The organism is Terracoccus sp. 273MFTsu3.1 (assembly GCF_000383675.1).
Classification (GTDB): Bacteria; Actinomycetota; Actinomycetes; order Actinomycetales; family Dermatophilaceae; genus Terrabacter.
This window is the reverse complement of the sequence record NZ_KB911821.1, coordinates 113,089-170,559: the sequence shown is the minus strand read 5'-3', so window position 1 is coordinate 170,559 and position 57,471 is coordinate 113,089. Positions and strand designations below refer to the sequence as shown.

The 57,471-nt window shown below is 72.0% G+C and carries 51 protein-coding genes (2 of these 51 cut by a window edge); 32 read left to right on the top strand and 19 right to left on the bottom strand.

What is annotated here, in order from left to right:
* From H283_RS0106415 to H283_RS24240, 3 genes are all read left to right on the top strand, one after another.
* Window positions 1-302, top strand: partial view of an FMN-binding protein gene (locus tag H283_RS0106415; protein ID WP_231372234.1) — the 3' portion only. It extends 280 nt beyond the left edge of the window; 302 of the gene's 582 nt are visible here — the last part of the coding sequence; the start codon falls outside the window, past its left edge; the stop codon is at window positions 300-302.
* 34 nt (window positions 303-336) lie between these two features.
* A complete protein-coding gene (locus H283_RS0106410) occupies window positions 337-1,137 on the top strand; it encodes an FAD:protein FMN transferase (RefSeq protein ID WP_020142690.1) in 801 nt (266 codons plus the stop codon).
* A gap of 480 nt (window positions 1,138-1,617) precedes the next feature.
* Window positions 1,618-2,010 (top strand): hypothetical protein, encoded by a 393-nt coding sequence (locus tag H283_RS24240; RefSeq protein WP_231372233.1) that lies wholly within the window; start codon window positions 1,618-1,620, stop codon window positions 2,008-2,010.
* Window positions 2,011-2,068: 58 nt separating this feature from the next.
* On the opposite strand, the gene H283_RS0106400 is transcribed toward H283_RS24240, so the two are convergent.
* Complete coding sequence (locus H283_RS0106400; protein ID WP_020142688.1) at window positions 2,069-2,866, bottom strand: response regulator transcription factor; 798 nt, start codon at window positions 2,864-2,866, stop codon at window positions 2,069-2,071.
* Window positions 2,867-2,931: 65 nt separating this feature from the next.
* A complete protein-coding gene (locus H283_RS0106395) occupies window positions 2,932-4,938 on the bottom strand; it encodes a thioredoxin domain-containing protein (RefSeq protein WP_020142687.1) in 2,007 nt (668 codons plus the stop codon).
* 90 nt (window positions 4,939-5,028) lie between these two features.
* Between H283_RS0106395 and H283_RS0106390 the strand changes: the two genes are divergently transcribed.
* A complete protein-coding gene (locus H283_RS0106390) occupies window positions 5,029-5,643 on the top strand; it encodes a hypothetical protein (RefSeq protein WP_156023026.1) in 615 nt (204 codons plus the stop codon).
* A gap of 24 nt (window positions 5,644-5,667) precedes the next feature.
* On the opposite strand, the gene H283_RS0106385 is transcribed toward H283_RS0106390, so the two are convergent.
* From H283_RS0106385 to H283_RS0106375, 3 genes are all read right to left on the bottom strand, one after another.
* Window positions 5,668-7,053, bottom strand: a complete 1,386-nt coding sequence (locus H283_RS0106385) for an MATE family efflux transporter (protein WP_020142685.1) — start codon at window positions 7,051-7,053, stop codon at window positions 5,668-5,670.
* Window positions 7,054-7,227: 174 nt separating this feature from the next.
* Window positions 7,228-8,196 (bottom strand): aminoglycoside phosphotransferase family protein, encoded by a 969-nt coding sequence (locus tag H283_RS0106380; protein WP_020142684.1) that lies wholly within the window; start codon window positions 8,194-8,196, stop codon window positions 7,228-7,230.
* Window positions 8,193-9,197 carry a hypothetical protein gene (locus tag H283_RS0106375; RefSeq protein WP_156023025.1) on the bottom strand — a complete coding sequence of 335 codons (1,005 nt, stop codon included), beginning with the start codon at window positions 9,195-9,197 and terminating at the stop codon, window positions 8,193-8,195. The genes H283_RS0106380 and H283_RS0106375 overlap by 4 nt, the downstream gene beginning before the upstream one ends.
* Before the next feature lie 133 nt (window positions 9,198-9,330).
* Between H283_RS0106375 and rimP the strand changes: the two genes are divergently transcribed.
* Together rimP and nusA are read left to right on the top strand one after the other, a co-directional pair.
* On the top strand, window positions 9,331-9,957 hold the full coding sequence (gene rimP, locus H283_RS0106370; protein WP_020142682.1) for a ribosome maturation factor RimP: 627 nt from the start codon (window positions 9,331-9,333) through the stop codon (window positions 9,955-9,957).
* Window positions 9,957-11,000, top strand: a complete 1,044-nt coding sequence (gene nusA / locus H283_RS0106365; RefSeq protein ID WP_020142681.1) for a transcription termination factor NusA — start codon at window positions 9,957-9,959, stop codon at window positions 10,998-11,000. The genes rimP and nusA overlap by 1 nt, the downstream gene beginning before the upstream one ends.
* Window positions 11,001-11,021: 21 nt before the next feature.
* Here the strand turns inward: nusA and H283_RS26530 are convergent, their stop codons facing one another.
* The gene (locus H283_RS26530) at window positions 11,022-11,714 is read right to left on the bottom strand and encodes a hypothetical protein (RefSeq protein ID WP_028785374.1); all 693 of its coding nucleotides are present in this window, start codon (window positions 11,712-11,714) and stop codon (window positions 11,022-11,024) included.
* An 80-nt stretch (window positions 11,715-11,794) separates the two neighbouring features.
* On the opposite strand from H283_RS26530, the gene H283_RS0106355 reads away from it, so the two are divergent.
* The 9 genes from H283_RS0106355 to H283_RS0106320 all read left to right on the top strand — a co-directional run bounded on the left by H283_RS0106355 (window position 11,795) and on the right by H283_RS0106320 (window position 23,176).
* Window positions 11,795-12,484, top strand: coding sequence for a response regulator transcription factor (locus H283_RS0106355; RefSeq protein ID WP_020142680.1), 690 nt, complete (start codon window positions 11,795-11,797; stop codon window positions 12,482-12,484).
* Window positions 12,484-13,785: a HAMP domain-containing sensor histidine kinase gene (locus H283_RS0106350; RefSeq protein WP_020142679.1), complete on the top strand. Its 1,302-nt coding sequence runs from the start codon at window positions 12,484-12,486 to the stop codon at window positions 13,783-13,785. Before H283_RS0106355 ends, H283_RS0106350 begins: the two co-directional genes overlap by 1 nt.
* Before the next feature lie 52 nt (window positions 13,786-13,837).
* A complete protein-coding gene (locus H283_RS27130) occupies window positions 13,838-14,314 on the top strand; it encodes a YlxR family protein (RefSeq protein ID WP_255324757.1) in 477 nt (158 codons plus the stop codon).
* Window positions 14,315-14,406: 92 nt separating this feature from the next.
* On the top strand, window positions 14,407-17,325 hold the full coding sequence (gene infB / locus H283_RS0106345) for a translation initiation factor IF-2 (protein ID WP_028785372.1): 2,919 nt from the start codon (window positions 14,407-14,409) through the stop codon (window positions 17,323-17,325).
* Between the two features lie 183 nt (window positions 17,326-17,508).
* Window positions 17,509-17,997: a 30S ribosome-binding factor RbfA gene (rbfA, locus tag H283_RS0106340; protein ID WP_020142676.1), complete on the top strand. Its 489-nt coding sequence runs from the start codon at window positions 17,509-17,511 to the stop codon at window positions 17,995-17,997.
* Window positions 17,994-18,944 carry a tRNA pseudouridine(55) synthase TruB gene (gene truB, locus H283_RS0106335; RefSeq protein WP_020142675.1) on the top strand — a complete coding sequence of 317 codons (951 nt, stop codon included), beginning with the start codon at window positions 17,994-17,996 and terminating at the stop codon, window positions 18,942-18,944. The genes rbfA and truB overlap by 4 nt, the downstream gene beginning before the upstream one ends.
* A 56-nt stretch (window positions 18,945-19,000) precedes the next feature.
* The gene (locus H283_RS0106330) at window positions 19,001-19,972 is read left to right on the top strand and encodes a bifunctional riboflavin kinase/FAD synthetase (RefSeq protein ID WP_028785371.1); all 972 of its coding nucleotides are present in this window, start codon (window positions 19,001-19,003) and stop codon (window positions 19,970-19,972) included.
* The gene (gene rodA, locus H283_RS0106325; RefSeq protein ID WP_020142673.1) at window positions 19,936-21,168 is read left to right on the top strand and encodes a rod shape-determining protein RodA; all 1,233 of its coding nucleotides are present in this window, start codon (window positions 19,936-19,938) and stop codon (window positions 21,166-21,168) included. Before H283_RS0106330 ends, rodA begins: the two co-directional genes overlap by 37 nt.
* A 145-nt stretch (window positions 21,169-21,313) precedes the next feature.
* Window positions 21,314-23,176 (top strand): long-chain fatty acid--CoA ligase, encoded by a 1,863-nt coding sequence (locus tag H283_RS0106320; RefSeq protein WP_020142672.1) that lies wholly within the window; start codon window positions 21,314-21,316, stop codon window positions 23,174-23,176.
* 47 nt (window positions 23,177-23,223) lie between these two features.
* On the opposite strand, the gene H283_RS0106315 is transcribed toward H283_RS0106320, so the two are convergent.
* The gene (locus H283_RS0106315) at window positions 23,224-24,357 is read right to left on the bottom strand and encodes an MBL fold metallo-hydrolase (RefSeq protein ID WP_020142671.1); all 1,134 of its coding nucleotides are present in this window, start codon (window positions 24,355-24,357) and stop codon (window positions 23,224-23,226) included.
* Between the two features lie 117 nt (window positions 24,358-24,474).
* On the opposite strand from H283_RS0106315, the gene H283_RS0106310 reads away from it, so the two are divergent.
* Entirely contained in the window at window positions 24,475-26,466 is a 1,992-nt protein-coding gene (locus tag H283_RS0106310) for a TIGR03960 family B12-binding radical SAM protein (protein WP_020142670.1), read from the top strand.
* A 160-nt stretch (window positions 26,467-26,626) separates the two neighbouring features.
* On the opposite strand, the gene H283_RS0106305 is transcribed toward H283_RS0106310, so the two are convergent.
* From H283_RS0106305 to H283_RS0106285, 4 genes are all read right to left on the bottom strand, one after another.
* Window positions 26,627-28,876, bottom strand: coding sequence for a hypothetical protein (locus H283_RS0106305; protein WP_020665705.1), 2,250 nt, complete (start codon window positions 28,874-28,876; stop codon window positions 26,627-26,629).
* A gap of 361 nt (window positions 28,877-29,237) precedes the next feature.
* Entirely contained in the window at window positions 29,238-29,771 is a 534-nt protein-coding gene (locus tag H283_RS0106300) for an NUDIX hydrolase family protein (RefSeq protein WP_028785370.1), read from the bottom strand.
* Window positions 29,772-29,834: 63 nt separating this feature from the next.
* Entirely contained in the window at window positions 29,835-30,890 is a 1,056-nt protein-coding gene (locus tag H283_RS0106295) for a M28 family metallopeptidase (RefSeq protein WP_156023024.1), read from the bottom strand.
* A 109-nt stretch (window positions 30,891-30,999) separates the two neighbouring features.
* A complete protein-coding gene (locus H283_RS0106285) occupies window positions 31,000-32,370 on the bottom strand; it encodes an FAD-binding oxidoreductase (RefSeq protein WP_020142666.1) in 1,371 nt (456 codons plus the stop codon).
* Between the two features lie 274 nt (window positions 32,371-32,644).
* Between H283_RS0106285 and ileS the strand changes: the two genes are divergently transcribed.
* The 11 genes from ileS to H283_RS0106230 are packed head-to-tail and all read left to right on the top strand — an operon-like array spanning window position 32,645 to window position 44,862.
* A complete protein-coding gene (gene ileS / locus H283_RS0106280) occupies window positions 32,645-35,929 on the top strand; it encodes an isoleucine--tRNA ligase (RefSeq protein ID WP_028785369.1) in 3,285 nt (1,094 codons plus the stop codon).
* Complete coding sequence (locus tag H283_RS24230) at window positions 35,926-36,540, top strand: GNAT family N-acetyltransferase (protein WP_020142664.1); 615 nt, start codon at window positions 35,926-35,928, stop codon at window positions 36,538-36,540. Before ileS ends, H283_RS24230 begins: the two co-directional genes overlap by 4 nt.
* Entirely contained in the window at window positions 36,537-37,928 is a 1,392-nt protein-coding gene (locus tag H283_RS0106270) for a folylpolyglutamate synthase/dihydrofolate synthase family protein (protein ID WP_020142663.1), read from the top strand. The genes H283_RS24230 and H283_RS0106270 overlap by 4 nt, the downstream gene beginning before the upstream one ends.
* A gap of 36 nt (window positions 37,929-37,964) precedes the next feature.
* Entirely contained in the window at window positions 37,965-38,411 is a 447-nt protein-coding gene (locus tag H283_RS0106265; RefSeq protein WP_020142662.1) for a hypothetical protein, read from the top strand.
* Between the two features lie 39 nt (window positions 38,412-38,450).
* Window positions 38,451-38,870 (top strand): DUF4233 domain-containing protein, encoded by a 420-nt coding sequence (locus H283_RS0106260; protein ID WP_020142661.1) that lies wholly within the window; start codon window positions 38,451-38,453, stop codon window positions 38,868-38,870.
* Window positions 38,867-39,295, top strand: coding sequence for a nucleoside-diphosphate kinase (gene ndk / locus H283_RS0106255; RefSeq protein WP_020142660.1), 429 nt, complete (start codon window positions 38,867-38,869; stop codon window positions 39,293-39,295). The genes H283_RS0106260 and ndk overlap by 4 nt, the downstream gene beginning before the upstream one ends.
* An 18-nt stretch (window positions 39,296-39,313) precedes the next feature.
* Window positions 39,314-40,348: a rod shape-determining protein gene (locus H283_RS0106250; RefSeq protein ID WP_020142659.1), complete on the top strand. Its 1,035-nt coding sequence runs from the start codon at window positions 39,314-39,316 to the stop codon at window positions 40,346-40,348.
* A gap of 4 nt (window positions 40,349-40,352) precedes the next feature.
* Entirely contained in the window at window positions 40,353-41,177 is an 825-nt protein-coding gene (gene mreC, locus H283_RS0106245) for a rod shape-determining protein MreC (protein ID WP_020142658.1), read from the top strand.
* Window positions 41,174-41,674 (top strand): hypothetical protein, encoded by a 501-nt coding sequence (locus H283_RS28360; RefSeq protein WP_028785368.1) that lies wholly within the window; start codon window positions 41,174-41,176, stop codon window positions 41,672-41,674. Before mreC ends, H283_RS28360 begins: the two co-directional genes overlap by 4 nt.
* Window positions 41,671-43,677, top strand: coding sequence for a penicillin-binding protein 2 (locus H283_RS0106235; RefSeq protein WP_020142656.1), 2,007 nt, complete (start codon window positions 41,671-41,673; stop codon window positions 43,675-43,677). The genes H283_RS28360 and H283_RS0106235 overlap by 4 nt, the downstream gene beginning before the upstream one ends.
* 48 nt (window positions 43,678-43,725) lie before the next feature.
* Window positions 43,726-44,862 carry an aromatic acid exporter family protein gene (locus H283_RS0106230; RefSeq protein WP_020142655.1) on the top strand — a complete coding sequence of 379 codons (1,137 nt, stop codon included), beginning with the start codon at window positions 43,726-43,728 and terminating at the stop codon, window positions 44,860-44,862.
* A gap of 230 nt (window positions 44,863-45,092) precedes the next feature.
* On the opposite strand, the gene mctP is transcribed toward H283_RS0106230, so the two are convergent.
* Window positions 45,093-46,790, bottom strand: a complete 1,698-nt coding sequence (mctP, locus tag H283_RS0106225) for a monocarboxylate uptake permease MctP (protein WP_020142654.1) — start codon at window positions 46,788-46,790, stop codon at window positions 45,093-45,095.
* Complete coding sequence (locus H283_RS24225; protein WP_020142653.1) at window positions 46,787-47,089, bottom strand: DUF3311 domain-containing protein; 303 nt, start codon at window positions 47,087-47,089, stop codon at window positions 46,787-46,789. Before H283_RS24225 ends, mctP begins: the two co-directional genes overlap by 4 nt.
* 174 nt (window positions 47,090-47,263) lie before the next feature.
* Here H283_RS24225 and lpdA point away from each other — a divergent pair, with 174 nt between their 5' ends.
* Entirely contained in the window at window positions 47,264-48,661 is a 1,398-nt protein-coding gene (gene lpdA, locus H283_RS0106215; protein ID WP_028785366.1) for a dihydrolipoyl dehydrogenase, read from the top strand.
* Between the two features lie 314 nt (window positions 48,662-48,975).
* Here the strand turns inward: lpdA and H283_RS28065 are convergent, their stop codons facing one another.
* The gene (locus H283_RS28065; protein ID WP_196805932.1) at window positions 48,976-49,131 is read right to left on the bottom strand and encodes a DUF6131 family protein; all 156 of its coding nucleotides are present in this window, start codon (window positions 49,129-49,131) and stop codon (window positions 48,976-48,978) included.
* Between the two features lie 263 nt (window positions 49,132-49,394).
* Here H283_RS28065 and rpsO point away from each other — a divergent pair, with 263 nt between their 5' ends.
* Window positions 49,395-49,664, top strand: coding sequence for a 30S ribosomal protein S15 (gene rpsO, locus H283_RS0106200; RefSeq protein WP_020142650.1), 270 nt, complete (start codon window positions 49,395-49,397; stop codon window positions 49,662-49,664).
* 170 nt (window positions 49,665-49,834) lie between these two features.
* Window positions 49,835-52,078 (top strand): polyribonucleotide nucleotidyltransferase, encoded by a 2,244-nt coding sequence (locus H283_RS0106195; RefSeq protein ID WP_020142649.1) that lies wholly within the window; start codon window positions 49,835-49,837, stop codon window positions 52,076-52,078.
* A 165-nt stretch (window positions 52,079-52,243) separates the two neighbouring features.
* Here the strand turns inward: H283_RS0106195 and H283_RS0106190 are convergent, their stop codons facing one another.
* Entirely contained in the window at window positions 52,244-53,851 is a 1,608-nt protein-coding gene (locus tag H283_RS0106190; RefSeq protein WP_156023023.1) for an FG-GAP-like repeat-containing protein, read from the bottom strand.
* Between the two features lie 128 nt (window positions 53,852-53,979).
* On the opposite strand from H283_RS0106190, the gene dapB reads away from it, so the two are divergent.
* On the top strand, window positions 53,980-54,768 hold the full coding sequence (gene dapB, locus H283_RS0106185) for a 4-hydroxy-tetrahydrodipicolinate reductase (RefSeq protein ID WP_020142647.1): 789 nt from the start codon (window positions 53,980-53,982) through the stop codon (window positions 54,766-54,768).
* Window positions 54,769-54,794: 26 nt separating this feature from the next.
* The gene (locus H283_RS0106180) at window positions 54,795-55,658 is read left to right on the top strand and encodes a rhodanese-related sulfurtransferase (protein ID WP_020142646.1); all 864 of its coding nucleotides are present in this window, start codon (window positions 54,795-54,797) and stop codon (window positions 55,656-55,658) included.
* Window positions 55,659-55,780: 122 nt separating this feature from the next.
* Here the strand turns inward: H283_RS0106180 and H283_RS0106175 are convergent, their stop codons facing one another.
* The 4 genes in view from H283_RS0106175 to H283_RS0106160 are tightly spaced (at most 3 nt apart) and all read right to left on the bottom strand, a layout consistent with a single transcriptional unit that may run on beyond the window.
* On the bottom strand, window positions 55,781-56,137 hold the full coding sequence (locus H283_RS0106175; protein WP_020142645.1) for an MmcQ/YjbR family DNA-binding protein: 357 nt from the start codon (window positions 56,135-56,137) through the stop codon (window positions 55,781-55,783).
* A 3-nt stretch (window positions 56,138-56,140) separates the two neighbouring features.
* Window positions 56,141-56,455: an AzlD domain-containing protein gene (locus H283_RS0106170; protein ID WP_028785364.1), complete on the bottom strand. Its 315-nt coding sequence runs from the start codon at window positions 56,453-56,455 to the stop codon at window positions 56,141-56,143.
* Entirely contained in the window at window positions 56,452-57,141 is a 690-nt protein-coding gene (locus H283_RS24215) for an AzlC family ABC transporter permease (protein WP_020142643.1), read from the bottom strand. The genes H283_RS0106170 and H283_RS24215 overlap by 4 nt, the downstream gene beginning before the upstream one ends.
* Window positions 57,138-57,471, bottom strand: partial view of a GNAT family N-acetyltransferase gene (locus tag H283_RS0106160; protein ID WP_020142642.1) — the final stretch only. It continues 410 nt past the right edge of the window; the window shows 334 of its 744 coding nt (coding positions 411-744); its start codon lies beyond the right edge, outside the window; its stop codon occupies window positions 57,138-57,140. Before H283_RS0106160 ends, H283_RS24215 begins: the two co-directional genes overlap by 4 nt.

Sequence of the window (57,471 nt, the reverse complement as noted above, 5' to 3'; positions counted from 1 at the left end):
CCGGTTCGACGAGCACCTCGTCCGCGGCCAAGACGTACGCCGGTGACGCCGTCATGACCCGTTACGGCAACGTCCAGGTCCAGATCACCGTCGAGAGCGGCAAGATCACGGCCGCCGAGGTGCTCCAGGTCCCCTGGAACGACCGTCACGACCAGATGATCAACTCGGCCGCCGTCCCGGTCTACAACCAGGAGGCCGTCAGCGCCCAGTCGGCGCAGATCGACGTCGTGTCCGGTGCCACGTACACGTGGGACGGCTACACGCAGTCCCTGCAGTCCGCCATCGACCAGGCCAACCTCTGAGGCACTCTTGAGACAGGCGACCAAGGAGCGAACCATGAGCCGACCCGCCACCCGACCGCGCCAGCCCGGCGTCCCCGACCCCGCCCCAGCCCCGGCACGGCGTGCGTGGGTCGAGCAGATCATGGGCATGCCGATCTCCATCCACCTGCGCGGCGACGACGTCGACGGTCTCGCCGCCCAGGAGGCGGTGGCGTCGGCCTTCCGCATCCTGCGCGAGATGGACTCGATCTTCTCGACCTACCGCGACGACTCCGACCTCATGCGGCTGCGCCGCGAGGAGGTCCAGCTCTCGCAGTGCAGTCCCCTCGTGGAGGAGGCGCTGCGCCTCGGGCAGGAGGCCGAGGTGCTCACCGAGGGGGCGTTCACGACCCTGCTGCCCACGGGCGACGGTGACCTCGCGTTCGACCCGACCGGCCTCGTCAAGGGGTGGGCCGTCGACCGTGCGTCCGTGCCCCTGTCCGCGCTGGAGCGGATCTCCTTCTGCATCAACGCCGGTGGCGACATCCTGATCGGTGCCCATCCCGACATGCCCGCCGACGGACCCGAGGCCATCGTCTGGCGGGTCGGCATCGAGGACCCCCTCGACCGGCAGCGGATCGCGAACACCCTGACGCTGACGCGTGGGGCCGTGGCGACCTCCGGGACCGCGGCCCGGGGAGCCCACCTCTACGACCCGGCGTCCGGTGAGCTCGTCGGACGTCCCGGATCCGTGACGGTGACCGGACCGACCCTGCTGTGGGCCGACATCTGGGCCACGGCGCTCTTCGTCGGCTCGGAGCGCACGAGCGAGGCCTTCGCGACGCACGCGACGGACTACCTGTCGACGGCCCTCTGACCCACCTGGCCTGCTCGGGGGCACGGTGCCCGGCCACCCGTCGTGGCGCTCTGCAAGGACAAAAGGCGCACGCCCGGCCGAACCGGGATGGCCTTGAGGCTTTCTTGCGGAAACCATGCGCGCCCAGGGGTTCGCCCCTTGCACTTGGCGCGGCAGAGTCGTCCTCATCAGCAGCAACGGTCGGGGGACGGGCTCGCTGACTCAGAGACCTTCGGGCGAGTGCCCGCCGATCCGGGGAGGAGAGCGCCATGGCCATCAGCACCCACACTGACCCTGCAGTGACGGTGCGCGGTCGCGGCACCCTCTCCGGTCGGCGGGCCCACTCGAAGCTTTCGGTGGGGGGAGTGGACCGGAGCGGGACGGGCCGGCCGGTGGGAGGCCGGCCCGTCCCGACCCGGGACATCGCCCGACCTGCGCGGCGCCCCGGGACGGCTCTGGTCCCGGACGCCTTCGGCGCCGGCCGTGGCCGCTGAGCGGATCGTGAGCCCGGCCTGTCCGGGGCTCACGGTCGACGAGCTCGACCCGAGGGCCCTGACCCGGCTCGCGTCGGAGCTCGAGAGCGACGACCTCGCCCGCTCCATCGCCCAGACCTACCTGCGGATGCTCGATGCGCGGCTGGCCCGCGCCGCGTCTGCGCTCGACCGCCGCGACGAGGTCGCGGCCATGGACGTGCTGCTCAGCCTGCGCGTCTCGTCGGCCACCGTCGGACTCGTCCGGCTCGAGTCGGCCGTGCTCTGCGTCATCGACGCGGTCAGTCGTGGGGAGACCGAGCTGGCCCGCGAACGAGGGACGTCGATGCTGGGCCTGGCCCCGGGGGCGCGCGTCGCGCTGCGGTCGCACCTCGACCGCTCGGCACCGCCCGTCGTCGCCTGACCTCGGACGCCTCGTCCCGTCCGGGCGGCCCAGCGGCCCCAGCACCACACCGGAGGCGTCAGAACGCGTCGGGCTCCTCCATGCGGTAGCCCACGCCCCGCACGGTCCGGATCGGGGCGCGCGTGCCGTCGGGGCCGAGACGGCTCAGCTTGCGGCGGAGGTTGCCCACGTGCACCTCGACGAGGTGCTCCTCGGACCAGCCGGGTCCCCACAGGCTGTCGAGCAGGACGGCGCGCGACCACACGCGCCGCGGTGCGCTGATCAGGGTCGACAGCAGGTCGAACTCGGTGCGGGTCAGGTCGACCTCCTGGTCGTCGACCATGGCGACCCGTCCCTCCGGGTCGACGGCGATGCGGCCGTGACGGACGAGCTCGGGTGCCGGCTCGTCCGGCGTCGCGCCGTCCGTGGACGACCCCCCGGCTGAGGCGGCCGCCAGGACGCCGGACGACCCCGTCGCGTCGTCGGAGCCGTTGGGCCCGCCGGTGCGCGGCCGGCGGAACATCGCGTTGACGCGGGCCTGCAGCTCGCGAGGGCTGAACGGCTTGGTGAGGTAGTCGTCGGCGCCGATCTCCAGGCCCATGAGGCGGTCGATCTCGTCGGTGCGTGCGCTGATCATGACGACGTAGGCCTGGCTCACGTCGCGCACCCGGCGACACACCTCGATCCCGTCGAGATCGGGCAGGCCCAGGTCGAGGGTGACGAGGTCGGGGTCGGTCGCGACGACGAGCTCGAGGCCCGCCTGTCCCGAGGACGCTGCCGAGACCTCGAAGCCCTGCATGGTGAGGCTGTGCGTGATGAGCTCACGGATGTCGTCGTCGTCCTCGACGACGACCGCGGTGCGCGCTGAGCCCATCATGCGGTGATTCTTGCAGAATGCGGCGGTTTGGCCCGCCAGATGCGAATGTCGGGCGGTTCGTCGCCTCAGTCGACCACTCCACCTGGCCCCTCGGCCGCCCCGGCACGCAGCTGCGCAGCCAGCACGTCGGGGTCGGTCGTGGGCAGCTCGCAGACCATCCCGCGACAGACGTAGGCCGCAGCGCGTCCGCCGACGAGCGGGCGGTCGGCCAGCAGGGGGACGCCTGGCGCGTCCGGCTCGCCGCGCACGACGACGAGTCCGGGGCTCGGGGACCGCCGCGCTACCGCCTCGAGCGCGTCGGCGTCGCGACCGGACCCGACGACGGCGACCTGCAGCGGTCCGGCGACGAGGGACTCGGCCACCGCGAGCGACCACCCGCCGAACCGCGGCTCGCGGACGGCCAGCCCCATCCCCGCAGCGGTGGAGGTGGCGCCGGCCGCGAGGGCGGCCGAGTCACCGGTCACCGCGCCGAGGGTCACGAGCGCTCCCGCCAGGGCGGACTGCCCCGCCGGCTCGGCGTTGTCCGCGGCGCTGCGAGGGCGCAGGTAGAGCGGCTCGGCGTCCGAGGCGGTGTCGTGGAACCCGCCGTCGTCGGCCGCGAAGTCGCGCGCGGTGTCCAGGACGCGTCGGGCGGCCTCCAGCCAGCGCTGGTCACCCGACACCTGGTGCAGCACGAGCAGGCCGTCCGCGAGGTTGCCGTGGTCGTCCGCGACGGCGCGAGCGGTCCCGACCATGCCGCCTCGTGACGCACGCCGCAGCTGCCCGTCGACGACGTGGACGTCGAGGACGTGCTCGGCGCACCGGGTCGCGGCCGCCACCCAGTCCCGTCGCCCGAAGGCGGCTCCCGCACCCGCCAGCGCGGCGACCGTCAGGCCGTTCCACGACGTCACCACCTTGTCGTCACGACCGGGCTGAGGGCGCTCGGCGCGGGCTGCCAGCAGTCGTGCTCGCACGTCGTCGAACCAGCCGCGGTCAACCGGCTCGGACGGTAGCTGCAGCGTCGAGGCGCCGTGCTCGAAGGTGCCCTCCCTCGTCACGCCGAGGAGCTCGGCCGCGACAGGGCCGTCGTCGTCGCCGAGGACCTCGCACAGCTGCTCCGGTGTCCACGCGTACGTCAGCCCCTCGACGCCGGCAGCGTCGGCGTCGAGCGACGACGCGAAACCTCCGGTCTCGGTGCCGAGCTCGCGCACGACGAAGTCGGCCGTCTCGCGGACGATGCGCTCGGCCAGCGGGTCGCGGGACACCTTCCACCACGAGGTGTAGGCGCGCAGCAGCAGGGCGTTGTCGTAGAGCATCTTCTCGAAGTGGGGCACGACCCAGCCGGCGTCGACGGCGTAGCGCGCGAAGCCACCGGCGAGCTGGTCGTAGAGGCCGCTGCGCGCCATCGCCTCGAGGGTGCGGGACGCCATCGTGAGCGCGTCCCGGTCGCCGGTCCGAGCGTGGTGGCGCAGCAGGAACTCGAGCACCATCGACGGCGGGAACTTCGGTGCGCCGCCGAAACCGCCTGCCACGCGGTCGAACTGGCGGGCGAGAAGCCCGACCGCGGACGACAACGCTCCCGGCTCGACGGCATACGGCGTCGGCGGCCGGAGGGCCTCGGCGAGACTGGTGGCGATGTGCGCACCCGACGCGCGCACCTCGTCCTCGCGCGTGCGCCAGGCCTCGTCGAGGGCCGCCAGGACGTGGAGGAAGTGGTCGCGCGGGAAGTAGGTGCCGCAGAAGAACGGCTCGCCCTCGGGGGTGAGGAAGACCGTCATCGGCCAGCCGCCGTGGCCGGTCGTCGCCGTGACCGCCGACATGTAGACGGCGTCGATGTCGGGTCGCTCCTCGCGGTCGACCTTGACAGAGACGAAACGGTCGTTGAGCGCGGCCGCGACGGCCTCGTCCTCGAACGACTCGTGGGCCATGACGTGGCACCAGTGGCAGGCCGCATAGCCCACCGACAGGAGCACAGGGACGTTGCGTTCGCGCGCCTCGACGAACGCCGCGTCGCCCCACTCCTGCCAGTGCACCGGGTTGTCGCGGTGCTGGAGCAGGTAGGGGCTCGTCGCTCGGTCGAGGCGGTTGGGCATGCCCCCACTCTCGCGCACCCGAGTCGCCGGCTGGGGACTGGTGCGTCACAGACGCGGTCCACGCATACCCCCCGGGGTTAGTGTCGAGACATGGCCAGAAGCCGCCGGATCCGTCGCTCGTGCACGGGCGGGGCTGTGTTCGCAGCTGTCGCCCTCGCGCTCGCGGGCTGCTCGGCAGCGCCCGTGGCCACGACCCCGATGGGCGCAGCCATGGGTGGCGCGCGCGCCGGGTCGAGCAGCGGCGTCCGGATGGGGGCACCGCTGTCGTGCGAGGCCCCGACCGACCTTCCCGGGTCACGGGTGACCGTCAGCCTCGTCGACATGGGCATGTCGCGGATGATGGGCGGTGTCGCCCGGGTGGGAGCCCGGATGCTGCTCGTCGCGCGGCCCGCGACCGTCCACTCCGGACCCGTGAGCGTCGTCGTGGAGAACTCCGGGTGGCGCACCCACGAGCTCGTCGTCCTGCCGCTCGTCGCCGGCGCCGGCGCCGGACAGCGCGTGCCCGGCCGGGACGGCACGGTCGACGAGTCGGGCAGCCTCGGGGAGGCCTCGGCGTCCTGCGCCGCGGGCCACGGTGAGGGCATCGTCTCCGGCGCCGTCGGCTGGGTGACCGTCACCTTGGCGCCGGGCCACTACGAGCTCGTCTGCAACCTCGAGAACCACTACGCCGACGGGATGCGCCAGGAGCTCCTCGTCACCGGCTGATGGCAGGGGCGACCGGCCGGCCCGTCAGGCGGCGACGGCCTCGCGCGGCACGACGAGGCGCTCCCAGCGGATGCGACGCGCCCGCCACGTGAAGATGGCGAGCTTGGCCAGCTCCTCGAGGATGCGGGCCACGAAGATGCCGACGTAGCCGAGCGGCGTGTGCAGGCCGAGGAGGACGGCGAGCGGCAGCCCGATCAGGAAGGCCCCGACGACGTCGCCCATGATCACCCCACGCACGTCGTTGGCGCTGGGCAGCACGCCCGCACCGACGATCATGTTGCGCACCTTGACCACCTGGAACGCCGCGTTGATGAGGATGCCGACGCCGGCCATGGTGCGCACGTCGCGACCCGCCTCCCCGAAGAGGATGTCGAGCAGCAGCACCGAGGCGGCGAAGAGGACCCCGAAGACCGCAGCCGTCCCGAGGCCCGCGCGGGTCAGCCGCCGCACCCAGGCCATCGCGTCGTCGACGTCCCCGCGCCCGACGGATCGGCCGACGAGGGTGGTCGTGGCGCTCATGAGCCCGATGCTGCCGACGACGAAGACGCCCTCCAGCGTCGTGACGATCTGCGCGGCGGCCAGCGCCTCGTCGCCGAGCTGCTGGAACACGACGTTGTAGAGGAAGGTCCCGACCGTCCAGAAGAGCTCGGTGACGCCGAGCGGGAGCGCGAGGACGAAGAGAGGCACGATGACGGCCCGCCACTGCCGGACGCTGTCGGGCAGGCTCCAGCCGACGACGGCGCGTCGTCCGTAGGCCATCCACAGCAGGATGAGCGACTTGACGACGGCCGTCACGAGGGTGGCCCAGCCGGCGCCCGCGACACCGAGCGAGGGCAGCGGGCCGAGCCCGACGACGAGGGAGTACGCGATCGCCGAGTTCGCGACCACGGTGACCATCGTCGCGATCATGGGGCTCGTCGGCCGGCCGGCCGAGCGGAGGACGCCCGAGAGGATCGCGCTGAGCATGACCGGCAGCGTCGCGAGGACGGTGAGGCGGAAGTAGTCGGTGCCCGCGGCCGCCACCGACGGGGAGGCCCCGACGAGCGACATCAGGTGGTCGGCGAGGAGCCACGGCACGAGCGAGACGACGACGCCGAGCCCCAAGGCGACGAGCAGCGCCGCCGTGACCGTGTGGTCGAGGGCGTCCCGGCGACCGGCGCCGTGCGCCCGCGCCACGAGGATGCTCACCGACGTGCCGAGACAGCCGAGCGTCACCGCGAGGATGAAGGTGAGGCTGTTGGAGAAGCCCACCGCGGCGATCGCGGTGGCCCCGAGGCTCCCGACGACGATCTGGTTGACGAAGTTGAGCACGAGCATGAGGACGAACTCCATGCTCACCGGCACGGCGATGCGCGCGATCTCGCGAGCAGGCGTCGGCGTGGCCGAGCGCTGGTCGCGGGAGGTGGGCATGGCAAGGCGAGGCATGCGAGTGCCTTTCGACAACGAAGGTGGGGAGCGCGACAAGGTTAAGGCTTCAAGCACCTCGGAGTCGAAACGATTTGATCGACGACGTCGATCGCGTGTCGCCGACGTGTGGCGGGGCTGTCCCGCGGTCGTCGTGTCGGCGCTCGCGAGCCCGGCGGCTCAGTCGTTCATCGCCTTGATGATCGTCACCGCGAGGCTGATCCGGTCGTGCGCCCAGGCGTCGCCGGACGGGCCCTTCGCCAAGGCCTCGGCTGCGTCGAGGGCGTTGTCGGCCTCGCGGACGATGGTCCACGCGCGGGCCCGCCCCTCGTCGAGGCCGGCGCGCTCGCAGATGATCTCGAGGCGCCGTCGCAGCGACCAGCGCACCTCGGATCCCGTCCCGAGCTCGTCGGCCCGGTTCCACAGCGCCGGAGCCACCTCGAACGCCGGGTCACCGGCCATCGGCTTGGGGTCGATGGCGAGCCACGGGGATCGGTAGGCGGCGAGCACGTTCGTGTAGTGCAGGTCGGTGTGCAGCAGCCGGTCCTCGGCGGGGGCTCGCTCGACGAGCTCACGCGCGAGCGTCGAGGCCTGGTCGAGGTAGCGCCGCGGCAGCACCGCAGGTGCGACCGCCAGCTCCTCGGCCTGACGGAGGGCGTATGCCGTGAGGCTGGGCACGCGCGGGTGCGGGGGGCGTCGCAGGATCCGGAGCAGGTCACCGATGACGCCGCACGCCTCGTCGATGTCGACGCGGGTCAGGTCGCGGGTGTGCAGCCGTTCGAGGAGCAGGGCGAAGCGCGCGGGGTCGGCCCGCACGAGGCGCGCCGCACCGTGCCCGTTCCACGTCTGGAGCGCCAGGTGCTCGGTCGCGGCCTCCGGGTGCGGCCAGGTGATCTTGAGGATGCCCTCGCCGCTCACGCCGACGACGTCGCGGCCCGAGCCGAGCAGTCGCACCGGGATGGCCACCGCGCACACGCCGTTCGTGGCTCGCCCGATGGGCTCGAGCTCCCAGTCGGCGAGCAGGTCGGTGATGAGCCCCGGCAGCGCGTCGATCCAGTCCTCGCCGGAGACGTAGCCGTCGGGCTCGTAGCCGCTCACCTCGTGGGCGAAGAGGGCGGGGATGAGGTCGTACATCGGGTCGTAGCTCACGCGGTGGCTCCCGGGAAGGCGGTCAGGGGCACGTCCCAGTCGACGGCGAGTGCCTGGATGGCGGCGCTCCAGCGCGCGACGTCCTCGAGGGAGGCGGCGCTCGGCCCCGGGCCCGCCACCTCGGTGCCCGCGTCCACGGCGGACGACAGGGTCTCGGTCGCGAGCCGTCCGGCCGCCTCGGGCGTCGTGACCGGGTAGGGCAGCGCCCACCCGGCAGGCGTCGTCGAGCTCGCGCCCGACACGGCGACGTCGAGGCGCACCAGGGCGGTGAGCGTGTCCTCGGCCCTCGACCGCTGGTCACCCGAGCTCTGGGCCGCGACGACCTCGAAGGCGTACACGAGGGGGGAGGTCCGGGACACGATCTCGGGTCGCACCGGGCTCGGCGACGACATGGCGACGTCCCGTCCGAGGAGCACTGCGCCGGCGAGGCGTTGTCCGTACGCGGCCGCGAGCAGCTGGCGGGTGTCGACGGTCGCCGTCGTGAGCGCGGACCAGTCGTCGGGCCCGAGCGAGTCGAGCAGGGCGGCGAGCTCCCGGCGGGTACGGACGGGCCGCTGGCTCGTCGGCGCGGCGGCAGAGGGCGCAGGGGTTCCCGTGGAGCCGGCTCGCGACGACGGCGCAGGCCCGGCGGCCACAGCGGCGTCGATGACGGTCGTCGGCACGCCGGCGTTCGTGAGCCGACCCCGCAGGACGCGCAGCTGCTCCCGGTTGACGGTGCGCAGGCGACGGACCAGGCCGCCACCCTCCTCGCCCGCGAGGACCGAGGTCTCGGCCGCCACGATGTGTTCGAGGTCGGCCACGGCCGAGAGCAGGAGCGCCTCGTCCGGGGCCGGACGGCGCGTCGGCACCGGTGGGGGAGGCGGCGGCACGTCGAGGCGCAGGCCGCGGTCGACGAGCAGGGCGAGCGCGGTGGCACCCCCGCCGAGCACGAGAAGGCGGCGCGGGGGACGGCCGAGACCGTCCATCACCCGTGACCCGAGCCCACGGGTGTCGCCGTCCATGCCGAGATCTTCGCACGCGGGCGGCGGTCTGCGACGACCCCCCGGCGCCGATAGAGTGGTGGGCACGCGGTGCCCGTCGCGTCCTTCGGGGCGTCGGCGCCGGACATTCGAGAAGAGCAGGAGGCGTCGACTGATGAGCACGGCCCAGGAGATCAGAGCGACGCTCGAGCCGGTGCTCGCGCCCCTCGGGCTCGTCGTCGAGGACGTCTCCGTGTCTCCCGCCGGCAAGCGGCGGCTCGTGCGCGTGCTCGTCGACTCCGACATCGCCGGCCTCGACGCGGCCGACACGACGAGTGCCGTCCCGCCGCTCTCGCTCGACGCCGTCGCCGAGGCGACCCGTGCCGTGAGCGACGAGCTGGACGCGAGCGACGTGATGGGTCAGGCCCCGTACGTCCTCGAGGTGTCCTCACCCGGGGTCGGCCGGCCGCTCACCTCTCGCGACCAGCTCCGACGCCAGGTGGGGCGACTCGTCGAGGTCGTCCACCAGGACGGCACCGACGCCGGGCGGCTCACCGAGGTCGGCACGGACTCGCTCACCCTCGAGGTCCAGGCCACGAAGAAGACTCCCGCACGCCACGTGACCCTCGATCTCGACACCGTCCAGCGCGGCACCGTGCAGGTCGAGTTCTCGCGCGCCGGGACCGCGAACGACGCCGCCGTCGACGACGCCGGGGACGACTCCTCCGACGACTCGGCCGACGACGCACCCGACGACACCCACGACCCGGACGAGACGTCCGCCCTGGAAGGGGACCACTGATGGACATCGACCTCGCAGCCCTGCGCGCCCTCGAACGAGAGCGCGACATCAGCCTCGACGTGCTCATCCCCGCCATCGAGCAGGCGCTCCTCGTCGCCTACCACCGCACCGACGGCAGCCAGCGCATCGCGCGGGTCGAGCTGGACCGCAAGACCGGCCACGTCATCGTCTGGGCCCGTGAGGAGGGCGACCTGCTCCCGGCCACCGAGGAGGGCGAGCGTCCCCAGCGTGGCGAGCCCGGACCCGAGTTCGACGACACCCCGGTCGGCTTCGGCCGCATCGCCGCCTCCACGGCGCGTCAGGTCATCGTCCAGCGTCTGCGCGACCTCGAGGACGAGGCGATCCTCGGCGACTTCAAGGGCCGCGAGGGTGACGTCATCTCCGGCATCATCCAGCAGAGCCAGGACCCCCGGAACGTCCTCGTCGACTTCGGCACGGTCGAGGGCATCCTGCCGCTGGCCGAGCAGGTGCCGGGGGAGCGCTACGTCCACGGCGAGCGCCTGCGCTGCTTCGTCGTCAGTGTCAAGCGTGGCCCCAAGGGCCCCCAGGTGGGCCTGAGCCGTACGCACCCCAACCTCGTGCGCACGCTCTTCAAGTTCGAGGTGCCCGAGATCGCCGACGGCACCGTCGAGATCGCCGCTCTGGCCCGTGAGGCCGGTCACCGCACCAAGATCGCGGTCCACAGCCGGGTCGCCGGCGTCAACGCCAAGGGCGCATGCATCGGCCCGATGGGCGCCCGCGTCCGTGCGGTCATGACCGAGCTCCGCGGCGAGAAGATCGACATCGTCGACTACGCCGACGACCCCGCCACCTTCGTCGCGGCCGCCCTGTCGCCCGCCCGGGTGCAGTCCGTCGAGATCGTCGACGCCGCGGCCCGCGCCGCGCGTGTCGTCGTGCCCGACTACCAGCTGAGCCTCGCGATCGGCAAGGAGGGCCAGAACGCCCGCCTGGCCGCCAAGCTCACCGGATGGCGCATCGACATCCGTCCCGACACCGAGGCCGCCGACGCTGCAGCGGAGCGCGGGACGACCGACGGCTCCTGAGGTCGGCTCGCGCCGACGGGCTCAGGAGTCCTTGAGGACGAGCACCGGCCGGCCGGAGCGGCAGGCCACGAGGAGGCGGTCCTCGCGCGCGTCGCTCTTGAACGTCGCCCGGAGGCCGTCGTCCTCGCGCTCCACCTCGTAGCGGTAGCCGTTGCTCGGGGTGACCGAGCGCAGCTGGACCTGCCCGTCGGAGCAACGCGCCGTCAGGGAGCCGCCCGTCGCCGAGAAGCTCGCGGTGGGGCTCGTCGACGCCGTGCCGCCGGTCGGTGCGGTGGTGGCCGACCCGGAGGGCGAGCCCGAGGTGGACGGCGGACCGTCGGGCGCCTGCACCCCGGCGCCGGTGTCCCCGTCGGCGGGCCGACGGTCGGTCCGGCCGGCGGCGACAGGGCCGATCGGCGCCACGGACACCGCGGTGCCGGTGGGCGGCTCGCGGGGTGGCAGGGTCGCTGTGCCTCCCGGCCCCGTCGTCGGGGGCAGGCCCGCGTCCGGCGACAGCCCCGTGGTCGCGGGTCGCGGCGCAACGCTGCCGCCGGCGGTGGACGTGACGGTGGTGCTCGGCACCATGGCCGTCGCGGAGGGGAGTGGCTGCTCGAGCTCGCCCGCGACGTCCTGACCGACGCGCGTCACGACGGTCGTCGTCAGTGTGGCGGTGACCGCCACGACGGCCAGCCAACCGAGCGCCAGGCGCACCGGACCCGCGCGTCCGGACGTCATCACGGACCCCCGTCCCGTGCGCCGAGCGGATGCGTCCCGACCGTGTCTGCGCAGGTCGGCCCGGGCGTACCGTGAGGCGTGTGACCCACGTGCTCGTCATCGAGGACGACCCCGCGATCCGGGGATCGCTCGTACGGGCCCTGACCGGCCGTGGGCACGCCGTGTCGAGCGCTGCGAGCGGCCTCGGTGGGCTCGAGCAGGTGCTCAACGAGCACCCGGACGTCGTCCTGCTCGACCTGGGGCTGCCCGACGTCGACGGCCACACGGTGCTGACGATGCTGCGCTCGGTCACCGCGACCCCGGTCATCGTCGTCACGGCGCGCGACGACGACCCCTCGATCGTCCGCGCCCTCGACTCGGGGGCCGACGACTACGTGCCGAAGCCCTTCACCGTCGACCAGCTCGAGGCCCGGATGCGGGCGGTGCTGCGGCGCAGCGAGCCGGCCCACGCCGACGAGCGGATCACCGTCGGTGGTCTCGTCATCGACCCGTCCCGCAGGGGAGTGACCCTCGACGGCGTGCCCGTCGACCTCTCGCGACGTGAGTTCGACCTCCTCCTCATGCTCGCCGGGCGGGTCGGTGAGGTCGTGACCAAGCGCGAGATCATCGTGGAGGTGTGGCAGCAGGTCTACGGAGGCGGAGAGCGCACCGTCGACGTGCACCTGTCGTGGCTGCGTCGCAAGCTCGGTGAGTCGGCGGCTCATCCGCGGTACCTCCACAGCGTCCGGGGGGTGGGGGTTCGGCTGGCGGCCCCGGAGGACGTGCCCTGATGCGTCGTCAGATCACGTGGCTCGTGGCCGCGACGACGTCTGCGGTCGTCGTCGCCTTCATCATCCCCCTCTGCCTGCTCGTGTCGAACGTCGCCGAGGACCGTGCCGTGAACCGGGCCCGTCAGCAGGCGCACAGCGTCGCCACGGTCGTGGCCAGCGTCGACAGCGAGCAGGTGCTGTCCGAGGCCGTCGGGCTCTTCACGGCACAGGGCATGGTCGTTGCCGTGCACACGCCGTCCGGTCGGGTCATCGGTCGTGACACCTCGGTGGGGGACGACGACGCCGAGGTCGCCCAGGCACGGTCGACCCGCACGGCGTTCACCCATCGCACCGACACGGGCCTCGACGTCATCATCCCGGTGCAGACCGAGAGCGGGGTGACGGTCGTCGAGTCCACCGTGAGCAACGACGAGATGCGCCAGGGGGTCGCGGCCGCCTGGGCCACGATCATCTGCCTCGGGCTGCTCCTCGTCGGGGTGGCGGCCCTGATCGCCCTCCGTCTGGGTCGCCGGGTGAGCGTGCCCGTGACCCGGCTGGCCGCGGTCGCGCACCGGATTCGCGAGGGCGAGGTCGGCACCCGTGCCGTGCCCGAAGGGCCTCCCGAGACGGTCGAGCTCGCGGGTGCCCTCAACCAGCTCGCCGACCGCATCGACGTGCTCGTGACGTCCGAGCGCGCGGCCGTCGCAGACCTGGGTCACCGACTGCGGACACCCGTCACCGCGCTGCGGCTCGACAGCGACCTCGTCACGGACCCGGAGGTCTCGAGCCGGCTGCGTCACCACGTCGACGAGCTCCAGCGCAGCGTCGACGCGATCGTCCACGAGGCACGCCGCCCGTTGCGCCGTGCGATGCCGAGCGGCTGTGACCTCGGGGTCGTCGTCCGCCGGCGAGCCGCCTTCTGGGAGCCCCTCGCCCAGGACCAGGAACGTGCCTTCGCGGTGAGCGGCCCCGACGGCCCGTGCCCGGTCGGCGTCCCGGAGGAGGACGTGAGCGACGTCGTGGACGTGCTGCTCGACAACGTCTTCGCGCACACGCCCGAGGGAGCCGGCGTCGAGGTCGCCGTGCGCGTCCACGAGGGCCGGGCCCAGCTCACCGTGGCCGACGGCGGGCCGGGCGCCCCGCAGTCCGCCCTCGACCGGGGCCGCAGCGGCAGTGGATCGACGGGTCTCGGGCTCGACATCGCCCGACGGGTCGCGGAGGCCGCCGGTGGCTCGGTCGCTCTGGACCGATCCGACCTGGGCGGCCTGCTGGTGCGGGTCTCTCTCCCCCTGCAACCCGAGGGCGGCACGCGTCACGGCTAGGCGGACGAGCACGGATGTGCGCTGCGCCCCACGGCCCTGCTCCACGCATACGATGGCAGCAGCAGCGGGTTCTCGGCCTCGTCCGGGCGGGGGGCAGCATGCCCGATGCGCGGTCTCGCGCTGCGGCGCGGTAGACTTACCTGTGGCCGACCGGACTGGACTCCGTGCTGAGCCGTCCCGCACCTGTGTGGGATGTCGAGGAATGGATAGCTGGTCGGCCCTGCTGCGAGTGGTCGCGGCGACGGACAGAGACGCCGGGGACACCTCCCCGGTCAGGCTCCGTCCCGACCCGAGACACCGGATGCCGGGACGTGGTGCATGGCTGCACCCGACGCCCGACTGCTTCGAGCTGGCAGTGCGCCGCAAGGCGTTCGGACGTGCCCTGCGCCTGCAGGTCGCTCTCGACGTCAGCGCGGTGGCACGACATCTCGGGGTCCAGGACACGCAGCAACGCTCCGGTGCCCCACACGGGTCGCACCGATCAGTCAGAGATCAGTCAACGAACCAAGGCGGGTTGAAAACGCTATGAGCACCCGATGAGTACTCAGCGATGAGCAAGCCCCAGCAATAACCCACGGTTCGGCCACTTCCTGTTCAGGCCGGACCAGGAACAGGAGAGATGTGGCTAAGGTCCGGGTCTACGAGCTCGCAAAGGAGCTCGGAGTCGAGAGCAAGACACTGCTCGCACACTTGAAGAGCCAGGGAGAGTTCGTCCGGTCGGCATCGTCGACCATCGAGCCCCCCGTCGTCCGCAAGATCATCGAGACCTTCCCCCGGGAAGGCTCGTCCAGCGGCGACAAGAAGCCGGCGGCCCCCAAGGCCGCCCCCACGAGCGCGGCGCCCGCCGCGCCCCAGAAGGCTGCTCCGGCGCCGTCGGCCCCCGCGCCGGCGCCTCCCGCAGCCGCAGCACCCGCGGCTCCCGCCCCGGCTGCTCCCGCAGCGCCTGCCGCCCGCGAGGCCGCTCCGGCCCCCGCCAAGGCAGCCCCCGCACCCGCCGCCCCGGCACCGAAGGCTCCGGCCCCGGCTGCTCCGGCGCCCGCCGCTCCCGCGGCCCCGGCTCGGGTGCAGTCCAGCCGTGACGGTGGTCAGCAGACCTCCGGCGTCCCGGCCTCCCCGCGTCCGGCTCCCCGTCCGGGTCAGCCGCGTCCGGGCAACAACCCGTTCGCCCCGAGCCAGGGCATGGGCCAGTCCCGCGCCCCGCGTCCCGGTGGCGACACCGCGCCGCGTCCGGGCAACAACCCGTTCAGCCCCAGCCAGGGCATGCCGCGTCCGCAGCAGCGCCAGGGCGGTCAGGGCGGCCAGGGTGGCCAGCGTCCGGGTGCTCCCGGTGGCGCCCCGCGTCCCGGTGCCCCCGCCGCAGGCGGTCGTCCCGGTGCTCCCGGTGGCGCCCCGCGTCCCGGTGGTCCGCGTCCCAGCCCGGGCATGATGCCCGAGCGCAGCACCGTCGGCCGTCCGGGCCAGCGCCCGGCAGGCGGCCCCGGCCGTGGCGGCCCCGGTGGCGCCGGTGGCCGTGGTGGCTTCGGTGGTGGCCCCGGCGGCGCCCCCGGCGGCGGTCGTCCCGGTGGCTTCGGTGGTCCCCGCGGTGGCGGTGGCGGTCGTGGCTCGACGGCTGGTGCCTTCGGCCGCGGCGGCGGTCGTCCAGTCCGTGGCCGCAAGTCCAAGCGCGCGAAGCGCCAGGAGTTCGAGCAGATGCAGGCGCCGAGCCTGGGTGGCGTCAGCGTCCCCCGTGGCGACGGCAAGACGACCATCCGCGTCCGTCGTGGTGCCTCGCTGACCGACTTCGCCGACAAGATCAACGCCAACCCGGCGTCGCTCGTCACCGTGCTGTTCCACCTCGGCGAGATGGCCACGGCCACGCAGTCCCTCGACGAGGAGACCTTCAAGGTGCTCGGCGCCGAGCTCGGCTACGAGATCGAGGTCGTGTCGCCCGAGGACGAGGAGCGCGAGCTGCTCGGCTCGTTCAACATCGACCTCGACGCCGAGCTCGAGGCCGAGGAGGACGAGGACCTCGAGGCGCGTCCACCGGTCGTGACCGTCATGGGCCACGTCGACCACGGAAAGACGAAGCTCCTCGACGCGATCCGCTCCGAGGAGGTCGCCGAGGGCGAGGCCGGTGGCATCACCCAGCACATCGGTGCCTACCAGGTCGCCACGACACACGAGGGCGAGAAGCGCGCCATCACGTTCATCGACACCCCCGGTCACGAGGCCTTCACGGCCATGCGTGCCCGTGGTGCGTCGGTGACGGACATCGCGATCCTCGTCGTGGCCGCCGACGACGGCGTCATGCCGCAGACCATCGAGGCGCTCAACCACGCCCAGGCGGCCAACGTGCCGATCGTCGTGGCCGTCAACAAGGTCGACAAGCCGGACGCCAACCCGGCCAAGATCCGGCAGCAGCTGACCGAGTACAACCTCATCGCGGAGGAGTACGGCGGCGACACGATGTTCGTCGACGTCTCGGCCAAGAACGGCACGAACATCGACGGGCTCCTCGAGGCCGTCCTGCTCACCGCCGATGCGGCTCTCGACCTGCGCGCCAACCCCGACAAGGACGCCCGTGGTGTCGCCATCGAGGCGCACCTCGACAAGGGCCGCGGCCCGGTCGCGACCGTCCTCGTCCAGTCGGGAACCCTCAGCGTCGGTGACTCGATCGTGGCCGGCAGCGGTCACGGCCGCGTGCGTGCCATGCTCGACGAGCACGGCAACAACGTCGAGCAGGCCGGTCCCTCGCGTCCGGTCATGGTGCTCGGTCTGACGTCGGTGCCCGGCGCCGGTGACACGTTCCTCGTGGCACCCGACGACCGCACCGCGCGCCAGATCGCCGAGCGTCGTGAGGCCGCGTCGCGTGCGGCGAGCCTCGCCAAGCGCCGCAAGCGCATCTCGCTCGAGGACCTCAACGAGGCTCTCGCCGCGGGCAAGGTCGACACCCTCAACCTCATCCTCAAGGGTGACGTGTCGGGTTCGGTCGAGGCGCTCGAGGACGCGCTGCTCAAGATCGACGTGGGCGACGAGGTCGACCTGCGGATCATCCACCGCGGTGTCGGTGCGATCACGCAGAACGACGTCAACCTCGCGACGGTCGACAACGCGATCATCATCGGCTTCAACGTCCGCCCCGCGGAGCGTGTCGCCGAGCTGGCCGACCGGGAGGGCGTCGACATGCGCTTCTACTCGGTCATCTACCAGGCGATCGACGACGTCGAGGCAGCCCTCAAGGGCATGCTCAAGCCGGAGTACGAAGAGGTCCAGCTGGGCACGGCCGAGGTCCGCGAGGTCTTCAAGTCGAGCAAGTTCGGCAACGTCGCGGGTTCGCTCGTGCGCTCCGGCGAGATCAAGCGCGGGACCCGTGCGCGGATCATCCGCGACGGCACCGTCATCGGCGAGGGCATCGAGATCACCGGTCTGCGTCGCTTCAAGGACGACGTCACCGAGGTCCGCGAGGGCTTCGAGTGCGGTATCAACCTCGGCAACTTCAACAACATCGAGATCGACGACGTCATCGAGACGTTCGAGATGCGCGAGAAGCCGCGCGCCTGAGCTCGACCGGTCCGACGGCGCCGGCCCCCACGGGGGTCGGCGCCGTCGCCGTCCGCGGCGGTCCCCACCCGCCCCGCGGACGCCCGGGTGGGAATGCGCGGGGCCCCCGGCCCGCTACTAGGGTGAACACCACGTCGGCCCGGCTGTCACGGCCCGACCGCACAGCACACGAAAGAGGTAGTCATGGCTGACCCCGCCCGCGCCCGCAAGATCGCCGACCGGATCAAGGTCATCGTCGCCGAGTACCTCGAGTTCCGGCTCAAGGACGAGCGCCTCGGTTTCGTCACCATCACCGACGCTCGCGTCACGGGTGACCTCCAGCAGGCCTCCGTCTTCTACACCGTCTTCGGCAGCAACGAGGACCGCCAGGCCACGGCCGAGGTGCTCGAGGCCAACAAGGGCCGCATCCGCTCGGCCGTCGGCAAGGGCATCGGCATCCGTCTGACGCCGTCGATCGAGTTCATCGCCGACGCGCTGCCCGAGGGCGCTGCCCACCTGGAGGACCTCGTGGCCCAGACGCGCGCCCGGGACGAGGAGCTGGCCCGTGCCGCGGCGAACGCCAAGCCCGCCGGCGACCCCGACCCCTACCGCAAGCCGGTCGACCGCTCCGCGGACGACGAGGACACCGACGACGTGGACGCCGAGGTGGACGCGGACGTCGACGCCCGATGACAGACCGCTCGGGTGGCCTGCTCGTCGTCGACAAGCCGGCCGGATGGACGAGCCATGACGTCGTCGCGCGCGCCCGTCGCCTCTGCGGCACCCGCCGGGTCGGCCATGCCGGCACGCTCGACCCCATGGCGACCGGCGTCCTCGTGCTCGGCGTCGAGCGCGGCACGAAGCTGTTGACCTTCCTCGTCGGCTGCGACAAGTCGTATGCCGCCACGATCCGTCTCGGGATGGCGACCCTCACCGACGACGCCGAGGGCGAGACGACCCAGGCGCTCGGGGTCGACGACCTGCCCGCCCTCGAGGCGGCCCTGCCCGCGGCCGTCGCGGCCCTGACGGGCGACATCCAGCAGGTGCCGAGCTCGGTCAGCGCCATCAAGGTCAAGGGCGTGCGCAGCTACACGCGCGTCCGGCAGGGCGACGAGGTCGACCTGCCGGCGCGCCCGGTCACGGTGAGCCGTTTCGACGTGCTCTCGGTGCGCCCCGGCACCGCGACCGTCGAGGTCGGCCCGCCGATCGACGTCGTCGACGTCGAGGTCGAGGTCGACGTGTCGTCCGGCACCTACGTCCGCGCGCTCGCCCGCGACCTCGGTGAGGCGCTCGGCGTCGGTGGCCACCTGACGGCGCTCCGGCGTACGCGGGTCGGCCGCTTCGCGCTCGACGCCGCGGTCTCGCTCGACGACCTCACGGCCACCTCGGAGGCCGACGGGCCGGACGGCATACCCCTGCTCCCGATCGCCGACGCGGCCCGGGCGCAGCTGCCCGTCCACGAGGTGACGGCCGAGGAGGCCGTCGCCCTGGGCTACGGCCAGCGGATCCAGAGCGCGGTGGACGGCTCCGACGCCGTGGCCGCCATCGACCCCGACGGGCGACTCGTCGCCGTGCTCGACGAGACGCGTCCGACCGCCCGGGCCAAGGTGGTCTTCGCCGCGTCCGGGGCGGGGGCCTGACCCTCGTGCCCGAGCCCTCGGACGTCCGCTCCGACGGGGCCACTACAGTGGTCGCCGTGCAGCGCTGGTACGGACTCGACGACATCCCGGCCGACCTCGGCCCCACCGTCGTCACCCTCGGCAACTTCGACGGGGTGCACCGCGGACACCGCGAGGTCCTGACCCGCGTCGTGCGCGACGCCGCCGACCGCGACGCCCTTCCCGTCGCCGTCACCTTCGAGCCGCACCCGATCGCCGTGCTCTACCCCGACCGCGCCCCGGCCGCCGTCATGTCGCTCGAGCAGCGACTCGACGCCCTCGCGTCGGTGGGCCTCGGTGCGGTGCTCGTCATCGAGTTCACCCGTGAGTTCGCCCAGCAGACCCCTGAGGAGTTCGTGCGCGGCACCTTCGTGGACGCCCTCGGAGCGTGCGCCGTCGTCGTCGGCAAGGACACCCGCTTCGGCGTGCGCAACTCCGGCGACGTCGGCACGCTGCGCGAGCTCGGCGCCGTGCACGGCTTCGAGGTCATCGCCCTCGACGACATCGGCGAGGGGGCCGACGAGGGCGCGCGCTGGAGCTCGACGCAGCTGCGCGCCGAGCTGCTCGCCGGCAACGTCGACCACGCCGCCCAGATCCTCGGTCGTCCGCACCGGGTCACCGGCACGGTCGTGCACGGCGACCACCGGGGCCGCGAGCTCGGCTACCCCACGGCCAACCTCTCGCAGGACCACGAGGGCCTCGTGCCGGCCGACGGGGTGTATGCCGGGTGGCTCGTCCGTCTCGGCCTCGACGAGGGTGCCCCCGACCGCACCCTCCCGGCGGCCGTCTCCGTGGGCACCAACCCGACGTTCGACGGTCACCAGCGCAGGGTCGAGGCCTACGTCCTCGACCGCACCGACCTCGACCTCTACGGCGAGCGCGTCGCGGTGGAGTTCGTCTCGCACCTGCGGCCCACCCTGAAGTTCGAGTCGATCGACACCCTCGTCGAGCAGATGGCCCAGGACGTGGTCCGGTGTCGCGAGATCCTCTCGGCGATCGTCCCGTCGTAGCCGGGCCGCTCCTGCCGCCGACGCGCCCTGCCGGCGGCGTCCGGCGGGCGGCACGCACCCCCACTGGACCGTCGTGGCTTCGGGTCGACCTCGGACTGCTCATCGGCGCCCTCGGCCTCTCGGTCGTCGGCGTCGTCCTCGTCTGGTCGGCCACCCGCGCGTCGGTCGGAGGGACCGCGGCGCTCAAGCAGCTCGTCGCGGTGGGCGTCGGCGTCGCGTGCGCCGCCGTGGTGACGCGGCTCGACGTGCGCGTGGTGCGAGCGGTCGCTCCCGTCGTCTACGTCGTCGCCGTCCTCGGGCTCGCGGCCGTCGTGTCGCCGCTCGGGTCGACCGTCAACGGGTCGCGCTCCTGGATCCGGCTACCGGGCGGCACGAGCCTGCAGCCGTCGGAGCTCATGAAGGTGGCCCTGGCGATCGGTCTCGCGATGCTCCTGGCGGAGCGGGCCGAGCGCGGGCTGCGCCAACGCCACCGGGACGTGGCGCTCGCGTGGGTCGTGGCCGGCATACCCGTCGTCCTCGTGCTCGCCCAGCCCGACCTCGGCTCGGCCCTCGTGCTCGTCGCCATGGCGGTCGTCATCATCGCGGCGGCCGGAGCTCCCGCGCTGTGGACGCTCGGTGTCCTCGTCGCCGGTGCGGCGGCCGTGGCCGCTGCCTTCCTGACTCCGGTCCTGTCGGCCTACCAGCGCAACCGGCTGCGCGCCTTCCTCGACCCCTCGCTCGACCCGCAGGGCATTGGCTACCAGACGCGTCAGGTGCGCGTCGCCATCGGCTCGGGTGGGCTCGGTGGCCAGGGGCTCTTCGAGGGTCGCCAGACCCAGGGCGGGTTCATCCCGTTCCAGGAGACCGACTTCGTCTTCTCCGTCGCGGGGGAGGAGCTCGGCTTCCTCGGGGCGGCCGGGCTCGTCGTGCTCATCGGGTTCATCGTCGTGCGGTGCGTCGTCGTGGCGCGCCGCGCCGACGCCTTCGGGCGCCTCGTCGCGATCGGGGTCGCCGTCTGGCTCGGCGTGCAGGCCTTCGAGAACATCGGGATGAACCTCGGGCTCATGCCCGTCACGGGGCTGCCGTTGCCGTTCGTGTCGAGCGGCGGCTCCTCGCTCATCGCCTCGTGGATCGCCGTCGGCCTCGTCGGCAACGTCGCCGCGGCGTCGCAGCGACGGGGCGGGCGACCCGTGGCGGGTCGCCTCCGGCTGGGTTGAGCCCCGCGTCCGGTTACCGAGGGGTCACGTTTCGACGAGGACACCGAGGGATGCGTGACTGGCACGACGTTTGTTGACATCATCCCGGCATGGCGGTCGCCCGCAGACGCCGATGACGGGCAACCGCAGTGACAAAGGAGTCCACATGCCCCTCCAGGCCCTTGCCGACCGGGACGTCGACCAGAACGTCCTCGACGGACGCGCTCCCAGCGTGGGTGCGCTGTTCCGCAGCCGGGTCCGGGCGACGCCCGACGCACCGGCCTACCTCTACTTCGCGGAGGGGTCGAGCGAGCTGACCACCCTGACGTGGCGGCAGACGCACGAGGTCGTGGAGCAGTGGGCCGCCGGGCTCGTCAGCCTCGGGGTGGCGCTCGAGGACCGCGTCGCCATCGCGTCGACGACCCGCGTCGAGTGGATCCTCGCCGACCTCGCCGTCATCTGCGCCGGGGGTGCGACGACGACCGTCTACCCGACGACGATCGCCGAGGACGTCGCCTACATCCTCACCGACTCCGGCAGCGGCATCGTCTTCGCCGAGAACGCGGAGCAGGTCGCCAAGCTCCAGCACGTGCGCTCGGAGGTGCCCGGCGTCCGGCAGGTCATCGCCCTGACCGGGCCGGGCAGCGACGACGGCTGGGTCATCACCACCGACGAGCTCGCAGAGCGCGGCCGCGAGTGGCTCGCCGCGACGCCCGACCTCGTCGACTCGCGCATCGACCAGCTCGGTCCCGAGTCCCTCGCCGTCGTCATCTACACGTCCGGCACGACCGGCCGGCCCAAGGGGGTGCGCCTCGTCCAGGACAGCGTCGTCTACGAGGGCGCCGTCATCGATGCCATCGGCACCTTCACCAAGGACGACCTCCAGTTCCTCTGGCTGCCGCTGTCGCACGTGTTCGGCAAGATGCTCGTCGCGACCGGGCTCCAGATCGGCTTCCCGACCGCCGTCGACGGCCGGGTCGACAAGATCGTCGAGAACATGGCCGTCATCAAGCCGACCTTCATGGCCGGCCCGCCGCGCATCTTCGAGAAGGCGCACGGGCGCATCGCCCTGATGTTCGCCGGCGAGAAGGGTGTCAAGAAGAAGCTCATCGACTGGGCGCTCAAGGTGGGCGGCGAGATGCGCGACGTGCAGGCCCGCGGCGAGCAGCCCTCGTCGGGCCTCCGGCGCCGTCACGCGCTCGCGACGAGGCTCGTGCTGCACAAGGTGCAGGAGCGTTTCGGCGGGCGGGTCCGCTTCATGATCAGCGGTTCCGCGCCGCTCAACGCGGACGTCGCGCGCTGGTTCGGCTCGGTCGGCCTGCTGGTCCAGGAGGGGTACGGCCTGACCGAGACGTCGTCGGGCACGACGGTCAACGCCCCCGAGCACGGCTCGTACCAGTACGGTTCCGTGGGCTGGCCGCTGCCGGGCACGGAGGTCCGCATCGCCGACGAGGACGGCGAGATCCTCGTCAAGGGTCCGGGCGTCATGCGCGGCTACCACAACAACCCCGAGGCGACCGCCGAGGTGCTGACCGAGGACGGCTGGTTCCACACCGGCGACATCGGGCGCATCGACGAGCGCGGCTTCCTCTACGTCACCGACCGCAAGAAGGACGTCTTCAAGACCTCGGGCGGCAAGTACGTCGCCCCGGCCGAGATCGAGGCGCGCTTCAAGGGCCTGTGCCCGTTCGTCAGCCAGTTCCTCGTGCACGGGGCGGGCCACAACTACGCGACGGCGCTCGTGACGCTCGACCCCGACGCGGTGGCCGGATGGGCCCCGACCGTCGGGCTCGCCGGCAAGACGTACGCCGAGGTGGTGGCCTCGCCGCAGGCCCACGCACTCGTCCAGCGCTACGTCGACCAGCTCAACGACGGCCTCAACCGCTGGGAGACCATCAAGAAGTTCACCATCCTCGACAAGGACCTCACCGTCGAGGAGGGCGACCTCACCCCGAGCATGAAGCTGCGCCGCAAGGCCGTGACCGAGAAGCACCGGGCCGAGCTCGATGCGATGTACGACGGCTCCTGACAGGAGCCTTGACGCCGGGGCCCGACGCGGGGGCCTGACGCCGGCGCTCAGCGCCGCGCCGGGAGGTCGATGACGGCCCCGGCGTCGGCGTGCCCCGGGTCGGGGAACGCGACGTGGTGCCCGTGGCTCGCGACGAGTCGCGGGTCGGCCCACCGCTCGGTGCGTGGGGTGCGGTAGTTGAACCACAGGGTCGGTCCGGCCGGGGCGTCGAGCACGACCCGGGCCACGGCCGCGTCGTCCGGGTGGTGGAAGACGTCGCCGTTCGTCGAGACGAGGTAGTGCCGAGCCGGTGCCGCCCGGAGAAGCGCTGCGACGACGTTGGCCTCGCTGCCGTGATGGGGCAGCTTGAACGCGTCGACCCTGAGGTCCTCACCCCCACGGGCCCGGGCGACGCCCAGCAGGGCCGCCGCGAGCACCCCGCCGTGGGCGTCGGCGCCGAGCACGACGCTCGCCCCGCGGTGCTCGACGAGCAGGGCGATGCTGCTGCCGTTGGGCACCGACGAGTCCTGGGGCGTCCGGGCGTCGGCCAGGTGCCTCAGGTCGTCGAGGGGCCCGAGCACGTCGACACCCACCTCACGGTCACGTGCGCCGAGTGCAGCGCGCAGGCTCTTCGACCACGTGTCGGCCAGCCGTGCGAGCCGCTTCGTCGTCGGGGAGAGCACGGTCACGGTCGGCCCACCCGGCACCGCGACCTCGACGAAGCCCCCGGCCGCGCCGGTGTCGACCGGCCCGCCACCGAACGCGGCGTTCCACGGAAGGGGGCGGGACGTACGCGCGGCGGGGCCGCCGGCCAGGGGGTCCTCGGCCGAGCCGTTGAGCGCGGCGACGAGGCTCTCGCCCTGGTCGACGCTGCGGGGCCGGTCGGGGGCCGTGACGGGGAGGTGCGGGCGCCCGTTGAACCAGAAGTCCCCGACGTCGGCGGCCAGGTCGCTCGCGAGGAAGGGCAGCATGCCGCCGATGTGGTCGTTGTCGATGTGCGTGATGACGGCGACGTCGATGTGTCGGTCAGCCGGGTCGAGGCGACGCAGCCGCGCCTCGAGCAGGGGCCACGTGTCCGGGGGGCCGCCGTCCACGAGCATCCGCCACGTCGTGCCGTCGGGGCGCGGGCACTCGACGAGGAGGCAGTCGCCCAGTCGGGCGGGCAGCACCTCCACGTGGATCGCCGTCGGCACCGTCGCCACCTCTCCACCTCCGCCCACCCAGACTAGGTCCGGCGCCCCGGCGTGTCCGGGCCTTGGCCGAGGGTGCGCGGTTCGCCGTGTTTTCGGTGCGGCGGCTGACCCACGTACCATGGCGGGATGCCCGGAGAGTCCCTGTTCAACGCCCTCGAGCCCCTGCTGGAGCGGGTCAACAAGCCCATCCAGTACGTCGGCGGCGAGCTCAACTCCACGGTCAAGGACTGGCACGTCGGCGGTCACGGCCCCGACGGCGAGGAGCTGACCACGCGGTGGGCGCTGATGTACCCCGACGCGTACGAGGTCGGCGTCCCCAACCAGGGCGTCATGATCCTCTACGAGGTCCTCAACGAGCGCGCCGACGCCCTCGCCGAGCGCACGTATGCCGTGTGGCCCGACATGGAGGCGCAGCTGCGGGAGGCGGGCCTGCCGCAGTTCACCGTCGACGGGCACCGTTCGGTGCGTGACTTCGACCTCTTCGGCCTCAGCTTCTCGACGGAGCTCGGCTACACCAACATGTTGACGGCGCTCGACCTCGCCGGCATCCCGCTGCACGCGGTCGACCGCGGTGTCGACGACCCGATCGTCATCGCGGGCGGTCACGCGGCCTTCAACCCCGAGCCGATCGCCTCGTTCATCGATGCCGCGATCGTCGGCGACGGCGAGCAGGCCGTCCTCACCGTCACCGACATCGTCGGGGAGTGGAAGGCCCAGGGCCGGCCCGGCGGTCGCCGCGAGGTGCTGCTGCGCCTCGCCCGCACCGGCGGCGTCTACGTCCCGGCCTTCTACGACGTCTCCTACCTGCCCGACGGGCGGATCCAGCGGGTGGCACCGGCGGCCGACGCCACGGGGGTGCCGTGGCGCGTGTCCAAGCACACCGTCATGGACCTCGACGCGTGGCCCTACCCGAAGCAGCCTCTCGTGCCGCTCGCGGAGTCCGTGCACGAGCGCATGTCCGTCGAGATCTTCCGCGGCTGCACGCGCGGCTGCCGCTTCTGCCAGGCCGGCATGATCACGCGCCCGGTGCGCGAGCGGTCGATCACCGGCATCGGCGAGATGGTCGAGCGTGGCCTGGCCGCAACGGGGTTCGAGGAGGTGGGTCTGCTCTCGCTGAGCTCGGCCGACCACTCGGAGATCGCCGACCTCACCAAGGGGCTCGCCGACCGTTACGAGGGCACCCAGACCGGCCTGTCGCTCCCGTCGACCCGCGTCGACGCCTTCAACATCGACCTCGCCAACGAGCTGACCCGCAACGGTCGGCGGTCGGGCCTGACGTTCGCGCCCGAGGGCGGGTCCGAGCGCATCCGCAAGGTCATCAACAAGATGGTGTCCGAGGAGGACCTCATCAACACCGTCGCCGCGGCCTACGGCGCCGGCTGGCGGCAGGTCAAGCTCTACTTCATGTGCGGCCTGCCCACCGAGACCGACGAGGACGTGCTCCAGATCGCCGAGCTCGCCAAGAAGGTCATCGAGACCGGCCGGCAGGTCTCGGGTCGTCGCGACATCCGCTGCACCGTCTCGATCGGCGGCTTCGTGCCCAAGCCGCACACGCCGTTCCAGTGGGCGTCGCAGCTCGGCGTCGAGGAGACCGACACGCGTCTGGCCAAGCTCCGCGAGGCGATCCGCGCCGACAAGCGCTACGGGTCGTCCATCGGGTTCCGCTACCACGACGGCCAGCCCGGCATCGTCGAGGGGCTGCTCTCCCGCGGTGACCGCCGGGTCGGCAAGGTCATCGAGGCCGTGTGGCGCGACGGCGGCCGCTTCGACGGGTGGAGCGAGCACTTCTCCTACGAGCGCTGGATGCGCAGCGCCGACGAGGCCTTCGCCGACGTGCCCGTCGACCTCGCCTGGTACACCACGCGCGAGCGCGGCGAGTCCGAGGTGCTGCCGTGGGACCACCTCGACTCCGGTCTCGACAAGGACTGGCTCTGGGAGGACTGGCAGGACGCGCTCGACGAGACCGAGGTCGACGACTGCCGCTGGACCCCGTGCTTCGACTGCGGCGTCTGCCCGCAGATGGGCACGGAGATCGAGATCGGGCCCACGGGCAAGACCCTGCTGCCGCTCACGGTCCTCGGCTCCGGCCGGGAGGACCTCCTGGAGCACCAGCACTGAGCTCCCGACACCCGAGGGGCCTCGACCGGAGGTGTCCGTAGGGCCGAGGAGTCGCTGGGGCCCGCCGAGCGTGCGCTCGACGGGCCCCAGCGCCTGTGGTCTCCCGGTCGTGGTCCGGCCTCCCCGTCGGCCGGGCCACGATCAGGTGGAGGGTCTCACCTCACGGGCTCGAGACCGAGCCGCCGTTGGCGATGGTGAGCGTGAAGTTCTCCGCGCCGCACGAACCGCTGATCGGCAGGTGGTTCCCGTCACCGGCGTACGTGACGAGCCACTTGTAGGTCGATGCGCTCGCCGTGGCGATCTCGAAGGACGAGTTGGCCGTGACGGCCGTCCCCGCGCCGCTCAGCGCCTTCGTCTCGGTGTACGCCGGGGTTCCGGTGCACGTCGAGCTGGCATAGAGCGAGAACGTCACGTTGCCGCTGGGCGTCCCGCCCACGCCGGCGGTGACGGTGACCGAGTCCTGCGGCCGGAGCGTCTGCGCCGTGGTGAGGGAGGCTGGTGCCCTCGTGACCATGCTGGCCTCGTTGGCGTCGCCACACGTCCCGGAGGCCGGGTCGTTCTGGCTGTTGCCCGCGTAGCTGGCCACCCAGGCGTACTTGCCCGGAGCGGTCGGCGTGAAGGCCGTGGCGGTGGCGGTGGCGGTCGTGCCCGTCGAGCGGGTCGCCGCGACGGTGCTCGTGGCGGCAGCGATGAGGTTGGCACCGGTGCCCGAGTCCACGCACGACGTCGAGGTGATCGTGTCGCCGGCGGCGAACGGACCGTAGAGCTTGAACGTCACGTTCCCCGGAGCGATGCCGCCCGAGGGGAAGTAGCCGTTCGAGATCGTCGCGACGTCACTGATCGAGGTGCCGAGGACGACGGTGGCGGTCGCCTGGGTCGTCAGCGACGGGTGTGCCGGAGCGGCGACGACATCCTCGTTGACGTCGGTGCACCCGGTGTTGTGGCTGGCCGCGTTGTTGTTCGGCGCGTTGCCGCTGTAGGAGGCCACCCAGTGGTACGTGCCGGGTGCTGCGGCCAGGAACTGCGGACTCGGCGTGTTGTAGGTGCCGTTCCCGCTGACGGTGACGGCGCTCGAGGTGTAGGCGACGGTCGTGCAGTCGTCCGGACCGTAGAGCGTGAACGTGATCGTGCCACCCGCGGCCGCGCCTGCCGTGTTGGTGGTGTTGATCACCGGGCTGGCGGGCTGGGTCGCCAGGCCGCTGATGCTCGCCTGGTCGGTGATCGCCTCGCCGATGTTGACGTCCGCGCCCGCCGTGGTGCCGAGCGTCGGGGTGACCGGGTCGACGGTGAAGCACTCGGTGCTGCTGGAGTCGCTCGAGCTGGGGATGCCGTTGGCCGAGTCGCCGCCGAAGGTGGCGCGCCAGCAGTAGCGTCCTGCCGAGGTGACGTATGCCGTCGGGGAGAGGACCGTCACGGGGTAGGCCGTTCCGGTGAGGTTCGTCGAACCCACCGACGTGCCGCCCGAGGTGCACAGCCCGGGTGAGTCCACCTTGCACAGGGAGAAGGCGACCGAGCCGGCTGGGGTGGCCGTGCCTCCGGTGAGGCTGACGACGGCAGAGTCCTTCACCGGGACGACGCCGGTCCCGATGGACAGGTTGCCCACGATCGGGTTGCCGGCGCCCGTCTTGGGCGTCGTCACGGTCGTGGAGGTGCAGTTGGTGATCGGCGGCGCGTTCTTGAGGATCGTGTCCTTGTAGTCGGCCGTGTCGGAGTTGCCGGTCACGGTGCTCGGGATCGTGTTGGCGAACGACTTGCATGCCGTCCCACCGCCGAAGATCGTGGCGGTCAGGTCGACCGCCGCCTCGCCCTTGAAGCCGTCCGTGCTGAAGGCGGCCTGCGAGACGGTGGCGTCGAGCGTCGTCCCGGCGCTCAGGGTGAGGTTCGGCTTGGTGCCGGACCACGTGCGCAGGATGAGGTCACGACTGCCACCCTGCTGGTCCCAGAGGATCATGAAGTCGCCGGCCCGGCGGTTGGCCCACGGGTTGCAGCTCGCGGTGAGCTGCGCGTCCGTCGCGGTGTCGTAGGCGCAGGCGGCAGGAGGTGGGTCCTGCATGAACTCGTACGCGATGAAGCCGCTGCCGCTGTTGGCGTCCCGCTCCCACGCGAAGTAGAGCCAGTCGTGGCCGGTGCTCGTGTCACGCTCGGTGTCGAGCCACGCGTTGCGCAGGTCGACCTGGGCGTTGGGGTTGGTGAGCCCCAGCATCGGGGACGTGGCGTTGTGGATGACGCCGATCTTCGTCGTGTTCGAGTTGATCGGCCCGAGCTCCTTGACGTTGCCCGAGAGGTCGGTGAGCTGGGTCGTGCCTGCGTCGGGCACGACGCCGTCGATGGTGAACGGGCCGTCCGCGGCCCGAGCGATGAGCGGGTTCATCAGGACTCCCGCCATGACCAGCGCGGTCGCCGCGAGCATGCCCGTGGCCTTGCGCCTGAAGCTGCGATGTGTCCGTCCTGCCGATGTGCTGGACTTCCCCCGAGACACGATCCATGAACGATTCATGCTGCGTCTCCAATGTGTGCCGGTTGTCCGGCCCCCGATCCGGGTGGAGAGCATCCGTCGACGGTGTGCCTGCGGCTCGGGTGGCAGAGAGGACCACGAGAGCTCCGCCCCCACGGAGTCGCCGCGCAGGGCCGACCGGTGCTCAACTCTCGACGTTAAGCACGTGGGTCGGGCCGCACAGCGGTTCCCAGGATCCCGTCCCTTTTGCGATTGAAGTCCGCAACGAAGTCGCGAACTGTCCTGCCTTTCAAGCCATTCCGCGAAATGCCCGCCTTTAGACCGGGAAACCCACGTGCGCCAGAGCCTGCCGGACGAGGACGCCGTGCGAGCCGGGCATCTCCCCGCGCACGGCCAGCGACGCGGCCTCCTCCGGCGTGACCCAGGAGAGGTCGAGGGCGTCCTGCTGCGGCCGGCAGTCACCCATGACGGCGACGACGAACGCGAGCGAGACGGCGTGCTGCCGCGGGTCGTGGAAGGGCGTGACGCCGGGCGTCGGGAAGAACTCGGCGACGGTGAACGGCTGCGGCGACAGGGGGATGCGGGGCAGCGCCATCGGACCGAGGTCGCTCTCGACGTGCCGGGTCAGGGCGTCGCGGATGCGCTCGTGGTAGAGCACCCGACCGCCGACGACCTCCTGGCCGATGCCGCCGTCGCTGTCGGCGCGGAGCAGCAGCCCGACGTGGGTGACGACGCCGCGGTCGTCGACGCGGACCGGGATCGCGTGGACGTAGAGGATCGGCAGTCGGTCACGGGCGTTGTCGAGGTCCTCGCGGCTCAGCCACGCACCCGTCGTGTCCACTTCGGTCATGACGTCATCCTGCCAAACGCGTGAGCCGAGCCCGGGCGCGGTCCATCCGCGGCGCGTCGGAGGTCACCGGAGCGATCGGATCCACGCCCAGAGGACGGCCCCCGAGCGGGCGAGCTGTCCCCGGTCCACCACGGCGGGCACGTCGGTGGACGAGTGGTACGCCGCATACGGCACGCTGCCGATCCGGACGGCGGGGATGCCGACCCGCTCGAACGACACGTGGTCGCTCGCCCTGTTGAGGCAGGCCCTGGTCGCAGCGACGCGGGACGCCGCACGACGGATCGCGTCGGCGAGGGAGGGGTCGGCGCCCGCGACGTGGCACACCGGCACCGCGGTGGCGCGCACACCCACTCGGTCGAGAGCGACCATGCCGCGGACCGCACGTCGTTCGGGCGCACCCAGTCCGGCGACGAAGTGCCGCGAGCCGAACGCGTACAGCGTGCCGTTGCCGCCGCGCGCCTCCTCGGCGCCGAACGCGACGAACCGCACGGGGAGCGCGCCGGGCTGCTGGCGCGTCATCCGGGCCACCTCGGCCATGACCATGAGCCCGGACGCGTTGTCCTCGGCCCCGGGCGACTGCGGCACCGTGTCGAGGTGCGCACCCACGACGACGTGCGGCTTGGTGGGGTCGAGGCCGGGCGGGTCGGCGACGACGTCCACCGTCGTGCCGGCGGGGACCCGCACGCCCCACGACACCCCGGCGGGCACGGCGACGGGCTGGAGGGTGACGCGGTAGCCGGACGCACGCAGTCGGCCGGCGACGTAGGCCGCGGCCCGGTCGCTCGCGCGGCTCGCAGCGTCGCGCGGACCGATGGCCGCCAGAGCACGTATGCCGCCCAGCACCGTGTCGACGTCGAAGGGGTCCGCGACGGGCGGGACGACAGGTGAGGCCGCCGAGGGTGAGGGCGAGGGTGAGGCGGAGGGGGTGCTCGCAGTAGGAGTCGGTGTGGCGGCCGCCGTCGGCGCCGAGCGCGGCGAGGAGGTCGGGGCGGACGAGCCGGAGGCGCTCTCGGACCCGGGACCCGGCGTTCCGCCGGTGCACGCGGTCGCAGCCGCGACGAGGGCGACGACGGCCAGCGCGGTGCGCGACCGGCGCCGGCGACGGGTCGAGGCGGCCATCCGGCACGCTAACCCGGTCACCTGTGGGTAGGCCCCCCCGAGCCGCACGGTCGTGGAGATCCGCCGGCACCTGGTGCCGACAGGGCTCCACGACCCCGCGACGCGGGCCTCAGGCGCCGGGAACGGCGAAGACCTTGCCGGGGTTCATGATCCCGAGCGGGTCGAAGACGGCCTTGAGGCGGCGCTGCCGGTCGAGCTCCGCGTCCCCGAGCTCGAGGCCGAGCCACGGCACCTTGACCGATCCGATGCCGTGCTCGCCGGTGATGGTGCCGTCGAGCGAGAGCCCGAGCCGGATGAGGTCGTCGAAGGCCTCCCACGCGCGCGCCAGGCTGTCGGGGTCGTCGTGGGCGAAGACGATCGAGGGGTGCAGGTTGCCGTCGCCGCCGTGGCCGCTCACCGGGATGAGCACCGACCGGCGCTCGGAGATGGCCTCGATGCCACGGACGAACTCGGCGAGCCGGCCGATGGGCACGCACATGTCCTCGGCGAGGCGGCCGCCCATCGCCTCGAACGCGGTGCTCATGACGCGACGCCCCGCGAGCAGCGCCTCCGACTCCTGCGCGTCGTCAGCCACCGCGACGTCGGTCGCGCCCGCGGACTCAAGCAGGGCGGCATACCTCGCGACGTCCTCGGCGACGTGGCCCGGGCGGTCGGACTGGACGAGCAGGACCGCCGCGCAGTCGTCGGGGAAGCCGAAGTCCCCGAACGCCTGGATGGCCCGCACGCTCGTGCGGTCGATGATCTCGAGCAGGCACGGGCGGTGCGGGTCGCGGCGCAGCGCGACGATGCCGGCGACGGCGGCGTCGAGCGAGTCGAAGACGGCCAGGGCCGTCAGGGCGGCGTCGGGCGCCGGGTCGAGCCGCACGACGGCCTCGGTGACGACGCCGAGCGTGCCCTCGGACCCGACGAAGAGACCGGTCAGGTCGTAGCCGGCGACGCCCTTGGCGGTGCGGTGACCCGTGCGCATGACCTCGCCGCCCGGGAGCACGACCTGCAGGGCCTTGACCCAGTCGGACGTGACGCCGTACTTGACGCAGCACAGGCCGCCCGCGTTCGTCGCGATGTTGCCGCCGATGGTGCACGTCTCCCACGACGCGGGGTCCGGGCCGTAGAAGAGGCCGGCCGCCGCCGCCGCACGTTTGAGGTCCGCGTTGACGACGCCGGGGCCGACGACGGCATACCCCTCGAGCTCGTTCACCTCGTGGATGGTGTCGAGCGCCTCGACGTTGAGCACGATGGAGTGCTCGCTGGCGACGGCGCCGCCCGACCGCGACGTGCGCGCGCCCTGCGGGACGACCGGGGTGCCGGTGGCCTGGGCGTGCTCGAGCACGGCCACGACGTCGCTGACGTCGCGCGCCCGGACGACGGCGAAGTCCTCGGGCGGGGGAGCGAGGGCGACGGTCGCGTCGAGCGCGTACGACCGGCGCACGTCCGCGTCGGTGACCTCACGATGGGCGATCTGCTCGGGCAGGCTGGGCATGACGACAGGCTAGACTGGTCCGCACAGGCGTCGGAGCCGTGTATCAGCGGCGAGCCTCCGGAAGAACGGGGTCACCCTCCACGGCGGGTGACCCTCACTAGAACCGGACGGGTGGGCCCGTCACAGCCTTCGACAAGAGCGGTCGTACGCGGTCTGCCCGAGCGGGCGGGAGCGTGCGGCAAGCGGGGTGGTACCGCGGCAGCCTCCGGCAGGAGACGTCGTCCTCGTGGCAGAGACGAGCGACCAACAGACGCGAACGCAGGAGACCACGAGCATGACCTATCCCAAGGTCACCACGAACGACGCCGACCAGCCCACGACGGGCGGGGTCACGTCCAGCCCGCGCTTCCCCGAGATCGAGCAGCGGGTCCTGAAGTACTGGGACGAGGACGGCACGTTCATCGCCTCGGTCGAGGGCCGCGACGCGGGCACCGACGGCTCCAACGAGTTCGTCTTCTACGACGGACCGCCCTTCGCCAACGGCCTGCCGCACTACGGCCACCTGCTCACCGGCTACGTCAAGGACATCGTCCCGCGCTACCAGACGATGCGCGGCAAGCGCGTCGAGCGCCGCTTCGGCTGGGACACCCACGGCCTCCCGGCCGAGCTCGAGGCGCAGCGCCAGCTCGGCCTCAAGACGAAGCAGGACATCGTCGAGCTCGGCATCGACACGTTCAACGACGCCTGCCGCAGCTCGGTGCTCAAGTACACCGGTGAGTGGCGCGACTACGTGACGCGCCAGGCGCGCTGGGTCGACTTCGACCACGACTACAAGACGCTCGAGCCCTCCTACATGGAGTCGGTCATCTGGGCCTTCAAGCAGCTGCACGACAAGGGCCTCGTCTACGAGGGCTTCCGCGTCCTGCCCTACTGCTGGAACGACCAGACACCGCTGTCCAACCACGAGCTGCGCATGGACGACGACGTCTACAAGATGCGCCAGGACCCCGCCGTCACCATCGGCCTGCGCCTCGAGACCGGCGAGCTCGCGCTCGTGTGGACGACGACGCCGTGGACGCTGCCGGCCAACCTCGGCATCATGGTCGGCCCGGACATCGACTACGTCGTCGTCGAGTCCGACGTCACCGGCGCCACCGAGCGCTACGTCATCGGTGCGGCCCGGCTCGCGGCCTACGCCAAGGACCTCTTCGGGCCCGACGTCGACCTGTCCACCCTGGACGAGCGCGTCGTCGAGCGGCTCACCGGCAGCGACCTGCTCGGCCGCTCGTTCACGCCGCCGTTCTCCTACTACCAGGGGCACGAGCGCGCGCACCACGTCTTCCCCGCGGACTTCGTCACCACGGAGGACGGCACCGGGCTCGTCCACACCGCCGGTGCCTTCGGTGAGGAGGACAAGATCGTCACCGACGCGGCCGGCATCGAGCCCGTCGTCCCCGTGGGCGCCGACGGCCGGTTCCTCTGGCCCGTCACCGACTACGAGGGCATGCACGTCTTCGACGCCAACGCCCACATCATCGACCACCTCAAGGCGGCGACGCGGGGCGAGGGGGAGACCGGCTCGGTGACGGCCGGCACGGTGCTGCTGCGCCGCGAGACCTACGACCACAGCTACCCGCACTGCTGGCGCTGCCGCGAGCCCCTCATCTACATGGCGGTCTCGTCGTGGTTCGTCGAGGTCACGAAGATCAAGGAGCGGATGCTCGAGCTCAACCAGGAGATCGAGTGGACGCCCTCGCACATCAAGGACGGCCAGTTCGGCAAGTGGCTCGCCAACGCCCGCGACTGGTCCATCTCGCGCAACCGCTTCTGGGGCAGCCCGATCCCGGTGTGGAAGTCCGACAACCCGGAGTTCCCGCGCCTCGACGTCTACGGCTCGTTCGAGGAGCTCGAGCGTGACTTCGGCGTCGAGGTCACCGACCTGCACCGCCCCTTCATCGACAGCCTGACGCGTCCGAACCCCGACGACCCGTCCGGCCGGTCGACGATGCGCCGCGTGGAGGACGTCCTCGACGTCTGGTTCGACTCCGGCTCGATGAGCTTCGCCCAGGTGCACTACCCGTTCGAGAACGCCGACTGGTTCGAGCACCACTTCCCGGGCGACTTCATCGTCGAGTACATCGGCCAGACGCGCGGCTGGTTCTACACCCTGCACATCCTCGCGACGGCGCTCTTCGACCGACCCGCCTTCAAGACCTGCGTCAGCCACGGCATCGTGCTCGGCTCGGACGGGCAGAAGATGAGCAAGTCGCTGCGCAACTACCCCGACGTCCGCGAGGTCTTCGACCGCGACGGCGCCGACGCGATGCGCTGGTTCCTCATGAGCAGCCCGATCCTGCGCGGCGGCAACCTCGTCGTCACCGAGCAGGGCATCCGTGACGGCGTGCGCCAGGTGATGATCCCGCTGTGGAACGCGTGGTCGTTCTTCTCGCTCTACGCCAACACCGCGCGCGGTGGCGAGGGCTACGAGGCCAAGCGCTCGACGAGCTCGACCGACGTCCTCGACCGCTACCTGCTGGCCAAGCTGCGCGAGTTCGTCGGCGACATGACCGAGCAGCTCGACGCCTACGAGATCGCGGCGGCGTGCGACACGATGCGCGGCTTCCTCGACGTGCTGACCAACTGGTACATCCGCCGCTCCCGCGACCGCTTCTGGGGCGGGGAGACCGACGAGTCGCTCGCGGCCTTCGACACCCTGTGGACCGCGCTCGAGACGGTCACGCGGGCCACGGCGCCCCTCCTGCCGCTCGTGACCGAGGAGATCTGGCGCGGCCTGACAGGCGAGCGCTCGGTGCACCTCGCCGACTACCCGACCGTCGACGACCTGCCTGCCGACCACGAGCTCGTCGTGGCGATGGACCGGGCCCGGGAGATCTGCTCGACGGGCTCGAGCCTGCGCAAGGCCCGAGGCCTGCGCGCGCGGCTCCCGCTCGCCGAGCTGACCGTCGTCGCGGCCGAGCCCGCGAGCCTCGAGCCGTTCCGGGCGATCATCCAGGACGAGCTCAACGTCAAGGCGCTGACCCTCGTCGACGTCGCTACGGCGAGCGAGGCCGACTTCGGCGTCAGCCAGCGCCTGACCGTCAACGCCCGCGCGGCCGGGCCGCGTCTGGGCAAGGACGTCCAGCGCGCCATCAAGGGCAGCAAGTCGGGCGACTGGACCGTCGACGCCGACGGCACGGTGACCTCCGGGGGCCTCGCGCTCGTCGAGGGCGAGTACGCCCTCGAGACCGTCGTCGCCGGTGACGCCGACGCGGGGGCCACGGCCATGCTGCCCTCGGGTGGCTTCGTCGTGCTCGACACGACGGTGACGTCCGCACTGGCCTCCGAAGGCCTGGCCCGAGACCTCGTCCGGGCGGTCCAGCAGGCCAGGCGCGACACCGGCCTGCACGTCAGCGACCGCATCAGCCTGACCGTCCAGGGCGGGGCCGAGGTGTTCGAGGCCACGGTGACGCACCGTGACCTCATCGTCGGTGAGACGCTCGCGACGCAGTTCGCCGCTGCCGGACCCGACCACGCCCTGCCCGACGGGCTGCCGGGCACGCCGACCGACGTCGTCGTCGGCGACAACCACCCCGCGACGATCGTCGTGGTCAAGCGATGATCGCCGCGAACCGCGAGGACGAGCTGGAGGCCGCCGACGTGAGCCCGACCCCCGACGACGACCCGACCCCCGGCCCCACCGACTCCGGGACCCGCACCGACACGCAGCCGACTGACGGGGTCGTGGTGCGCGGCGCCGTCGGCGACGACCTGGCGGGCGTCCTGTCCGTCGGGCACCGCACCTGGCTCGCGACCTACGAGCCGATCGCCGGACCCGAGTACGTCGCCATGGGCCTCGCGAAGTGGTGGACGAGCGACGTCGTCACCGACTCCATCCGCAAGGGCCGCACCCTCGTGGCCGTCCAGGGTGACGAGGTCGTCGGGGTCGCGACCTTCGGCCCCCAGGACGAGTCCTTCGTCCTGTGGAAGCTCTACGTCCTGCCCGGGCACCACGGGCACGGGATCGGCTCCCGCCTCATGGACGCCGTCGTCGAGCGGGCCCGCGAGAACGAGCACCCGCGCATCACGCTCTCCTACCTCGAGGGCAACCAGCAGGCGGCGCGCTTCTACGCGCGCCACGGCTTCGTCGAGACGCACCGCGAGACGCCGGGGTCGGGCCTGCCCGAGAGCGTGTGGATGGTCCGCGAGCTCGAGAAGGGGGAGCCGTCATGAACGGCCGCCCCGACGCCGCTGCCGTCGAGGCCGCGCGCAACCTCGAGGAGATGAAGCGGATGCGCGAGATCGAGGAGGAGATCCTCGCGCGGGCGCCCGAGAACGACATCGGTCCGTCGCTGGACCGCATCCGCGCTGTCATGGAGCTCGCCGGCGACCCGCAGCGCACCTATCCCTCGATCCACCTGACCGGCACGAACGGCAAGACGTCGACGAGCCGTATGATCGACTCGATCCTGCGCGAGACCGGGCTGTCCACCGGCCGGTTCACGTCGCCCCACCTGCATGACATCCGTGAGCGGATCACGCTGTCGGGCAAGCCGATCCCGCGTGAGAAGTTCATCGCCGCCTACGACGAGGTGGCGCCTCTCATCGAGCTCGTCGATGCCCGGTCGCTCGAGTCGGGCGGTCGCCGGATGAACTTCTTCGAGGTGCTCGTGGCCCTCGCCTACGCCGCGTTCGCCGACGCCCCCGTCGACGTGGCGATCATCGAGGTGGGTCTCGGCGGCTCGTGGGACGCCACCAACGTCATCGACGCCCAGGTCGCCGTCGTCACCCCGGTCGACCTCGACCACACCCACCTCCTCGGTGACGACGTCGTCTCCATCGCCGAGGAGAAGAGCGGCATCATCAAGGCCGACTCCGTCACCGTCTCGGGCGTGCAGGACGAGGACGTCGCGCGCGTCCTCATCGACCGTGTCGAGGAGGTCGGCGGGGCCCGGATCGTCTTCGAGGGCAACGACTTCGGTGTCCTTGCGCGCGAGGTCGCGATCGGCGGCCAGCAGGTGTCGATCCGGGGGCTCGCGGGGGAGTACGCCGACCTCTTCCTCCCGCTCCACGGCGCGCACCAGGCGAGCAACCTCGCCACCGCCGTCGCGGCGGTCGAGTCCTTCCTCGGGGGAGGCGAGCAGCGCATCGAGCCAGACGTGCTGACCGCGGCCGTCGCCGGCATGACCTCGCCGGGGCGCCTCGAGATCGTCCGACGGTCTCCGACGGTCCTCGTCGACGCGGCACACAACCCGCACGGCGCCCGTTCCCTCGTGGCCGCCCTCGGGGAGGCGTTCTCCTTCACCCGTCTCGTCGGGCTCGTCGGCATCGTCGCCGACAAGGACGCCGCCGGGATGCTCGAGGTGCTCGAGCCGGCCCTCGACCACATCGTCGTCACCCGCAGCTCCTCACCACGCGCGATGCGGCCCGAGGCCCTCGGTGCGCTCGCCGTGGAGCTCTTCGGCGAGTCCCGGGTCACGGTCGTCCGCGACCTGCCGGACGCCCTCGAGCAGGCCGTGACGATCGCCGAGTCCGAGGGCATGGGTGGCGGTGTCGTCGCCACCGGGTCGGTCATCACCGCGGGCGAGGTCCGGATGCTCCTCGGCCACACCGATCTCTGACCCGACCACCCCGCGACCCCGACCTAGGCTGGCCCCATGCACCCCCTGGTGAAGCTCGTCCTCATCGTCATCATCGTCGTCCTCGCGATCGTCGTCTGGGGACGGGTCATGGGACGCAAGGACCCCGACCGTGAGCTCGTCGGCCTGACCGACACCGTCCGCGCCAGGGTGAGCCGCGAGATCAGCGCCGGTCACAAGATCAACGCCATCAAGATCTACCGCGAGGCGACCGGGGCGCCGCTCGCCGACGCCAAGCGGGCCGTCGACAGCTGGTTCGTCCCGGGCCAGGGGCCGGGCGTTCGCGACGCCGCGGCCTCCTACACCGACGGCCGGCTCACCGACGAGGCCCGGTCGCGGATCAGCGAGCTCATCCTCGCCGGTCGGCGCGAGGACGCGATGAGCCTCTACGCCGAGGCGACGGGGGCGAGCGGGGCCGAGGCCCAGGCCATCATCCGCACCTGGGACACCACCCAGAACTACTGAGCCCACCGGCACGAGACCACCGAGGCGAGACCCACTCCGATGCGTTCGATCATCTTCTACGGCCAGACCGGCAAGTTCACCTTCCGCATGCTCGCGACCGTGCTCGGCGGCCAGGCCATCTGCATCCTGCTCGGTGCCCTCGTGGCCCGGGCCATCGCGGCCACCGACGAGGGAAGCGGGCCGAGCACGGCATACCTCGTCGTCGGCCTCGGGCTCGGCGCGCTGAGCATCGTGGCCGCCGGCCTCATGCGCCGCCCGTGGGGCGTCACGCTGGGCTGGGTCGTCCAGGCGCTGACCCTGCTCAGTGCCCTCGTCGTGCCGATGATGCTCATCGTCGGTCTCTTCTTCCTCGCGCTGTGGGTCACCTGTCTCGTCAAGGGCGCCCAGGTCGACGCCGTCGTGGCCCGTCGTGAAGCGGCCGCGGCCGACGGCGAGGCGGCCGATAGGGTGGACGGGTGACCACCGAACGTTCCCTCGTCCTCGTCAAGCCCGACGGTTTCCAGCGCGGCCTCACCGGTGAGGTGCTGCGTCGCATCGAGGGGAAGGGCTACCGACTGGTCGCTCTCTCCGTGCTGACGCCGACCCGCGAGCAGCTCGCCGCGCACTACGCGGAGCACGAGGGCAAGCCCTTCTACGAGCCGCTCGTCGAGTTCATGAGCTCCGGCGCCGTCACGGCGGTCGTCGTCGAGGGCGAGGACTGCGTCAAGGGCTTCCGCAACCTCGCCGGCGCCACCAACCCGACGGAGGCCGCGCCCGGGACGATCCGCGGCGACCTCGGCCGCGACTGGGGCACCAAGGTGCAGCAGAACATCGTGCACGGATCCGACTCCCACGAGTCCGCCACACGCGAGATCGGCATCTGGTTCCCCGATCTCGAGGGCTGATCGGGGCACAATCGCGGCATGACCTCCCGACCGTGGCTGCGCCCCTTGGGGCGTGACCTCGCGATCGACCTCGGCACCGCCAACACCCTGATCCACGTCCGGGGTCGCGGGGTCGTCGTCGAGGAGCCGTCGGTCGTGGCCGTGGAGGTGGGCACCGGTCGCCTCGTCGCCGCCGGCACCCGGGCCAAGGAGATGCTCGGGCGAGCACCGGGCACCATCCGGGCGGTCCGGCCGCTGCGTGACGGCGTCGTCTCCGACGCCGACGAGACCGAGCGCATGCTGCGTTGGTTCATCGACCAGGTGCGCACCTCGCGACTCGTCCGCCCCCGCATGGTGCTCTGCGTGCCGAGCGAGGTGACCGGTGTCGAGCGCCGGGCCCTCGAGGACGCCGCGACCCGGTGCGGCGCGCGCCGCGTCTACATGATCGAGGAGCCGATGGCGGCCGCCATCGGTGCCGGCCTGCCCGTCTACGAGACGGCCGCGAGCATGGTCGTCGACATCGGCGGCGGCACGACCGACGTCGCGGTCATCAGCCTCGGCGGCATCGTCACGTCGAACTCGCTGCGGATCGCCGGTGACGAGATCGACGAGGCCCTCATCGGCTACGTCAAGAGCGAGTACTCCCTCCTGCTGGGGGAGCGCAGCGCGGAGGACATCAAGGTCGCCGTCGGGTCGGTCTTCCCGTTGCGGGAGGAGCTGACGACGCGCCTGCGCGGACGCGACCTCGTGACCGGTCTGCCCAAGACGGTGCAGGTGAGCTCGGTCGAGGTGCGCCGGGCCATCGAGACGCCGGTCCTGCAGATCATCGAGCTCGTCCGGGCGACGCTCGACGTGTGCCCACCCGAGCTCGCCGGCGACATCCTCGACCGCGGCATCACGCTGACCGGGGGAGGTGCCCTGCTGCGCGGCCTCGACGAGCGGATGCGCCACGAGCTCGGCGTGCCGGTCCAGGTCGCCGACGACCCGCTCCGGGCCGTGGCCCGCGGTGCCGGCCGGTGCGTCGACGAGTTCGCCGGCCTCGAACGCGTCCTCGTCGGGGACCACCGCCTCTAGTCGCATGCAGCCGACCGTCCGCCGCCGCCTCCTCGTCGTCCTCGCCTCGCTCACGGTCGCCCTGCTCGTCGCAGACCTCGCCCACCTCGCGGTCGCGGACGGGGTGCGCCGAGCCGGCGGGCTCGTGCTGGGGCCGGTGCAACGTGCGCTCGCCGGAGCGCCGCGCGACGACCTCGCCGCCATCGAGAGCGAGAACGTCCGTCTGCGGGCCCTGGCGGCTGACCAGCAGCACCGCCTCGACGAGCTCGGACGGCTCGACGAGCTGCTCGGCGGGGGCGCCGCCACGGGGCGCACCCTTCTGCCGGCCCGCGTCGTCGCTACCGACGTCAGCGCGCTCGGCGGCCGGAGCGTGACGATCGACGTCGGCTCCCGGGACGGGGTCAGGACCGACTCGACGGTCGTGGCCGCCGACGGTCTCGTCGGTCGCGTCGTGTCCGTGTCGCCGTGGACGAGCGACGTGCAGGTGCTCGGCAGCGCCGACTCGGTCGTGGCGGTGCGCGTCGGGCCCGCCGGCACGCTCGGCACGGTCTCGCCGCCGGCGCCGGGGGACTCGGAGTCCCGGCCCCGCGGCTCGCTCCGGCTCGTGGGCATCGCGCCGTCCACTCCCGTCGTCGGGGACGTCGTGCGCACCCTCGGCAGCGTCGACGAGACGCCGTATGCCGCCGGGATCGTCGTCGGCACCGTGAGCGCCGTCGACCCCGACCGCGGCCAGCTGACGCGTGGTGCCACGGTGCGGCCGAGCGTCGACCCCGACGCGATCGACGTCGTCGCCGTCGTCGTCCCGGTCGCGCGCTCGACCCCCCGCTCGCCGACGGGCGCCCGACGATGAGGCCGACGCTGCTGGGAGTGCTGCGGACGGCATACGTCCTCGTGGCGGCGCTCGTCGTCGCGACGCTGTTGCCGCGCCTCGGTGCGGAGCCCCGATGGGTGCCAGACCTCGTGCTCGTCGGGGTCGTGGCGACCGCCGTGCTCCGCGGTCCGGTGCACGGTGCCCTCGTGGGGCTGCTGGCCGGGTGGGTCGTCGAGCTCGTGCCACCCGTCGGCAGCCCGCTCGGGCTGGCCCCGCTCGTCATGATGCTCGCGGGGCTCGTCGCAGGCTTCTTCCGCAGGTCGTCGTCGCGCTCGCCGCTGCGCGCCCCGGCGGCGCTGCTCGCCGCCGCTGCCGTCGTCCTCGTCGGACGCCTCGGCTCGGCCGTGCTCGCCAAGGGCAGCGTGGAGCTGGTCGACGGGGTGTGGCGGCTGCTCGTGACGGTGCTCGTCGGCGGTCTGCTGCTGCCGGCCCTCCTCGCCCTCGACCGGGCCCTCGTGCGGCGGAGACTCGGGTGAGGCGCGGCTCGCGCCGGCGGGTCGGCGTCGCCGGTGTCGTGCTCGTCCTGCTCGTCACGCTCTTCGGCCTGCTGCTCGGCCGTCTGGGACAGCTCCAGCTCGTCGACGGGCCCGAGCTCGCCCGCGCCGCGGTCACGGTCAACACGCGGACCGTCACCGAGCACGCCCTGCGCGGCCGGATCCTCGACCGCAGCGGCACGCCCTTCGTCGCCAACAGCTTCGACACCGTCCTCACGGTGCAGCGCTCGGTGCTCGTCGGGTCGGACGACGGCGGACGCGACCTCGTGACCCGCCTCGCACAGGCCGTGGGGCAGCCGTTCGAGCGTCTGTGGGGCAAGACGATGCTGTGCGGCACGGCGGGGGCGCCGCCGTCTCCGGCCTGCTTCAACGGGTCGCCCTACGTGCCGATCCCCGTCGCGACCGGCGTCGACGCGCGCCGGGCGCTGACGCTGCTCGAGCAGCCCGAGAAGTACCCCGGTGTCGGCGTCACGACCGAGCCCGCGCGGGCCTACCCCCGGCCCGACGGAGCCCTCGCCGCCCACCTGCTCGGCTGGGTCGCCCGAGCCGGCGCCGACGACGTGACCGGGAGCGGGGGGCGCATCGACGCGGAGGACGTCGTCGGGCGCTCCGGACTCGAGGCGCAGTACGACGGGGTGCTGCGCGGCACGAACGGGCGCACCGTCGTCGCGATCGACCCGCGTGGCATCGTCACCGACACCGTCAGCTCGGTCGCCCCGGTGGCCGGACGCGACGTCGTGACCCACCTCGACGCCGGGCTGCAGGCCCGCACCGAGGCCGCGCTCGTGCGAGCCGTCGCGTCGGCCCGGGCGCAGAAGCTGCGCGCCGACACGGCGGCCGCGGTCGTCGTGGACGTGACGAACGGTGCGGTGGTCGCGGCGGCCAGCTACCCGTCCTACGACCCCGCCGTCTTCTCCGGCGGCATCAGCACGACCGAGCTCGCCCGTCTCACCGACGCTCGGACCGGCTCACCACTGCGCTCCCGGCTGACGGCCGAGACGTTCCCGCCGGCGTCGACCTTCAAGGTGATCTCGGTGCCCGCTGCCGTCAGCTCCGGGGCCCGGCTCGACGGGACGTACGACTGCTCGCCCAACGTCTCCGTCGGCGGTCGGCTCTTCAACAACTTCGAGTCGCGGGGCTACGGCCCCATCGACCTGCACCGCGCCCTCGTCGTCTCGTGCGACACCGTCTTCTACCGGCTCGCGTATGCCGCGTGGCTCGAGCAGGGCGGTCTCGCCGCGCCGGTCGGCGCCGCCGACCCGTTCGTCTCGATGGCGAAGGCCTTCGGGCTGGGGCGGCGCACCGGCGTCGACGTGCCGGGCGAGGCGGCCGGACGGGTCCCCGACCGAGCCTGGAAGGAGCAGTACTGGCTCGCGACGAAGGGCGAGACGTGCCGCCGGGCGAGCACGGGCTATCCGGAGGTCGCCCGCACCGACCGGGCGCGTGCCGACTACCTCAAGCGGCTCGCCGGCGAGAACTGCTCGGCCGGCTACCAGTACCGCGCCGGCGACGCCGTGAACTTCTCCATCGGACAGGGCGACACGGCCGTGACGATCCTCCAGATGGCGGGGGTCTACGCCGCGATCGCCAACGGGGGCACCCTGTGGCAGCCCCAGGTGGCGGCTGGCTACCGCACGGCCGCCGGCGCGACGACGGTGATCGCGCCGAAGCGCGTGGCCACGGTGCCGCTGCGACGCGACGTGCTGGCCTACGTCCGCTCAGCCCTGGGCGACGTGACCCGACCCGGAGGTTCGGCGGGCACGGCCTTCACCGGCTTCCCGCAGGACCGCTACCCGCTCGCGGGCAAGACGGGCACGGGCGAGGTCTTCGGCAAGCAGGCCACCGCCTGGTTCGCCGGCTACGGACCGACGACGAAGCCGAAGTATGCCGTCGTGGTCGTCGTCGGCCAGGGCGGCTCGGGCTCGAAGGTGGCCGCCCCTGCCGTGCGGCAGATCTTCGATGCGATCCTTGCCCTGGGGCTCTAGCCCCGTCCCCGTGGCTCCCGCCGCAGGGACCGACCGAGAGGCGCGTTCGTGGACGACTACCTGAGGAGCGACGCCCCGGTCGTCGAGGCGCTCGACCGGGCCTGGGACCGGAGCCGGCTCAGCGTCCGCACCCGGTTCGAGCGGCTCCGCTCGCGGGTCTTCCTCCTCGTCCAGTGCGCCGTCTCGGCGGGTGTGGCGTGGTGGCTCGCGACCGACGTCTTCGGCCACACGTCCCCCTTCTTCGCGCCCATCGTCGCCGTCGTCTGCCTCGGCATGTCCTACGGTCAACGGCTGCGCCGGGTCTTCGAGGTCGCGATCGGCGTGGCGGTCGGCGTCTTCACGGCGGACGTCTTCGTGCACGTCGCCGGCAGCGGGCCGTGGCAGATCGCCGCCGTGGTGCTCGTGTCGATGGCGATCGCCACCCTGCTCGACGGTGGCCCGGTCATCGTCACCCAGTCGGCCGTCCAAGGCATCGTCATCGCCGCCCTCGTCGCGAGCCCTGGCCAGGCCTTCGGCCGGTGGACCGACGCGCTCATCGGCGGCGGCATCGCCCTCGTCGCCGCGACGGTCGTGCCCCAGGCGCCGCTTCGGCGACCCCGGGTCGCGGCGGCCGAGGCCGTCCGCAAGATCGGTGAGCTGCTCCGCCGCGCGGCCGCGAGCGCGCACGACGGCGACGTCGAGGGGGCGGCCGAGGTGCTGGCCTCGGCCCGAGGCACCGAGTCGCTGCTGCGCGAGCTGCGACAGGCGGCCGACGAGGGGCTGTCGGTCATCAGCTCGTCGCCCTTCAAGCGTCACCACGCGGCCGGGGTGCGCAAGATGGTCGATCTCGTCGAGCCGCTCGACCGTGCGGTGCGGAGCACTCGCGTGCTCGTCCGCCGTGTCACGGTCGCGGTCGGTCGAGGGGAGCAGCTGCCGCCGGGCTACGAGACGCTTCTGCTCGAGCTCGCTGCGGCGACGGACATCATCGGACGTGCCCTGTCGGAGAACGCCTCTCCCGAGATCGGTCGGCCCGCGCTGCTGGCGGTCGCCGCGGCGACGGGGGAGGTGCCACGCACCCCGAGCCTCGCCACCGAGACGGTGCTCGCCCAGGTCCGCTCCACCGTCGTCGACCTGCTCCAGGTCACGGGTCTCGACGTCGACGAGGCCATCGCCGCCCTGCCGCCCGAGCGCCCCCGCGACGCCTGACAGACGTCGAGTGAGCGCCCCGTCCCACTCGAGTGAGCGCCCCGTCCCACTCGAGTGAGCGCTCGGTCACGCGCTCCGGGACCGGTGTGACGGCGTACTCACTCGACTGTGATCGGGCGCTCACTCGACTGTGGTTGGGCGCTCACTCGACGGGGAGTGGGGTGGGGGTGGGACGTGCGGAGGGCCGGGTCCTTGCGGACCCGGCCCTGCGGCATATGTGCTCGGACGCGTCAGGCGGAGGGTGTGTACTCGTGCGGCCCGACGGGCAGCTTCTCGACGCGGGGGTCCCCGGCCTCGGCGAAGTAGTCGGCCGGGATCGTCGCGTCCTTGCCCTCGGGCGCCTTGGCGGCCCGGAGCGCGAGCGTGAGGATCGCGGCGACGACGACGTTGAACGCGAAGGCGGTCACCGCGATGTAGCCGAGCTGGCCGATGAGCGGCATGTTCGCGACCGAGCCCGCGAACGGTGCACCGGTGGCCTTGTTCGTCACGTTGTACGCGGCCACCGTGCCGTAGACCATGCCGACGGCCCAGCCGGCGAGCAGTGCCCACCGGTGGAACCACCGCGTGTAGAGGTAGAACACGAGGGCCGGGAACGTCTGGAGGATCCAGATGCCACCGAGGAGCTGGAAGTTGATCGCGTTGCTCTTGTCGAGGGTGAGCACGAAGATCAGCGCGAACGCCTTGACGACGAGCGAGGTGAGCTTGCTGACCTTGGCTTCCTGCTGGACGGTCGCGTTGGGCTTGATCCACGCCTTGTAGATGTTGCGTGTGAAGGTGTTGGCCGCCGCGATCGACATGATCGCTGCCGGGACGAGGGCGCCGATGGCGATCGCCGCGAACGCCACGCCCGCGAACCACGACGGGAACATGTCCTCGAAGAGCTGCGGGATGACGAGCTGCCCGTTGACCTTGCCGTCGAGGCCGACCGGCTTCGTGCCCGCTGCGATGGCCACCCAGCCGAGCAGGGCGAGCAGGCCGAGCAGGAAGGAGTACGCCGGCAGGATCGAGGCGTTCTTGCGGATCGTGTTGCGGCTCTTGGCCGACAGCGTCGCCGTGATCGAGTGGGGGTACATGAACAGAGCCAGAGCCGAGCCGAGGGCGAGCGTGCCGTAGGCCCAGTAGGCCTTGGGGCCCGGGATGAAGACGTTCGGGTTGCCCGTCGCCGGGTTGGTCGTCGTCGTCATCTTCTTCTCGGCCGAGTCGAAGACATGGCCCCAGCCGCCGACCTTCGAGGGAAGGTAGATGACCGCGACGATGATGACGAGGTAGATGAGGATGTCCTTGACGAACGCGATGATCGCCGGAGCGCGCAGCCCCGAGGTGTAGGTGTAGAGCGCGAGGACGAGGAACGCGATGAAGAGCGGCAGGTCCTTGGCGACCCAGTTGTTGCCGCCGCCGACGCCCGCGACCTCGAGGACCGCCTGGATGCCGACGAGCTGGAGGGCGATGTAGGGCATCGTCGCGAGGAACCCGGTGACGGCGACCGCGAGGGACAGGACCCTGGACCCGGAGCGGCCCTCGACGAAGTCGGCGGGCGTCACGTAGCCGTGACGGTGCGACACCGACCAGAGGCGCGACATGAAGACGAAGATGATGGGGTAGAGGATGATCGTGTAGGGCACGGCGAAGAACCCGTTGACCGCGCCGAAGGCCCACATGGCGGCGGGGACCGCGACGAACGTGTAGGCCGTGTAGAGGTCGCCGCCGAGCAGGAACCACGTGATCCACGTGCCGAACGAGCGACCGCCGAGGCCCCACTCCTCGAGGCTCTCCATGCTCTCCGGGCGACGCCAGCGGGCAGCCCAGAAGCCGGCTCCGGCGACGAGGACGAAGAAGAAGATGAGCACGGTGAGGGCCACGCCGTTGACACCACCGGTGTCGGCCGCCGGTGCGACGGTCGGGGCGAGGGAGGGTGCGATGGCGGTCATCGGATGCCGTCCTCTCGGGGGAGGTCGTCGTCGAAGGAGTCGCCTTCGCGGCTCATCGGCACGTGGGGTCGTGCCTTGAGCACGATGCGGTACGCCGTGTAGGTCAGGGCCGAGCAGAGCACCACCCAGACGAACTGGTACCAGATGAAGAAGGGGAACCCGAGCACGCGCGGCTCGTCCTTGGCGTAGGTGCCGACGAGGAGCAGGGCGACGATGGGGATGGCGAGGAGCACGCCGGCGAGGGCCAGCAGGCCCTTGTTCGCCGGTGGCGCCTCGTGACGGTGCGGAGTGGTGCTCACGAGGTGACCTCCGTTGGTCGGGCCGGACGAGTGCGGCCGTGCGTCGCGGAAACTTACTCTCGCCACGGCGGCCCATGTGCTCTGCGACACAGCGAGTTGTGCGGTTCTGTGCAGATCGTGATGTGCGGGCGGGCACCCTCTCGGAGCGCTCCCGCTCACGGATAGGGTGTCGCCATGGCTGATTTCGATGTCGTTGTGCTCGGTGCCGGTCCTGGTGGCTACGTCGCGGCGATCCGCGCGTCCCAGCTCGGCAAGAAGGTCGCGGTCGTGGAGAAGCAGTACTGGGGCGGCGTCTGCCTCAACGTCGGCTGCATCCCGAGCAAGGCCCTCCTCAAGAACGCCGAGCTCTCGCACACGCTGACCCACGAGAAGGCGAAGTTCGGCATCGAGGGCGACGCCACGATGAGCTACGGCCCGACGCACGCCCGCAGCCGCAAGGTCTCGGAGGGCATCGTCAGGGGCGTCCACTTCCTCATGAAGAAGAACAAGATCGAGGAGATCGACGGCTGGGGCACCCTGACGTCGGCGTCCTCGATGGACATCGCCCTCAACTCGGGCGAGAAGCGCACGATCACCTTCGACAACCTCATCCTCGCGACCGGCTCGGTCACCCGCATGATCCCCGGAGTCGAGGTCAGCAAGAACGTCGTCACCTACGAGGAGCAGATCCTCGACCCCGAGCTGCCCGGCTCGATCATCATCGCCGGGTCCGGCGCCATCGGCGTCGAGTTCGCCTACGTCATGAAGAACTTCGGCGTCGACGTGACGATCGTCGAGTTCCTCGACCGCATGGTCCCCACCGAGGACGCGGATGTGTCCAAGGAGCTGCTCAAGCACTACAAGAAGCTCGGCGTGAAGGTCATGCTCGGCACCAAGGTCGAGTCCGTCGAGGACACCGGCTCGGGCGTCAAGGTCACGGTCAGCCCGGCGGCCGGCGGCGACCAGCAGGTCCTCGAGGCCGACCGGCTGCTGTCGGCCATCGGCTTCGCGCCGCGCACCGAGGGCTTCGGTCTCGAGGCGACGGGCGTCGAGCTCACCGACCGCGGCGCCATCGCCATCGACGAGTACGGCCGCACCAACGTCCCCAACGTCTACGCGATCGGTGACGTGACGGCCAAGCTCATGCTCGCCCACGTGGCCGAGGCCATGGGCATCGTCGCCGCCGAGACGATCGCCGGCGTCGAGACGATGGCCATCGACTTCGCCTTCATCCCGCGGGCGACCTACTGCCAGCCGCAGATCGGCTCGATGGGTCTCTCGGAGGCGCAGGCCAAGGAGGCCGGTCACGACGTCAAGACGGCGACGTTCCCCTTCTCGGCCAACGGCAAGGCGATGGGCCTCGGCGAGCCCGTCGGCTTCGTCAAGGTCATTGCCGACGCGGAGCACAACGAGATCCTCGGCGCGGCGATGATCGGGCCCGACGTCACCGAGCTGCTCCCGGTCCTCAACCTCGCGCAGACGTGGGACCTCACCGCGGACGAGGTGTCGCGCACGGTCTTCGCGCACCCGACGCTCGGCGAGGCCGTCAAGGAGGCCGTCCACGGCATCGCCGGCCACATGATCAACTTCTGAGCATCGCCCGGACAGGCGTGCGTATGCCGTCCGGCCGGCTCGCGAGGGCGCTCCCGTTCGTCGGGGGCGCCCTCGCTCGTCTGGGTGGCCCTCGACGGAGGTCCGTGGTCGACCACGAGCACCGAGCGGGCGGTCCGCCTCACGCTCGACCGGCTGCGGACGTCCTGAACGATCGCCCGACGCACGGGGTCGTGGGGCGAAGGCCCGGCGGACGGCATAGGACCCCTCCCGCACGCGAGCGGTGCGGGCCGGGGATGCAAGACGCCCCCGCGGAGACCGCGGGGGCGTCTGGTTCCAGCTGGTGGTGCGACCGATCAGTACCAGTGCTTCCGGCCACCGATGGCGCGACCAGACGCGCCGAGGATGAAGAGCACCGCGCCCACGACGACAAGAATGATGCCGATCGTGGTCAGAATGCTGATCTTGGCGAAGATGCCAATGAGCAGCAGGATGAGTCCGAGAACGATCATGGTGTCGCTTGTCTCCTTCAAGAGGGTTTCCCCGAGCAATCTCTGTCGTACCCGCGGGCCGGGCCCACCCAACACGGCGATGGTCACGAAACGGTCACGCGCTTCGGCAGGTCGGGCGGCCCCACCCTCCGAGGCTCGATTAGGGCGGCAGGTACCCCACTGTTACGCTTGGAGACGCCGTCGAACGGCCGCGGATTCGATAGCGCCCAGGTGGACATGCCCTGGAGCACCGCGCAACGAGATGAGAAGGAGTCGGTTCATCCATGCCTTTGGACGCTGACGTGAAGAAGCAGATCATGACCGAGTACGCCACGGTCGAGGGCGACACCGGCTCTCCCGAGGTCCAGATCGCGATGCTGACGCAGCGCATCAAGGACCTGACCGAGCACGCTCGGGCCCACAAGCACGACCACCACAGCCGTCGTGGTCTCCTCCTGCTGGTCGGCCGCCGCAAGCGCATGCTGCGCTACCTCGAGGCGACCGACATCGAGCGCTACCGTTCGCTGATCAAGCGACTCGGCCTGCGTCGATGAGTTCGTGACGAAAGGCGGTCACCGCGTCCTGCGGAGACCGCCTTTCGTCGTAGGTGCAGGCGGGCGACGCCCGTCGTCCGCCGCACCAGGGCCAGCCGGCCCGAAGAAGGAAACCACGCACACAACGACGATGTGCGCGGGCACATGAGAAAAAGAAAGCGAGGGCCCACATGGAGGGTCCAGACATCACCTTCGCCGAGGCCGTCATCGACAACGGCAGCTTCGGCACCCGCACGGTCCGGTTCGAGACCGGCCGCCTGGCCCGTCAGGCCGGCGGCGCCGTCACGGCGTACCTCGACGACGACACGATGCTCCTGTCGACGACGTCCGCCGGCAAGCAGCCGAAGGACCAGTTCGACTTCTTCCCGCTGACCGTCGACGTCGAAGAGCGCATGTACGCCATCGGCAAGATCCCCGGCAGCTTCTTCCGCCGTGAGGGTCGCCCGTCGACCGAGGCCATCCTCACCTGCCGCCTCATCGACCGCCCGCTGCGCCCGACCTTCAAGAAGGGTCTGCGCAACGAGGTCCAGGTCATCATCTCGGTGTTCTCGCTGAACCCCGACCACCAGTACGACGTGCTCGCCATCAACGCGGCCAGCGCCTCGACGCAGATCTCCGGCCTCCCGTTCTCGGGCCCCATCGGTGGCGTGCGTGTCTCGCTCATCGACGGCCAGTGGGTCGCCTTCCCGAACTTCTCCGACATCGAGCGCTCGGTCTTCGACATGGTCGTCGCCGGTCGTGTCGTCGGTGACGACGTCGCGATCATGATGGTCGAGGCCGAGTCCACCGAGTCGACGTGGGACCTCGTCAAGAACGAGGGCAAGCAGGCTCCGACCGAGGAGGTCGTGGCCGAGGGCCTCGAGGCCTCGAAGAAGTTCATCAAGCAGCTCTGCGAGGCCCAGGCCCAGCTCGCTGCCGAGGCCGCCAAGCCGGTCCAGGACTTCCCGATCTTCCTCGACTACGAGGACGACGTGTACGCCGCCGTCGAGTCCGCCATCGAGGCCGACACGACCGCTGCCCTCACCATCGCCGGCAAGCAGGAGCGCGAGGAGCGCCTCGACGAGATCAAGGCCGCCGTCAAGGCGCAGCTCGCCGAGCAGTTCGAGGGGCGTGAGAAGGAGGTCTCGGCCGCCTTCCGCTCCGTGCAGAAGAAGCTCATCCGCCAGCGCATCCTGCGCGACAAGGTTCGCATCGACGGCCGTGGCCTCGCCGACATCCGCGCCCTCGGCGCCGAGGTCGAGGTCCTGCCGCGCGTGCACGGCTCGGCGATCTTCGAGCGTGGCGAGACCCAGATCATGGGTGTCACGACGCTCAACATGCTCAAGATGGAGCAGCAGCTCGACACGCTGAGCCCCGTCACGCGCAAGCGCTACATGCACAACTACAACTTCCCGCCCTACAGCACCGGTGAGACCGGCCGCGTCGGTTCGCCGAAGCGCCGCGAGATCGGTCACGGCGCCCTGGCCGAGCGCGCGCTCATGCCGGTCCTGCCGACGCGCGAGGAGTTCCCGTACGCCATCCGTCAGGTGTCCGAGGCTCTCGGCTCCAACGGCTCGACGTCCATGGGCTCGGTCTGTGCCTCGACCCTGTCGCTGCTCAACGCCGGTGTGCCGCTGCGCGCCCCGGTCGCCGGCATCGCCATGGGCCTCGTGTCCGACACCGTCGACGGTGAGACGCAGTACGCCGCGCTCACCGACATCCTCGGTGCCGAGGACGCCTTCGGCGACATGGACTTCAAGGTCGCCGGCACCAAGGAGTTCGTCACGGCCATCCAGCTCGACACGAAGCTCGACGGCATCCCCGCGTCGGTCCTCGCCGGCGCGCTGACCCAGGCCCGCGACGCGCGTCTGCACATCCTCGACGTCATGGCCGAGGCCATCGACGTGCCCGACGAGATGAGCCCGTACGCCCCGCGCATCATCACGGTGAAGGTCCCCGTCGACAAGATCGGTGAGGTCATCGGCCCGAAGGGCAAGATGATCAACCAGATCCAGGACGACACGGGCGCCGACATCTCGATCGAGGACGACGGCACCGTGTTCATCGGTGCGGTCGACGGCCCCTCGGCCGAGGCGGCTCGCGCGGCGATCAACGCCATCGCGAACCCGCAGATGCCCGAGGTCGGCGAGCGCTTCCTCGGCACCGTCGTCAAGACGACGACGTTCGGCGCGTTCGTCTCGCTGCTGCCCGGCAAGGACGGCCTGCTGCACATCTCCGAGGTGCGCAAGCTCGTCGGCGGCAAGCGGATCGACAGCGTCGACGACGTCGTCAAGGTCGGCCAGAAGGTCCAGGTCGAGCTCAAGGAGATCGACCCGCGCGGCAAGCTCAGCCTCGCTGCGGTCCTCGCCGACGGTGACACCGGTGACTCGGCCGCCGAGGCCGACGCCCCGGCCACGGAGCCTGCCGACGCCTGATCGACCTCACGTCGACCGGTCCCGGTCACGAAGCGGCCCGTCACCCCTCAGGGGGTGGCGGGCCGCTCCGTCGTGCCGCGACGGGTCGAGCAACAGGCTGCAGCCGCCCGTAGGGGCCGAGAGCCCTGGTCCGGAGCGCAGCGTCCTGTTGGTTGACCCGTCGGGTCAGAAGATCGCGTTGACGATGTTCCAGCCCGTGCTGACGAGCACGCGCGGGCTCCAGCCGCCCGCGGCGGTACGCGGGTAGAGCCAGAGGCGCCCCGAGCCGTCACGGGCCAGCACGTCCGGCACGCGGTCACCGTTGAGGTCGCCGGGGCTCATGATCGCCGTCATGCCGTTCCAGCCCGTGCCGGCCTGCACGCGGGTGCCCAGCGTGCCGGTGGAGGTGCCCGGGACGAGCCAGAGGATGCCGGTCGACGTCTCGCGGGCGAGCAGGTCGGGCCGACCGTCGCCGGTGAGGTCACCCGGTCCGACGACGACGTCGTAGCGGTTCCACCCGGTGCCGAGGCTCGACCGCGGCTTCCAACCGCCGCTGCCCGTGCCGGGGTAGAGGTAGAGCTCGCCGGTGGTGGCCCGCCGGGCCACGATGTCCATCCTGCCGTCGCCGGTGAGGTCGCCGACACCGACGACGGCGTTCATGACCTGCCAGCCGGTGCCGACGCGCACGCGGGGGAGGCGCCACCCGCCGGCGCCGTTGCCCTTGTACATCCAGAGGTCGCCGGTCGACGTCTCCCGGACGAGCACGTCCTGCGCGCCGTCGCCGCTCAGGTCACCCGGCGTCTCGAGAAGGGACATGCCGCCCCAACCGGTGCCGACCTGGGTGCCGAGCGACAGGCTCCCCGTCCCCATGCCGGCGTAGAGCTTGAGGGCCGCCGTCGAGGTCCAGCGCGCGAGGACGTCGTTGTTCCAGTCGCCGTTGACGTCACCGGTGCCGCCCGACAGCGACGCCGGTGCCACCGGGAGACGGGTAAAGGCGTACGGGTCGCACGTCCTGTCGTAGTCCCACGTGGCGTCCCACCACTGGGCGAGGTAGACCTTGCCGCCCGAGAAGCTCGGCTGGGTGCACCGGTCGAGCGCCTCGTCGGGGTAGTCGAGGGTGCCGGCCGTCGCCCACACGGGAACTCCGGGCAGCCACCACGAGCCCGTGATCGTCTGCCAGCCCGAGGTGTTGGAGTAGACGCCGTAGGAGTAGCCCGCGGCCCTCAGGCCACGCATGATCCCCTCGACGACGTAGCGGTTCTCGAGGCGCTGCACGAACGTCGACGTGGGCCACGGCTGTCTCCGTGGCGCCGTGTCGCGGGGTTCGACGTCGATCCAGATCATCCGTGGCGCCCAGCCGGGCACGTCGCGCACGGTCGCGACGGCATATGTCGCCTCGGCGTAGCCGACGTTGCTGAGGCGCCCGCCGCGCGTCGAGGGCGACCACGGACCGCTGCCGCCGTAGGTCGTCAGCTGCGCGGCCGTCGGGAAGCCCGCCATGGTGTACGCGTGCGTTGGCTTGGCGTTCGTGGTCGCCCAGGCGGCCTGCGTTGCGACGCAAGGGTTCTCGGTGAAGGGCAGGCCGTTGGTCAGACCGATGACGAGGAGCTGCGTCGACGTCGGCGGGAGGGTCGACGGACACTGCGGCCACGAGACGTCGTACCCGAACAGGACGGCCGCCTCGGCGCTGGGAGCGACGAGGATGCCGGCGATGAGCCCGATGGCCGCGAGAGGAGCCAGGGCCAGGCGACGGAGCCGGCCCACGACGGTGCTGCTGCGCGGACGGACGGACATGCGGACCACTTCCTCGGTCCCCTCCAGTGTGCGCCTCACAGCCGGCTCCCAGCACGGCTTCGTGACGCACGAGTCCGTATGCCGTGTGCCCGCGTCCCGCGCTCGCGTGGGCTCGTTAGGCTGGCCGCGTGAGCGACACGACAGGCCAGCCGTCCCGGGACACGAAGGTCGCCGTCATCGGTGCGAGCGGCCGGATGGGGTCGGAGGCGGTGCGTGCCGTCGAGGGCGCCGCCGGTCTGACCGTCGTCGGTGCCTACGGCTCGGACGACGACCTCGGCGACCTCGGTGGGGCGGAGGTCGCCATCGAGCTGACCGTCCCCGCGGCCTCACCCGCCAACGTCGCGCACTGCGTCGAGCGAGGCGTCCACGTCGTCGTCGGCACGACCGGGTGGGACGACGCGCGCCTCGAGACGCTCCGCGGCCACCTGGCCGACGCGCCCCCGGCGTCCTCCGGTGCCGGGGTCGGCGTCCTCATCGCGCCGAACTTCGCGATCGGCGCGCTGCTCATGATGTCGTTCGCCGCCAAGGCTGCTCCCTTCTTCGAGTCCGTCGAGGTCATCGAGCTGCACCACCCGGCCAAGGTCGATGCTCCGTCCGGCACCGCCGCGCGGACGGCGGCGATGATCGGTCGGGCGCGGTCCGAGGCCGGCTGCGCGCCGGTGCCGGACGCGACGACCGACGACCCCGACGGTGCCCGCGGCGCCCGGGTGGACGGCATACCCGTGCACTCCGTGCGGCTGCGCGGCCTCACGGCGCACCAGGAGGTGCTGCTCGGCAACGCGGGGGAGATGCTGACGCTTCGGCACGACTCCTTCGACCGCGGCAGCTTCATGCCGGGCGTCATCGCCGCGGTGCGCGCGGTCGCGGACCACCCCGGCCTGACCGTCGGGCTCGAGCACTACCTCGGCCTCGCCTGAGCCCCCGCGCAGCCGACGAGACCGACATGGCCATCCCCAAGGTCGTCCTCTTCTACGCGTTCCGCCCGCTCGCCGACCCCGACGCGCTGCGCCTCTGGCAGCGCGACCTCTGCGAGGGACTGGGCCTGCGCGGGCGGATCCTGCTCTCTCCCCACGGGATCAACGCCACGGTGGGTGGCGACGTCACCGTGCTCAAGACGTACGTCCGCAAGACGAGGGAGTACGCGCCCTTCCACGACGTCGACGTCCGCTGGAGCGACGGCACCGGGCTCGACGACGAGGGCCGCAGCCTCGACTTCCCGCGGCTCGTCGTCAAGGCGCGTGAGGAGATCGTCTCGTTCGGCGTTCCCGACGAGGTCGTCGTCGACGCGCAGGGCGTCGTCGGGGGCGGCACCCGGCTGCGCCCGGCGGAGCTCGACGCCCTCGTGGCGGAGCGCGGCGACGACGTCGTGCTCTTCGACGGGCGCAACGCCGTGGAGGCCGAGGTGGGGCGCTTCCGCGGAGCCGTCGTGCCCGACATCCGCCACACGAGCGACTTCGTGCGCGAGCTCGACGCCGGTCGGTGGGACGAGCTCAAGGGCCGCCCCGTCGTCACGTACTGCACGGGCGGCATCCGTTGCGAGGTGCTGACGAGCCTCATGCGCGCGCGGGGTTTCGAGGAGATCTACCAGCTCGACGGCGGCATCGTGCGCTACGGCGAGGAGCGGGGGGACCGCGGACTCTGGGAGGGCCACCTCTACGTCTTCGACGAGCGGATGAGCGTCGGGTTCAGCGACGAGGCGGCGCACCTCGCGGCCTGCCACGAGTGCGGCGCTCCGACGAGCCGGATGCACAACCGCGAGGACCTGCCGGGTCGTCCCCTCCAGCCGGTCTGCGACGCCCACGCCTGAGGGGCCCACGCCTGAGGGGCCCTCCGGACACACCATCTCCGCCCACGCGGGGGTGCGCGTGCGGTGGGGACAGCATCGGGCCCGGGTTCGTGTGTCCTGCGGGCCCGCCCCTGGGGGTCGCCTCAGTCGTCGAGCAGGTCCGCGGGTGCTCGCATGCGCCACGCGTCCGTCACGAGCTCCTCGAGCCGGTCGACGTCGACGCGATCGAGCCGGACCATCGCGAGGGGTGACCCGTCGTAGGCGGGCGTCGTGAAGAAGAGGTCCGGCTCACCGAGGACGAGCGCCTGCTTCTCGGCCTCGTCACCGACGTAGAGCACGGCGATGTCGGTGCGGATGACGCGCCGCTGTCCGGGGACGCGCTCGGGATAGGACCAGACGAAGCCGTGCCCGCCCACCCGGAAGTCGAAGCCCGCACTGGCGATCTCCTCGACGCCGGGCAGCGCGAGGGCCAGCCGGCGCACGTCGTCCGCACCGGCCACCGGTCAGGCCCAACCCAGGGCGCGCAGGAGGGCCGCGGTGGCGGCGCCCAGCACGACGACGACGATGAACGGGGCGCGCAGCAGGAGAGCCACGACGGCGACGCCCACGGCAGCCGCCCGCGCATCGAGGACGAACGACCCGTCGGGCCCGGTGAACGCCTGGGTCGCGACGAGGGCGGCGAGCAGCGCGATGGGCAGGGCGCCGGTGATGCGGCGGACGCGTGGCGCGTCGAGCAGGTGCGCGGGGACGAGGTGTCCGGCGAGCTTGAGCCCGAAGGCGATCGCGGCCGCGACGAGGACGGCGGTCCAGAGGCTCATGCCGCCTCCCTCGACGGGGCACGCCACGCCAGCAGCGAGGCCGCAGCTGCCGCCACGACGGGTATGCCGGGTGGCACCGTCGGCGACAGCAGCACGGCCACGACGGCGCCGACGACGGCGACGGCGACCGCGTCGCGGTCCCGCAGCCGCGGCCAGAGCAGGGCGGTGAAGGCGGCGCAGGCGGCGGCGTCGAGGCCGTACGTGCGTGGGTCGCCGACGTGGCCGCCGACGAGTGCCCCGGCGAACGTGCTGAGGTTCCAGAGGGCGAAGACGGTGAGGCCCGTGAGCCAGAAGCCCAGCCGTGACGTGCGCAGGTCGTCCTGGGCCACCGCGACCGCGGTCGACTCGTCGATGGTCAGGTGCGCGGCCGCCACCCGGCGGGTGCCACGCACGCCGAGCAGGTGCGTCAGCTCGAGGGCGTAGAGGCCGTTGCGGATGCCGAGCATCGACGAGGCGGCGATCGCCGCAGGCGCAGCGTGGAGGCCGTTCGCGATGATGCCGACGAAGGCGAACTGCGAACCGCCGGTGAACATCAGCAGGGAGAGCGCCATCGCCTGCCACGTGTCGAGCCCGGCCGCGACGGCGAGGGCGCCGAAGCTGATGCCGTAGGCGCCGGTGGCGACCCCGACCGACAGGCTCTGGCGCACGACGTCCCGTCGCGCCCCCGGGTCGGCCGTCGCGGTCACGGGCCCTCCGGGGTCCTGACGTCGGCCGCGGCCTGGTCGTTGGCGGACGGGTGGGCGGACGCGTCGGGGGACGGGTGGGCGGACGCGTCGGGGGTCGCCTCGGCAGTGTCGTCGGCGGGTGCGTCGGCGAGGACCGCGGACAGGCGGAGCTCGCCCGCCGTCCCGCCGTCCGGCGACACCACGCGTTGGCGGTGCGCCCCGTCGGCCACCATGCCCGCCGCGGTGAGGAAGCCGCGGGTCGCGTCGTCCGTGGCGAGCAGCCAGGCGGCGAGCTCGTGGCGGCCACGAGCGCGGGCCGTGTCGACGACCGCGTGCAGCAGGCGCGAGCCG

Bases quoted from the DNA above. Each gene is read 5' to 3' on its own strand.
- H283_RS0106250 (WP_020142659.1), top strand. From the start codon at position 39,314: ATGACCTCCCGACCGTGGCTGCGCCCCTTGGGGCGTGACCTCGCGATC.
- H283_RS0106400 (WP_020142688.1), bottom strand. From the start codon at position 2,866: ATGATGGGCTCAGCGCGCACCGCGGTCGTCGTCGAGGACGACGACGAC.
- H283_RS0106270 (WP_020142663.1), top strand. From the start codon at position 36,537: ATGAACGGCCGCCCCGACGCCGCTGCCGTCGAGGCCGCGCGCAACCTC.
- rimP (WP_020142682.1), top strand. From the start codon at position 9,331: ATGAGCACGGCCCAGGAGATCAGAGCGACGCTCGAGCCGGTGCTCGCG.
- H283_RS0106195 (WP_020142649.1), top strand. From the start codon at position 49,835: ATGGAGGGTCCAGACATCACCTTCGCCGAGGCCGTCATCGACAACGGC.
- H283_RS0106295 (WP_156023024.1), bottom strand. From the start codon at position 30,890: ATGGCCGCCTCGACCCGTCGCCGGCGCCGGTCGCGCACCGCGCTGGCC.
- H283_RS28360 (WP_028785368.1), top strand. From the start codon at position 41,174: ATGAGGCCGACGCTGCTGGGAGTGCTGCGGACGGCATACGTCCTCGTG.
- truB (WP_020142675.1), top strand. From the start codon at position 17,994: ATGACAGACCGCTCGGGTGGCCTGCTCGTCGTCGACAAGCCGGCCGGA.
- H283_RS0106395 (WP_020142687.1), bottom strand. From the start codon at position 4,938: ATGCCCAACCGCCTCGACCGAGCGACGAGCCCCTACCTGCTCCAGCAC.
- rpsO (WP_020142650.1), top strand. From the start codon at position 49,395: ATGCCTTTGGACGCTGACGTGAAGAAGCAGATCATGACCGAGTACGCC.
- H283_RS0106260 (WP_020142661.1), top strand. From the start codon at position 38,451: ATGCGTTCGATCATCTTCTACGGCCAGACCGGCAAGTTCACCTTCCGC.
- H283_RS24230 (WP_020142664.1), top strand. From the start codon at position 35,926: ATGATCGCCGCGAACCGCGAGGACGAGCTGGAGGCCGCCGACGTGAGC.
- H283_RS0106265 (WP_020142662.1), top strand. From the start codon at position 37,965: ATGCACCCCCTGGTGAAGCTCGTCCTCATCGTCATCATCGTCGTCCTC.
- nusA (WP_020142681.1), top strand. From the start codon at position 9,957: ATGGACATCGACCTCGCAGCCCTGCGCGCCCTCGAACGAGAGCGCGAC.
- H283_RS0106170 (WP_028785364.1), bottom strand. From the start codon at position 56,455: ATGAGCCTCTGGACCGCCGTCCTCGTCGCGGCCGCGATCGCCTTCGGG.
- H283_RS0106305 (WP_020665705.1), bottom strand. From the start codon at position 28,876: ATGCTCGCGGCGACCGCGCTGGTCATGGCGGGAGTCCTGATGAACCCG.
- lpdA (WP_028785366.1), top strand. From the start codon at position 47,264: ATGGCTGATTTCGATGTCGTTGTGCTCGGTGCCGGTCCTGGTGGCTAC.
- H283_RS0106410 (WP_020142690.1), top strand. From the start codon at position 337: ATGAGCCGACCCGCCACCCGACCGCGCCAGCCCGGCGTCCCCGACCCC.
- mreC (WP_020142658.1), top strand. From the start codon at position 40,353: ATGCAGCCGACCGTCCGCCGCCGCCTCCTCGTCGTCCTCGCCTCGCTC.
- H283_RS0106385 (WP_020142685.1), bottom strand. From the start codon at position 7,053: ATGCCCACCTCCCGCGACCAGCGCTCGGCCACGCCGACGCCTGCTCGC.
- H283_RS0106375 (WP_156023025.1), bottom strand. From the start codon at position 9,197: ATGGACGGCGACACCCGTGGGCTCGGGTCACGGGTGATGGACGGTCTC.
- H283_RS0106285 (WP_020142666.1), bottom strand. From the start codon at position 32,370: ATGCCCAGCCTGCCCGAGCAGATCGCCCATCGTGAGGTCACCGACGCG.
- H283_RS27130 (WP_255324757.1), top strand. From the start codon at position 13,838: ATGGCAGCAGCAGCGGGTTCTCGGCCTCGTCCGGGCGGGGGGCAGCAT.
- rbfA (WP_020142676.1), top strand. From the start codon at position 17,509: ATGGCTGACCCCGCCCGCGCCCGCAAGATCGCCGACCGGATCAAGGTC.
- H283_RS0106320 (WP_020142672.1), top strand. From the start codon at position 21,314: ATGCCCCTCCAGGCCCTTGCCGACCGGGACGTCGACCAGAACGTCCTC.
- ileS (WP_028785369.1), top strand. From the start codon at position 32,645: ATGACCTATCCCAAGGTCACCACGAACGACGCCGACCAGCCCACGACG.
- mctP (WP_020142654.1), bottom strand. From the start codon at position 46,790: ATGACCGCCATCGCACCCTCCCTCGCCCCGACCGTCGCACCGGCGGCC.
- H283_RS0106310 (WP_020142670.1), top strand. From the start codon at position 24,475: ATGCCCGGAGAGTCCCTGTTCAACGCCCTCGAGCCCCTGCTGGAGCGG.
- H283_RS26530 (WP_028785374.1), bottom strand. From the start codon at position 11,714: ATGACGTCCGGACGCGCGGGTCCGGTGCGCCTGGCGCTCGGTTGGCTG.
- H283_RS28065 (WP_196805932.1), bottom strand. From the start codon at position 49,131: ATGATCGTTCTCGGACTCATCCTGCTGCTCATTGGCATCTTCGCCAAG.
- H283_RS0106180 (WP_020142646.1), top strand. From the start codon at position 54,795: ATGGCCATCCCCAAGGTCGTCCTCTTCTACGCGTTCCGCCCGCTCGCC.
- H283_RS0106190 (WP_156023023.1), bottom strand. From the start codon at position 53,851: ATGTCCGTCCGTCCGCGCAGCAGCACCGTCGTGGGCCGGCTCCGTCGC.
- H283_RS0106350 (WP_020142679.1), top strand. From the start codon at position 12,484: ATGCGTCGTCAGATCACGTGGCTCGTGGCCGCGACGACGTCTGCGGTC.
- H283_RS0106390 (WP_156023026.1), top strand. From the start codon at position 5,029: ATGGCCAGAAGCCGCCGGATCCGTCGCTCGTGCACGGGCGGGGCTGTG.
- H283_RS0106300 (WP_028785370.1), bottom strand. From the start codon at position 29,771: ATGACCGAAGTGGACACGACGGGTGCGTGGCTGAGCCGCGAGGACCTC.